Genomic DNA, 57,671 nt, shown 5'->3' with positions numbered 1-57,671 from the left:
GGTCGATCACCAGCTCGACCTGGTGCCCGGCGGAAGTGGTGTCGATTCCCCGGACGGCGAATAGCGAACGGACGTTGTCGGTCACAGCGTTCTTCATCGAAATGGCTCCCAGGCTGGTCGGGTGTTCTTGTTCGATGAGGAAATCGTGCCTGAGCACCCAGTTCGCAGCCAGTGTCGTGCATCATCGCGGGAATGTGCTTTTTACCTACTCCGGAAGGTTCTTCCGACTGCGCCATCCCCGCGATCAACGCCATCGAATGGAGTAATGTGGACGGTCGCCGATGACGGAACGCGGTCGACCGATCTCATTGCGACACGATCACCGATAGTCATCGGAATACCTCGAACAGACCAATCGAAGCGTCCACTGTGGACAGAGGTTTCAAGAACCGAGCAGGGTCGCCAGGCCGGCGTATCCGCCCTCTTTCAGGCGCACGCCGGACGTCTTCGCGTACGCGGCGTCGGCGCGGATCCCGAGCCCCTCGACCATCCGGTTCATGAAGTTGAACAGGGCGCACACGAGCACCGCGTCGTGCAGCGCGGCTTCGTCCCAGCCCGCCGCGAAGACGGCCTCAGCGTCCTCTTCGGTCACCTGGGACGGCGTACGCGTCAGCTTGCCCACATAGGCCAGCACGGGCTTCATGCGCTCGTCCACGGGCGCGGCGTCGAGGTCGGCCAGTGCGGCGGTCAGAAGTCCTTCCGGCACACCGAAAGCCTCCGCGGTGACGGTGTGGACCCCGTGGCAGTAGCCGCAGTCGTTGACGCCGGAGACGTAGGCCGCGATCAGCTCCCGCTCCCCCGCGCCGAACGCCGACGGCGCCCGCATGATCAGCTCGTGCAAGTCCAGCAGCTTCGCCGCCGGAGCGGGAAACCGCTGGAACACCTGCAGCAGCGTGGCGTCAGTCGGCAAAGACCCGAGATAGGACATCTTGTGCGCTCCCCTGTTCCGGCGACCGCAGGGTCGAGGCGGACCGGACCGCGTCGTCGATGTCGTCGCGCCGCAGCCAGCAGGCCGCGAGGCAGGACACCGACGCCGGTCCCAGCCCGGTCACCGTGGCGGTGACGCGCGCGGTCGCGTGCTCCCATTCTCGGCGCAGGGAACCCGCCGACGCCATCTCCGGACCTGCTTCGATCAGCGGGCGGACCGCGCGCCAGCGAAGGATGCCTGCCTCGACCAGCGCTTCGGTGCGGAGGTCGAGCGCGTCGTGCCGGGCCTGGTCCACGGCGAGGGCGACCAGCGCGGGCTCGTCGGCGATCCGGGCGAGTCCGACGCCGGCGAGCAGGCGTTCGGCGTCCAGCCCCAGCAGGATCACCCCCGCCTCGGTCGAGGGGGCGTCGTCGATCGACGGAAGGGTGAAGCGGGAGTCGTAAGGCTCAGACACGGGCGACGTCCTTCGTGGCCGTCCGCAGCGGGAGGTCGCGCCGCAGGTTCTCGGCGACGGTGGCCGCGACCCGCGCGGTGGCGACGCGGTGACCGTCGATGTTGCGGGCCGCGGGCCCCAGCGCCATCCCCGCGGCCGCGCCGACGGCGAAGACCCGGGGCGCGCCGAGGTAGGCGAACGTGCGTTCGTCCAGTCGCGGCCAGCCGCCGCGGTCGAGGACGGCCTCGTCGGGCATCAGGCCGTCCCCGATCGACGGCGTGGTGCCGAGCGCCAGGACGGCGTGGTCCACGGACACCCGCGAACCGTCTTCGAGGTGGAGGCCGACGCCGGGCGTCACCTTCGTGATCGCCCTGCCGCGATGCACGATCAGCCTGCCTTCGGCTTCGGCCGCTTCGAGCATCGGGCGGAACTCGAACATGATCGACGCCCGCCGGAATCGGCCCATCAGTTCGAGCCGCTCGGACCAGCTCACGCCGTCGAAACGAGCGCGGCCTTCGGGCCGGAAGAACGACGAGTTGACGTCGGCGCACTGGTAGCGTTCGCCCGCTTCGCGGACCACCCAGTGCACCTCGCGGCCCTGGGCGAGACCGTTGGAGATCAGGTGCGCGGCGGTGAGGCCGGCACCGACGACGGCGAGCCGGTTCCCGCCATCGGGAACGTGTTCGTCCCAGTAGCTCACCCCGCGCGGCGGACGACCGCCGCCCCACCAGGTGTCCGGGGCGGCTCGGCGCTCCTCGCCGAGGCACAGCACGACGTGGCGCGCGGTGACGGAGAACCGGTCGGCGCGCACGGTGACGGCGTCAGCGGTCGGCAGCACCTCGCGGACCGAACCGCGCCAGGTCCGCTCGGTGACGTGATGACTCGCCGCGAGATGACGGCAGTAGGCCTCGAAGACGTCGACGGGCACGACCGAGCGGTGCCCGGCCTGCGCCATGCGGATCTCCCGGCGTTCCACCGGGGTGAGCACCGACCAGTGCAGCCGGGCGAAGTCCAGGAGTTCGCAGTCGCGGTACCCCTCGACGCCGGGGTGGTGTTCGTACGGCGACCGCAGCACGCGCTGGCCGAGCAGATCGATGCGATCGAAGAACCGGCCGCAGGGACGGCCGTCGCGGTCGACGACGACGAGGTCGGTCACGCCGTGGTGCCACAGCGCGGAAGCGACCGCGAGCCCGGCCGGGCCCGCCCCGACGACGACCACGTCGGCGGCGGACGGCGGTTCGGCGGTGACCGCCGCGCGGGTGCCGGGGAGTACCGGCCACTCACGCCCGCGCGGCGATTCGAGGAGATGGGGTTCCGGGACGAAGGTGATCACCGGTGTGCTCAGCCGATCACGGTCACCGGGACGATCAGCTCGATCACGGGCCGCTGCTTCATCCCGTTGCTGATCATTTCGTCCAGGGTCTGCTGGGACTGCTCGGCGGTGTCGGTCGCGATCGGGCTGTAGCGGGAGTAGGAGTAGGTCGGCTTCCGGCCGCCCGCGTCGAGCGAGTACACCTTGAGCACCGCTTCGCCGGGCCGGACTTCACCGTCGTAGAAGGTGAGGCGGCGCTGATCCGGCGTCATGAAGGACTTCGAGAACTGGCGGGAGAGGACGAGCGTCTCGGCGTCGTTGACGAAGGTCGAGTCCTCGTCGGTGACGACCTGCATCGCGACCCAGGTCTTGTCGGTCAGGTTGGTCTCGGACTTGATGACCTGCCAGCGGCCCGGTTCCGGGAGATTGACACTCACCGAGATGTCGTGATCGGTGGTGTCGATCGCCCCGGAGATCATCAGCACCCGCCGCCGGACGTCGGCGACGCCTGCCATCTGAATGTCACGTGCGCGTACCCGAGTGGAAACGTCCAATCCCGGGAATTCAGGTGATGACATCTTTCACGCCTCCCAGACCTCGATATCGCAATTCAATCCCCGGCATGATCCCCCCAGCCGCAAACACCGGAAGAATTTCACGCTGAACTGGACGATGTCAAGATGAGGAACACATGATCCACTCCCGCCGGGACTGGGCCGTTCGGCGGTACCCGGGTCAGGATTCGTCGGAATCCTCAGCCCAGGCCGCCGCGGGAGTGCCCTGCTCCAGCGCCCCGATGTAGACGATCTCGAACGAGGAATCGGCGCGATCGATCCCGATACGGAGGACGAGATCGTGTTTCACCAGAAAAAGAAACTGATGCGGTTCCCTGCTGTCGCCGAAAATGTCGTAGATGAGGAAGGCGGAGCCGTCCGCCACCGCGAAAAGCGCTTCGTAGACGACATTCCGGTCGGCCTGCGGAGCATTGATCGCCCATTCTTCCAACACCTGCAAACCCGACGTGAGCTGGAGGCGCATAGCCATCCGGAGGCCTCCTCGTGGTCTGGTCGGTTCGCGGGCGATCTTCATCTTCGCGCGCGCGATACCTGATGGTCTTCTTCGTCCGTGCGCCATACCTAGTTGTAACCGAGGACGATGTGCTCGGCCGGGAAATCGTTTTCGGGGGCGTGCCTCGGCTCCGGGACGACCGCCGCCGGGACGGCCTCCGCGGCCCCGCACGGGTCGAAATCATCGGTCACGACCCAAATTCGCACCTGTGCCGTCATGACGTTCCTCCCGGCCTTCGATGAACGACTCACTTGACAACCAAGGATGGACCCCTCCGATCGTGACGCGCTCGAGGACGGGCTGAGGTCTCGGTGAGCAAAGGAAAGGTGGCCGCCGAAGGGCCGTCGGTAGTGCCCTTGAGGTACCTCGAAACCCAGGGAGCGCACCATGACCGAACGCCTCGACCCGTACGAGATCTACGCCGACGACGAGCTCGACGTCGATTTGCTTGGCCTGTCGTGGCCCGACCCCGCGGTCCCCGAGCAGCGGGATCGGCAATGAGCGCCGCGAAGCGGCAGCGGACCTGCGCGGCCTGCGGGGGCCCGTTCGAGCCCGGGGAGCGAACGGGCCTGGAGGCCGTGCTCGACGGAGGGATCCTCTACGTCGCGGTGCACGCGCGCCACAGTACGTATCCGCCGCGGCGGGAAATCGAGGCCGCGCGACGTCTCGCGTAAGCAGGGGCGAGGCGAACGTGGCCGGCCGGTGAGGGTCCGTTTACGCCCGGGCGCCCCCAAGGGACAGATGGCCCCCTGGAAAACAGGGTCCCGGGCCGGCTCACGGCCCGGCCTCGCCGCGAAGTGTCCAAAAAGGACATGCCTAGCCGATTGAGCGCCCGATTGGTATAACGATGTCCGGTTCTCGCGGAGGTCGTGAGTGAAAAAGAGCGTAGAACGACCGTTGCCACTCACGACCCCCGCGCAAAGCGCCCAATCGGACACGAATGACCGAATTGGCGTCCTTTGTGGACAGTTAGGGTAAGTCGGGTCCCGCGGGTGAGCCATCGGCTGGGTAGTACGCCAGGTTTGACTTACCCCTCAATAGCCCCCATTGTCACTTACGACGCCGCACCAATCTAGCGCAGCGTCGAGGTGTGCCAAGTCGGCGCGGCGAGCGGTGACCAGGCCGAGCGGGCCGGCGCCGCGGGCGAAGGCGCGGCGGAGGCCAACGCGGTGAAGACGGCCACGAGGGCCGCCAGTTCGGTGTCTTCCGGGTCCCCGCGCAGGACCCGGAAGACGGGCGCACTGTCCATTCCGGACGGTGACATGGTTCCCCCGTTCAGATCGGGTGGTTGCCGTGCTTGCGCTGGGGCGCCGCCTTTCGCTTGTCCTGCAGCATGTCCAGCGCCCTGGCGACGGCGGACCGGGTGTCCGCGGGGTCGATGATGTCGTCGACCAGCCCGCGTTCGGCCGAATACTGCGGGTTCATGAACTCCTCGGTGTACTCGGCGACCAGATGCGCGCGCAGCGCGTCCGGCTCGGGCGCGGCGGCGAGATCCTTGCGGAACAGCACGTTGACCGCGCCCTCGGCGCCCATCACGGCGATCTGGTTGGTCGGCCACGCCAGCGAGAGATCGGTCCCGATGGACCGCGAGTCCATCACGATGTACGCGCCGCCGTACGCCTTGCGCAGGATCACCTGGACGCGCGGCACGGTCGCCTCGCAGTAGGCGTGCAGCAGCTGCGCCCCGTGCCGGATGATCCCCGAGTGCTCCTGCTCGACCCCCGGCAGGAAGCCGGGAACGTCCACGAGCGTCACCAGCGGGATGCTGAAGGCGTCGCAGAACCGCACGAACCGCGCCGCCTTCTGCGACGCCGGGCCGTCGAGCACGCCGGCGAACACCACCGGCTGGTTGCCGACCAGGCCGACCACCCGCCCGTCGATCCGCGCGAGCGCGCACAGCACGTTGCCCGCCCATCGCTCGTGCAGTTCGAAGAACTCGCCGTCGTCGGCCAGTTCCGCGAACACCTCGCGCATGTCGTAGGGCTTGTTCGGCTCCACCGGGACGAGTTCGGCGAACCTGGGCCGCCGGTCCCTGCCCGCGTCCTGCGACGGCTCGCGGGGCGCGGGCTCCAGGTAGTTCGACGGCAGCAGCGACACCAGGTAGCGGACGTCGGCGAGGCAGCTCTCCTCGTCGTCGTGCACCACGGTCGCCACGCCGGACGACGCGCCGTGCACGTCCGCGCCCCCCAGTTCGTCGTGGCTGACCCGTTCCCCGGTCACGGTCTCGACGACGTCCGGCCCGGTCAGGTACATGCGGGCGGTGTCGCGCACCATGAAGACGAAATCCGCGAGCGCGGGCGAATACGCCGCCCCGCCCGCGCACGGCCCCAGCACGACGCTGATCTGCGGGATGACGCCGGACGCCTCGACCTGGCGGCGGAAGATGCCGCCGTAGCCGTCGAGCGCCATGACGCCTTCCTGGATCCGGGCTCCCCCGCTGTCGTTGAGCCCGATCACCGGCGAACCGGTGGCGATCGCCAGATCCAGCACCTTGTGGATCTTCGCCGCGTGCGCCTCGCCGAGCGAACCGCCGAAGACGGTGAAGTCCTGCGCGTAGACGAACACCCGCCGTCCGTCGATGGTGCCCGAGCCGGCGACGACGCCGTCGGTGTACGGCCGGTTGTCCGCCAGCCCCAGCCCGCTCGCCTGATGCCGCCGGTACAGCTCGATCTCGGTGAAGGAATCCTCGTCCAGCAACAGTTCCAGCCGCTCACGCGCGGTGTGCTTGCCGAGCGAGTGCTGCCGCCGGACGCCGTCGAGCCGCCCGTCGACGATGTGCTCGCGCAGCTCGTCGCGCTGGGCGCGCAGCAACGGCATCGTCGGTTGCGGTGGGTGCACGGGCTCGGCGCCGCGGGCGAGGGGGATCACCCGCCCGTCGGTCGCCCTCGGGACCCGGGAGCGCCGCAGCCGGTCCTCCGGCAGCGGCACCACCTCGGAGTCCTCCGCGCGTTGTGCGCCCGGATCACCTTGCAGGGTCACGCCGCGTCCCGTAGCCGGGCATCGCGCTCGAGTTCGTCAAGCTCGATCTCGCGCACGATGTCGCGCCAGCACACCCCCCGCCCGAGGCGGGGCATGGTGGTCACCACCGGCGGCCGTTCGGCCGTGGGCGCCGTGGCGGGCGGGGTGGATTCGTTGATGGTCATGACGTTTTCCTCTCCTGTCAGGCCGATGCCCGGATCCGGCCGTCGATCTGGTGGTAGCCGCCGCTGTAGAAGACCAGCGAGTCCTGTGCGGTGCCGCGGCTGGAGGCGACCACCTTGCCGAGGAAGATCGAGTGGTCACCGCCTTCGTAGACTTCGGCCAGCTCGCATTCCAGCCACGCCAGCGCGCCGTCGAGCAGCGGGGCGCCGGTCTGCGGCCCGGCCGTCCAGTCCACCGAGTCGAACTGCGCGAGCCCGGCCGGACGGCGCCAGTCGGCGAAGTACTTCGCCAGGTCCTTCTGATCCGACGCCAGGACCGTGACCGCGTACGAACCCGCCGTCACGATCGCCTCGTGCATCCGGGCCGCGCGGGAAACGCAGCACAGCACCATCGGCGGCTCCAGCGACACGGAGGTGACGGCGTTGGCGGTCATCCCGTGGGCCCGTTCGCCCCCGGCGGTCAGCACGGTGACCCCGGTGGCGAACTGGCCCATCACCTCCCGCAACCCGGCCTGCGCGGACAACCGGCGGCGGGCCGCGGGCGACGGCAGGCGTTTCAGCACGGGCCGCGAAGGCTCGTCCAGCGTGCCCACGTCATTCCCCCTTGCCGTCGACCGCGTACGGGGCCAGCGCCTCACGCAGCTGTTCGGGCACCCGGCTGGGCACCGTGGCCGTGTTCGGGCCGCGCATGCACGCGATCCGCTGCCGCCCGCGGGCCACCAGCCGCTCTCCCTCCGCGGTGAGGTGGACGTAGTCGAAGGTGAACTGGACCTGGGTCTGGGTCAGCTCCTCCAGCCGCAGCCGGATGGACAGCTCGTCGAACGCGGTGATCTCCGCGTAGAACTCGCAATCCACCTTGAGCGTGAAGAGCTTCAGGTCGTCGCGAACCTCTTCGAGTACCGCGGGCGCCTTCTCCTTCAGGAACATTTCGCGGCACCGGCCCTGCCAGCGCACGTAGTTCACGTAGTAGACGTTGCCCACCAGGTTGGTCTCTTCGAACCCGACGGTATGCAGGATCTCGTAGTAGTCGGCCATGTCAGTTCTCCTCTCCCTGGAGCACCGCGAAGACGACGGGATCGGTCCGGTCGTTGACGGTCGTCACCCAGGTGGCGATGCGGGCAGCGCCGTGGGAAAGCACCGCCCAGCCGTCCGGGTCGACCCGGTGCACGGTGAGCGCCTGTGTCATGTCCCCGGTCTTGCGCACGCATTCCAGCGCGCTCCAGACCCGGGTGTGCGCGACCGAAAGCGGCTCGCGGGCGTCCGCGGCGAGCAGTTCGCCCACCGACAGCAGATCCTCGCCGAGCAGCCCCGCCCAGTCCTCGGGCGTCCGCTCGATCGCGGTTTCGACGTCGCACGCGACCCGGCCGCTGCCCGCGATCGCGAGGGTGAGGTCCGAGCTGTGCGACGCGCTCACCTCGACCCCGTCGGCCTCCGGTTTGCCGTCCGGGCGGTAGCGGATCTCGAGCGGGGCGTCGACGGCGCGGCCGGCGGCCAGTGCCGTCTGCGCCCGCCGTTCCGGCGTGGTCTCCACGGAGACGCCCACCGGGTCCGGTTCGACGACGATCGCACGGGACGAGCCGAGCAGCCGTTCGACGGAACGCTCCAAATAGGACCCGAGCATCGACGGGACCCACGGTCCTTCGCCGTCACGCTTGCGCACCGCGCGCAGCTTCAGCCCTTCCCACCGCTCGACCAGCTTCCCGTCGGGGTTGCGGACGTCGAGGTCGTAGAGGTAGCTGTCGCCGTCCTGCGAACGTTCGCGGGCGTCGAGGAGCACGTACTCCGGGTCCTGCTCGCCGGGTTCGGCGAGGTAAAGCCGCTCGATCCCTTGCGGCAGCAGGGTCGCGTCCGGGACACAGCACTGGATCGCGTGCATCATCGCGTCGCGGGTGCCCGGGTCGGCCAGCAGCTTCTCCTGCGGGAGGAACGGCGCGAACCAGTCGACCTCGGCGCCGGTCGCGATCTCCGCGACCGCGTGCCGCGCGCTGGCCCGCCGGTATCCGGTGACCCGCTGGAACCGCTTGCCCTGGAACAGAACCGTGCCGTACAGCTCGGTGGTCGGGTCGACCGGGACGGGCGGCAGCGCGACGTCGCGGACGACGGTCTCACCGAGCGGATCCGGCCGGGAGAAGCTCAGCCGGGCCCGGAAGTGGTCGGCGCTGAACCCGGTCTCGCCGCTGCGCAGCACCACGTCCACCGTTTCGGCGTCCCTGGCCAGCGCGGCGAGCCGGATCGTGGTCGACCCGCCCGGCGAGACGATGATCGGGCGCAGGAACTCGACGTCGGAGAGCACCGGAGCCGGCAGCGTTTCCGCGCCGAGGGCGGCCTTCGCGACCTGGGTCATCGCCTCCATGCCGATCACCGCCGGGAACAGCAGCTGACCGTCGAGCAGGTGGTCGGCCAGATACGGGTCGCTGCCCGCGGACAGGTCGGCCTCGGTGATCAGCTCGACGCCCGGGTAGTGCACGACGGCGCGGTCGACGAAGCGGGTCAGCGGCAGTTCGCGCTTCTCCACCGGCAGGGTGGCCAGACCACCGGTCCGGCCGCAGACGACCAGTACCGACGGGGCGGTCGGATCGCCGACGACCTGGCGGAGGATCTCGATACCCTCCTCGGTCGGGATCGGGGTGATGCCGTCGCGCATCAAAGCGCTGACGACACCGAGCTTTTCGCCCATGCCCGTCCCCGACCAGACCGACCATTCGAGGGCGATCGCCCTGGCCTGGGGGTGCTCCTGGCCGAACCGCACGGTCAGTTCGGTCATCCAGTCGTTGGCCGTGGCGTAGTGCGCCTCACCGCGCAGGCCCGCCCGCCCGATGATGCTGCCGAAGGTCACCAGCAGCTTGATCTTGTCCTGGTCGACGGCGTCGAGGACGGCGTTGAGGCCGCCGATCTTCGGGGCCAGCGTCTTGCGGAAGCTCTCCTCGGTCAAGGAGAACAGCGCGGCGGGCTCGTTGCGGCCCGCGCCGTGCAGTACCGCGGTGACCGGGCCGAACTCGGCCTGCACGCGGCCGATCGCGTCGGCCACCTGACGGGCGTCGGTGACGTCGGCGCGTTCGTAGCGGTAGGTGATGCCCGCCGCCGCCATCCGGCCGAGGTTCTCCGACAGTTCGGCGTCGTCGGCCGGGTCGCTCCGGCCGAGCAGCGCCAGTTTCGCGCCGGAGTCCTTGGCCAGCGCCAGCGCGCTCTCGGCGGTGATGCCCTTGCCGCCACCGGTGACGAGAAGGACGTCCTCGGTCCCCAGCGGGGTCCCGTCGGCCTCGGCCGGGGTCAGCGCGGCGAGCTTCGGCACCGTGCGGATCCCGGCGGCGTCGTAGCGGACCTCGCTGAAGTCGTTGGTCGCCGCCACTTCGGCGACCACGGTGGAAACCGCGGCTTCGACGGCCTCGGGGTCGACCGGGCCGACGTCGGCGAGATCGACGATCGTGGTGCGGGCCGACGGGTCCTCCAGCCGCAGCGTCTTCGCCAGACCGGAGGCACCGAGACCGTGCTGCACCACGACGAACCGCGTGCCGTTGGGCGCGGCCAGCACGGCGCGGCCCGCGTCGAGGAACAGGCCGACGTCGCCGGAACCGCTGTCGGAGTTCAGGCAGAGCAGGACACCGTCGCCGACGCCCGCGGTGGCCAGTGCCGCGCGCAGCGGCTCCGCCAGCGGATGGCCGTCCGGCGCGAACGCCGTCCACTCGGCGGTGGACAGCCCCGGCGTGAGATCGGGCGACGGCTTCGGAGCGACGACGTATTCGACCCCGAACGGCCGGACCCACGGTCCGACGCCGGCGACCTCGGCCTGGTTGTTGTCGGCGGGTTTGGCGGTCTGGGCGAGTTCGTCGATCATCTCGGCGAGTTCGCCGAGACAGACGGTCGCGAAGTTCGGCATGCCCTCCAGCGCCGGGCGGCCGAGCGCCCGGGTCACGTCGTTGACGAGCTGGCCGACCGTGATCGACGAAAGGTGCAGGTCGTCGAGCGGATGCGTGTCGGCGGTGACCGCTTCGAGCGGCAGCTCGACCCGCTCGGAAGCGAGCTTGCGCAGCAGGTCGAGAGTGCTGCTGCCACCGCTTTCCGAAGCCGTTCCGGCCGGGGCGTCGGCGGCCTCGGCGGGGTCGGCGACGCGGTCGCGGGTCAGGTCGGCACCGATGGACGGCGCGGCCTCACACGGGCTGGTGAGGAACGAGAACTCCCCGTCCACCGGCAGCGTCCGCACGATCCGGCCGTCGAACAGCGCGGAGGTGTTCAGCGGGGCGCCGAACGCGAACGCGGCGCCCGCCACCTTCAGCAGCGCGGCCAGCTTCGGGCTGTCGGTGTCGATCGCGAGCACCGGCGTGCCGGGCGCGATCTCGCCGACCAGGCCGGTGAGCACGTGGCCGGGGCCGACCTCGATCACCAGGTCGCTGCGCTCGGCGACCTTCGCGGCCGCCTCGCGGAAGCGGACCGGCAGGACCACCTGGTCCCGGAGCAGATCGCGCAGGTCCTCGGCGGCGTGCAGGACGTCACCGGTCACCGTCGAGACGACGGGCCGATCGAGCCTGGCGAAGTCGAACGCGGCCAGCTCCTCGGTCATCGCCTCGGCGGCCGGGACGACCGCCGGCGAGTGGAACGCGTGCGAGACGTTGATGCGGGTGGCGGTGACGCCCTCCGCGCGGGCACGGGCGACCACCCGGTCGATCGCCTCCGACGGTCCGGAAAGGACGGTCTGCTCGGGCGCGTTGTAGCCCGCGATGACGACGTCCTCGCCCTCGGCGAAGCGTTCGGCGACCCCGGGGCCGGCGGCGATCCCCGCCATGGCGCCGTTCCCGTCGCTCGCGGTCGCCATCACCTTGCCGCGGATCTTGGCCAGCTTGAGGACTTCGCGTTCGGTGAGCGCGCCGCCCCAGTGCAGGGCGGTGAGTTCACCGAGGCTGTGACCGGCGACCGTCTGTGCTTCGATGCCGAGGCTCTTCAGCACGCGGAGCCCGGCGAGCGAACCGGTGACGATACGCGGTTGCGCGACCTCGGTGGCGACCTGGTCGGCGCCGGTCGAAAGGGCGGCCGCGCGATAGATGTCGTCGGCGTGAGCGAAGCGCTTGCGTAGCGCGCCGACCGTGCCGCGTCCGGAACCCTGGCCGGGGAACAGGAAACCGATCTTCGGGTCCTTGCCGCGGGAGCCCGCGAAGATGCCGTCGCCGGTGGAGAAGACTTCCGGCTCTCCCTCGCCGAGGAGGTCGAGCAGCTTGGCCAGCTTGCGCTCGGCGTCCTCGGGATTGGTCGCGACGATCGCGGCGCGGACCGGTTTCCCGGACAGTTCCGCGGAAAGCGTGGCCGCGAGGTCCGCGAGCTCCGCCAGCGAGAGCTTCGGCACGACTTCCAGCAGACCGGTCAGCCTGCCGCGCAGCGACGCGGCGTCGTCGGCGTCGAGGAGCAGCAGTTCGCTGTCCTGCCGTCCGGCGACCAGCGAACGGGTGCGCTCGTCGAGTTCCTTGCGCCGGGCCGCGCCTGGCGCCTCGGTGACGGTGACGTGCGAGTTGATGCCGCCGAAGCCCATCGCGGAGACACCCGCGCGGACCGGGTGGTCCGCGGGCCACAGCCCGGCCTCGGTCGGGACGTACATCCGCGCGGAGTCGCCGACCAGCGACTCGTGCGGCTCGTAGTGGCCGGTCGCCGGCGGGATGACCTGGTGGTACACCGCCAGCGTCGCCTTGATCAGCCCGGCGACACCGGCCGCGGCCTTGGTGTGGCCGATGTTGCCCTTGATCGTGCTCAGCGCGGCGCGGTCGGCGAGCGGGTCGGCGTCGCGGCGGGCGGTGGAGAGCGCCTCGATCTCGGTGGCGTCGCCCAGCGCGGTCCCGGTGCCGTGGCCCTCGAAGTAGGAAACGGTTTCGACGCCGTAGCCGGCCTTCTCGTACGCCCGCTGAAGCGCGAGACGGTGACCCGAGGCCTCCGGACGGGTGATTCCGCCCTTGCCGTCGGAAGAGACACCCCAGCCGCCGATGCTGGCGTAGATCCGCTTGCCCTGCGCGATCGCGTCGTCCTCGCGCATCAGCACGAGCATGCCGGAACCCTCGCCGGGCCAGAAACCGTTGGAATCGGCGTCGTAGACCTTCATCTCCCGCTTGGCGAGCGCGCCGGTCTTGGCGAAACCGATCACCTCGAACGGGTCGATCGACAAGTCGACACCGCCCGCGATGGCGACGTCGAGGTCGCCCTCGGAAAGCGCGTTCGCCGCCGTGACCACCGAAAGCAGCGAAGACGAGCAGGCGCCGTCCACGGTGAACCCGCCGCCGCCGAAGTCGAAGAAGTTGCAGACGCGGCCGGCGATCGTGTTCGCCAGCCCGCCCGCGAGCGTGTCCTCGTCGATCGCGGGGAACGGGGCCTTGTACTGCGCCTCGAGATCGTGGAGGAATTCGGCGGTGTCACTCTCGGCCCAGCCGCGCTCGGCCAGCGCCGCCGCGACCGTGCGGCGCACGTACGGCCAGCGCAACCGCATGATGTTGGCGCGGGAGAACTCACCGGTGAGGCTGTTGCCGATCACGACGCCCGTGGCGGCCCGCGGCAGCCCTTCGCCCTCGGGGAACCCCGCGTCCGCCAGCGCCTGCGCGGCGACGTCGAGCGCCAGCCAGTGCGTGGTGTCGGTCGAACGGAACGTGCTGCCCGCGACCTTGTACTTGATCCGGTCGAATTCCCAGTCGCGGAGGACCGCGGCCTTCTGGGCGTAGAAACGGTCCGGCGCCTTGGGGTCGGGCGAGTAGTAGTCCTCGCGGTTCATCCGCTCGTCGGGCAGTCTCCGGAACGCCCTGCGGCCGGCGAGGACGTTCTCCCACAGTTCTTCCGGGGAACCGGCGTCCGGGTATCGGAGACCGATACCGACAATCGAAATCCGCTCAACGCTCATGCCACCGCACTCCCCTAGCTCTCAACACTCAAGTCACGGAATCCGGTCCCGGCGCCGGGCTCTGTCCCCAGAAACGCGGCCACCGTCCGTTCGCGCAGTCCGGTCAAGCATGAACCGGCGGCGGGTGCGAAGTCTTCTCTCTGGTTGTTGAAGGTGGGCCGTCATCCGGCGGCATCGGTGCGTCCTCGGCTGTCCACACGGGACAAAAGCCGTGACCGAGGCGCCAGATTCGAGCACTTCTCGACCGGGTCGCGAGCGACAAAGGGCGTTCCATTGTGGGGCGCGTGGAAATATGGACGTTGAGTGCCCCTATTTCCACACACCGGTCGTGACAGGGACGGCCTCACCGGGCTGGGTGGATTTCGAGTCATCCAACACACCGAAATCCACACAGTGAGGGAGGCGGGCCCGGCGCCGGACCCGAAGCCCACGACGTCGCGAAAGCCACTTTCGGGACATCAGACGTCCCGAAAGTGGCTTTCGCGACACGACACCGGCCGCGCGGCCTCACCGACCACGCGGCGAAGCGACCGAAACAGCACGAGCGGCGGCCGTGAAACCCGCCCACCCCACCAGCTCGACCAGCTCTCGATCACCCAGTCCGGCGGCCGCGACCAGGGCGTCGTCGACCTGGTAAGGCGCCTTCGCGACCACCAACGCCAACCGGACCCCGGGATCGTCGAAGGCATCCACCCAGGACCGGCTCAGCCCAGGCGGCAAACCGTCCCAAGTAGACAGTTCTCGCTCGACGACCTCCCGAACGGCCGAAGGCACCGCCAATGCGGCGAACACCGACGAAGCGCGGGAGAAGGCATCCGCGACCACAGGATTACCCGCGGCCCAACCGAAATCCCCCGACCCCGGGGGCAGCAGCTCCAGCGACTCCCCCGGCGAAGCATCCTCCACCGGACGAAGGAACCGCACCAGAACCGCTTTGGCCTTGGCACGCGCCGAATCCGGCACGGACGAAGGTAACGGCGACGGCCCGAGGAACACGCTCACCACCCGGTTCAGGTAGTGGAACGCGAACGCGACCGCGGTCAGCTCCGCACGGGCACCCGGCGAAAGGATCCCCGCGCGTGGGTCCGCCACAGGCCGCCCCGAAGCGATCGCCGACGCCTCCGAAGAGCGCCCGAGCGAGTCCAGTGCCATCCCGTGGACCTCGACACAGTACGGACACGAGTTCTCTTGCGACACCAGGGTCGCGACGATCTCCCGGTCCGCCCGGCTTGTCTCCCCGGCCGCCACCAACGACTCCCGCAGCATCACCCAGCTCGCCGCGAGCACGTCCGGCGACGGCGAATGCAGTGCCACCGGCGGGGCCAGCATGCCGAAGTCGCGTTCCAGCCGGCCGTAGACGTCGCGCACGAGTCCGGTCGCCCGGCCGAAGGACACCGGCCGGACGTACCGGACTTCGCGTAACGCACGCCTCAGCGCGAGTTTCACCAGCGCAGGCGCCATGATCAGTTCCCGGCGACCAGCGACAGCTTGCTGACAGCGCGCCGCCCGGTGATGGAGCCGTCCGGGGCGGGAGCGCCGTAGGTGACATCGACGCCGCGAGCCTGGAGCGCCCGCACGATACCCGGCACCGAACGCTCGGCCAGCGCCGCGATCGTCATCGCCGGGTTCACCGTCAGCGCGCCCGGCACGGAAGCGCTGTCGGTCACGAAGATCCCGGGATGATCGCGGAGTTCGTGGTTCGGGTGCAGTGCCGAGGTCGCCGGGTCGTCACCGATCCGGCACGACGCCAGCGGGTGCACGGTGTACGCGCCGACGACGTCGTTGGTCCACGGCGCCACCTTCGCCAGGCCGTCCTTTTCGAGGATCTCCTTGCACTCCGCGTCGGCCAGCGCCCAGCCGTGCCGGGTGTTCGGCGTCGGGTCGTACTTCAGCGGACCGCGGCCGAGCATCTGCTGCGAGATGCGGTAGGCGTTGCCGGTGGGCGGCGGCGCGCCGAAGACACCCTCGTTGTCGTCCTCGGTCATCAGGAAGATGGTCAGCCAGGAGGCCCACTTCTTGAGGATCTCCTTCTTCTGTGCCCCGAACCAGCGAGGTTCGTCCCCATCGGGCACCTGCGCCAGGATCGTGCCGAGCCCCGGCGGGAAGTACAGCTGCTCCAGCGAGTACCGCTCGTACTCCGGCAGTGAACCGTCGAGCTTGTCCCAGTTCGCCACGGTCGGGCCCTTGCCGATGTGGTTGGCCTCGTAGACCTTCCCGTCCTCACGGGACAGTCCGAGCACCTCGCGGACCCGCTCCTCGTTGATGATCGCGGTGTTGAGCCGCTCACCGTTGCCCGAGAAGTACCGGCCGACCCCGTGCGGCATGGTGCCCAGCGCCGCCTCCGAACGCTGCAGGATCACCGGGGTGGCGCCGGCGCCCGCGGCGATGATGACGATCTTCGCGTCGATCGTCCCGCTGCCGGACTGGAGGCGGTAGTCCTCGTCGTCGACGACGTTGAAGTGCACGCGATAGTCGCCGCCGTCGATCCGCTCGATCCGCTGGACCTCGTGCAGCGGCCGGATCTTCGCGCCGTGCGCGAGCGCGGCGGGCAGGTAGTTGGTCAGCAGCGAGCGTTTCGCGTCGAACCGGCAGCCCGCCATCATGAAGTTGCAGTTCACGCACCGGTCGTTGTCCACCGCGACCGGCGCCGGGTTGGCGGTCCGGCCGGAGTGGTCGCAGAACGCCGCCCACAGGCCACCCGCGTACGAGACGTCGTTCCAGTCCTGTTTGGACACCGGAAGCGATTCCGAAACCCGGTCGTACCAAGGCTCCAGTGTGTCCCGCGTGATCGCCGAAGGCCACATGCGGCGGCCGATGCTGCCGTGGCGCTCGAACACGAACTTCGGCGCACGCGGCATCGCGGCGAAGTACACCACGCTACCGCCGCCGACGCAGTTCCCGCCGAGCACGCTCATCCCGTCGCCGACGACGAAATCGAAGGCCCGGGTGTAGGACGAGCCGAGCAGATAGTCGTGCTCGAAGTCCTTCGTCTCCAGCCACGGCCCGCGTTCCAGCACGGTGACCTTCGCCCCGCCCGCGGCCAAGTGGTAGGCGGGGATGGAGCCACCGAACCCGCTGCCGACGATGACGACGTCGGTCTTGTCGTAGGCAGTCATGCGGGGCTCCCGGAAGGTGTCGTGTCGGGGTGGAGCCGCGCCAGCTCGCGGCGATAGGAGAACTTCGGGAACCGCCACAGCCCGTCTTCGTCCGGCGCGGTGTAGCCCATCGCCAGCAGGCCGGGGTGCCCTTCGGCGATGGCTTCGGCGGTGTGCTTGTGCGCGGCGCTATCGAAGGACATGTTGCAGAACAGGGCGAGGCTCACCCAGCCGTCCTTCTCCGGATGCCCGGGCGCGGTCAGCGACCGCACGAGCGCGGTCCGGTGCTCGAAGGACAGCGCGACGAACGGCGGCAGCGACTCGTCGAGGGTGAGGTCGTGCTCCTTGGCGTAGCCCTTCGCGTGTTCGTTGAGGGACTGCGCCAGATACGGCAGCCCGACGGTCACCCCGGTCGCGTCGGTGTGCAGCAGTTCGAGCGCGCCCGCCACGACCGCGCCCGGCCCCTTCGACGCGCCGGCGATCGCGTGGTCGCCGGGGAACCGCTTCTCCCCCGGCACGATCGTGTCCGCGTAGGCCTCCAAAGTGGACACCTTGACCTGTTCGTCCGAATCCACGGAACCTACCTCCTGTTCCTGGTGTGCACGGTCATCGGCAGCCCGCCCCGCACCCGCAGCGACAGCATCGCCTCGGGGACCACGTCGTAGCCGGGGAGCTTCCTGAGTTCGAGGTCGCGCAGGACCATCGTCAGCACGAAGACGGCCTCCATCACGCCGAGGCTGTTGCCGATGCAGAATCGCGGCCCGGCGCCGAACGGGATGTAGGCGTACCGGGGCCGTCCGCTCGGCCGGTCCGGATCGAACCGGTCCGGGTCGAACCTCTCGGGCTCCGGCCAGAACTCCGGGTGCCGGTGCAGCGTGTAGGGCACGACGACGACGTCGGATCCGGCGGGGACGTGATAGCCGCCGATCTCGTCGTCGGCCTGCGCCACCCGCGGCAGCAGCCATACCGGCGGATACAGCCGCATGACCTCTTCCACGACCCTCGCCGTGTACGGCAACCGGTGCAGGTCGTCGTGGGTCGGCAGCTGGTCGCCCAGTACCGCGTCGGCCTCGGCACGCAGTTTCGCCAAGACGTCGGGGTGTTCGTCGAGCAAGTGGAACGCCCAGCCGAGCGTGCTCGCCGTCGTCTCGTGCCCGGCCAGCAGCAGCGTGATCAGCTCGTCCCGCATCTGCTCGCGGGTCCCGTCGGTCGCGATGAGGCGCGAGAGCACGTCCTCGCCGTTCTCGACGGGGTTGGCCAGCCGCTGCTCGACGAGTTCGTCGGCGATCCGGCGGAGGTCCGCCCGCGATTCCCGGAACCGCAGTTGCTTCTTCAGCGGGGCCCACTGCGGGACCATGCTCAGCGTCACGGCTTCGAACATCGCCTGGTCCTGCACGGCTTCGAACGAATGCCCCAGCGACGTGAAGCCGCCGAGGTCCGCGTCGAGCAGCGTCTTGCCGAGCACACCGAGGGTCAGCCCGGTCATCTCGTGCAGGATCTCCACCGGTCCTTCGGTGTCCCGCAAGCGTTTCACGAGGCCTTCGACCTCGTTCGCGACGACCGAGGCCTGCCGCGCGATCCGCTTGGGCTGGAACACCGGCTGGATGGTCCGGCGCTGCTTCTTCCAGACGTCGCCGTCACTGGTGAGCAGCCCGTCGCCGAGCGCCCGCCTTGCCTCCTGGAGGCCGATTCCCTTGTGGTAGTTGGCCGCGTTGTCCGCGAGCACGTGTTTCGCCAGATCGGGGTGGTTCACCAGGTACATCGTCTTGGGACCGATCGCGATCCGGACGACGTCCCCGTGCACCTGGGCCGAATCCGACATGAGCGCCAGCCGGTCGGTGAAGAGCTTCTTCAGCAGACCGAAGGTCGCCCGGCGCGGCGGGCCGGGCGGCGCGAGACGCGCCGCCCGGCTGGTTTCCGCACCGGAGGTCATGCCGCCACGGCCCCGGTTTCCGTCTCCGGCTTCTCGGCCGGCTTGGGCAGTGAGGTGACCTCGGCCGACTTCGCCTGCTCGGCCTCCCACTTCTCGGTGGCCTTCTTGGAGAAGTGCAGGCCCCACAGGAACGCGCCGCGGATGAGGCAGACGAGCGCGGTGGCGAGGAACAGGCCATACGCCACGTGCACGACCATGAAGAACCCGTACGCCAGCGCCACACCCGAACCGAACAGGACCTGCGACGCGGGCTTCGACGGTGTCGTGCCCGGGTCGGTGACCATGTAGTTCGTGTAGAGCACGAACGCCACCCCGGTCATCATCCCGAGCGCGCCGGGGATCGCGGTGTCGAACATCCACCCACGGATGATCGCCTGGAGGGCGAAGGTGATCAGCCACGCGCCGATCAGCCACATCCGCTGCGTCAGCATCGCGTTGAGCACGGTGCCCGAGACGATGATGATGCCGACGATCAGCCAGCCGACCCAGGAGTCGACCTGCTCGGTGAAGTGATACGGCGGCGCGATGCTCGCCCAGGGGAACACCAGAAGGATGATCGTGATGCCGAAGTTCGACGGGTTCATGTAGTGCCGCAGCCGGCCCCGCACCGGGGCCTGCAGGACCCACTTGGCGCCGACGGCGACCACCACGCCGAACATCATGACCAGCACCTGGTCGTTGACGTAGGTGAGCATGTTCAGCGCGAGACCGGTGATGTGCGCCGGGAACAGGAACTCCACGAGTCCCTTGAAACCGTTGCCGCGGAAGCGGACGCCCCGGCCCTGTGCCCGGGCGCCGATGATCTCCAGCAGGATCTCCGTGGCGTACGCCGTGGCCAGCGCGATGAACGGATAGGTGTAGGGCTGCTCGAAACCGAGCACGGTGTAGCCGATGATGTTGAAGATCGTGATCGAGATCGCGAACCGGCGAAGCGCCGTGATCGTCTTGTTGCTCTTCGGTGCCGTGAGTGTCTGCTCAGCCATGACGGTCATTTCTCCTTAGCCTGAGCGCCGAGCTGGAAGGTGTGGCTGCCCGGGGTCAGCTGGACTTCCTGCGTGCGGATCTGCCCGGTCAGGTCGCGCCACTGCAGGCAGACCTTCACCGGCCCGGTGACCTTGCCGAGTCCGATCTGGATCTCGTGGCTGCGCTTGCCGGAGTGGCCGCTGCCGCCGTCGACCCGGTCCATGTACTTCTTGCCGTCGGGGGTGATGACGGTGACCTGCGCGCCGATCGCCGCGGTGCCCGCCGCCTGGAGCGGACCATCCGCCGAAGCCTTGTCGTGCACCAGCTTCAGGTTCAGGTACGACCCGGAGTCGGGGCTGACGTTGCGGTAGAAGATCGGCTGCTCCCACTGGCGGGCCACGGCGAAGTCGAGCTTGCCGTCGCCCTCGGCGTCACCGGTGGCGATACCGCGGGTGGGCACCGGGACCGCGAGCCCGAGGCGCGGGGCGAGGTCGGTGTAGCGGCCGTCGGCGCTCTTGGCCCAGAAGTGCAGGGTGTGGTCGCCGCCGACGTCGTCACCGGCCACCATGTTCGGCCAGAAGGACGGGTGCTTCAGCAGTTCGTCGTTCGAGGTCGCCAGTTCCTGCAGCTGCGGCCAGCGGTTGACGTCGCCCTTGACGAACCCGGTCGCCTGCGTGATCACCGATTCGCCGCTGTTGTTGTAGTCGGCGATCTTGACGTCCCAGCCCCAGCCGGACCACGCGGTGCCCGCCTGCGCGCTGCGGTCGACCCACGGCGCCTCGCCGCCCTGCAGACGGCCGCGCAGATCCGCGGTGTCCTTGGCGATGTTCATGAACTGGAAGTGGCTTTCCTCGATGCCCCAGGACGTCGTGATGTTGCTGACGTACAGGTCGTAGAGACCGTCGTGGTCGAGGTCGGCGAAGTCGACGCCCATGCCCTTGAAGGAGTCGTTGCCGAGCACCTTGGACTTCGGCTCGTTGGGCCCGCGGACGCCCTTCACCTCGGCGAACTCGACGTGCCCGGGGCGGGACTTGTTGTACAGCAGGCGGTCGTGGCCGAAGTCGTTGCCGATGTAGAGCTCCGGCAGGTTGTCCCCGTCGACGTCGGTCGCGCTGGCCGCCAGCGACCAGCCGCCCTGGGCGTCGGCCGGGATGGCCTTGTCGTCGAGGGCGAACGACGCGGTCGGCTTCGCGCCCTGGGTGGCGCCGGTGAACCGCAGGATGTACTTGCCACCCGCGTTGTCCGCGTGCGACATCGACTTGTTCATCTCGACCCCGCCCTGGACACGGTCGTCCAGCACCGCGCTGTCGGGGAAATAGTTGCCGATGAAGATGTCCTGGTGGCCGTCGCCGTCGAAGTCACCGACCGAAGCGGCGTTGGTGTTCCACAGTGGACCGGAGTACTCGCCGTTCTTGGAGTTGTTGCCCGGCACCAGTTCCACCGGCTCGTAGGCCTTCGGCTCCAGCTTCGTGGCGTCCGGCTTCGAGAGGAACAGGATCGGGGTGCGGCCCCAGTAGTAGGCCAGCAGGTCGACCCGGCCGTCCTCGTTGTAGTCCGCGGGCACACAGCCCATGGGCGCGATGTACTTGCCCATCGGCAGCGGCGCCGCGTCGAGCGCGAACGGCGCGTAGCGGTCGCCGCCCTTGCCCGGCGTCGGCGTGATGACGACCTGGTCGCTGCGCGGGTCGACGAAGCACAGGTCGTTCGCGAGCTTGTCGCCGTCGAGGTCGTTGACCGCGATCGCGGCGCCGACCGACGAGATCCAGGCCCGGATGTGCTCGTAGTCCTTGTTCACCGTCCGGATCGACTGGCTCTTCGCCGCTTCCGGCAAGGCGATCGTGAGTGGTTCGAACGCGTACTTCGAGGCCATCGTGTCGGCCTCGGCGGTCGAGACCGTAGGCAGCTGGGCCACCACGAACAGACCCGCCATCAGCACCAAGGCCACGATGCCCGCAAGCTGCTTGCGGAGCCAGCCCAAGGTCGCGGTCATTTCCCTGCACCTCCAGAAAGAATCGCTTCGGCGATGCGCTGTCGCCAGGTTTCGAAAGCCGGGAGTTCGCCGTCGACCACGGTCGCGGGGCGCACCTCCTGGGTGATGGCCGCGGCCCGCTCGGCCGGCAGCCCGCAGATCGCCTGCGTGGCGACCTCGGTCTCGGGGATCAGCAGCCCGGCGCGGACGCGGGCTTCGGCGGCGAAAGCGCTGCCCTGGGCGAGATTCCCGCGGTGCTCACCGGCGAACTCGGCCAGTTTCAGCAGTTCGTCGGAGGTGACCCCGCAGGCGTAGGTCGAGGCGAGCCCGACTCCGGCGTAGAGGTCTCCGTGGCGCCGCTCCGGGAAGCGCGCGATCGCGTCGGCGACCAGATCGACGTCGGTACCGCAGATGAACCACAGCGCCCGCCCGATCCCCTGGTCGATCGCGCGCAGCGCGTACCCGTCGTTGCCGGGCGGCCAGGAGAAGCCGGGGTCCTGGTACTGCCCGTCGATGTACTTCGCCGTCTTGAAGTACGCTTGGTGGAAGCCGTAGCCGTCGAGCACCAGCCAGCGCAGCAACGGGTCGAAGTCGTCGGCGGAGGGCCAGCGGAAGCGCGGCAGCCGCGCCATCGCCCAGCCGACGCCGACGTAGATGATGTAGTCGTGCTTCTCACCGGGCCCGTCGAGGAATCCCTCGATGTGGCGGCGGCCGCCGCCGGGCAGCCCGTCCAGCATTCCGTAACCCATTCCCGCGCCTTCGTAGGCGAAGCCGCGGTATTTCACCGGAATACGCTCGAGCCATTCTTCCGCCTGCCCGACGGACCGCGCTTCGACCGCGTGCGCGTAGCCGAGCAGGAATTTCTCACCGACGGTCTCCAGCAATTCTTGAGCGGCCGGGCTCTTCTTGTGGAAACCGCGCTTGTCCAGTGACGTCTCGGAGACGTCCGGCGTGATCATGCGGCGTCTGATCGTGCGCCAACCATTGCCCAACGCACTCTCCCCCTATCGGGTGGATTCGAATTCCGGATCGGTTAAAGCGTCACATGCGTGGCGATAGCCCAGCTACTCCACGGTTGCGTCCGCGTTCTCCCGGTTTGCGAGACCGGGAGAACGCGGGAACGACTTTCGGTCAGGCCACCGCGCGCAGGTAGCCGGGCGCCGGCGCGACCATCCGGTTCCCGGCAGGCGCCGGGCCGTCGGCGAGGGTGATCGCCATCGGCGCGTCGGTCGGCGACGGTGCCCGCATCGGCATCCGGAGGTGCACCATGCCGTACCGGGTGATGTCGACGCGGCCGGGCAGGGTGCCGACGGAGAACGACGACGCCGCGGTCCCGGCGGCGTGCTCGGCCACCCCGATGACGGTCCACCGGCCCTCGGGGACGTTCTGGATCTCGATGTCCGCGGACAGGACGTTCGCCCTGCCACCGAAGGCGACCGGGCCGCACTGCGGGATCGACTCGGCGAACAGTCCGATGAGGACGGTCGCCGGGCCTGCCCCGCGCGGGGTCTCGACCCGCACGCTGATCGTGCCGGTACCGGTTCGCATCGTGGGGCTGCCCATTCCGGCGCTGTGCAACGCTTCCAGGGTCGGCAGCCGCTGGAAGTGCGGCGCCATCGCCACCAGCAGCTCGCCGACCTCGGGATCGCGGTACTGGGTCGGGGTCATCCCGACCGCACGGGTGAAGCGGCTCGTGAACGTGCCGACACTGCTGTAGCCGACGCTGCACACGATGTCCGACACCGTCAGCGATGTCGTCAGCAGCAGTCGTTTCGCTTCGAAGAGCCGGATCGCGGTGAGGTAGCGGCCGGGGGTGACCCCGGTCGCCTTCGCGAAGATCCGCGAGAAATGGAACGGGCTGACGAAGACTTCCTGTGCCAGGTCGCTCAAGGTGATCGGGTCGAAATACCTCGCGTGCATCGCGGAGATGGCCTGCAGCACCGCGGGTTGCAAGGGAGACGCCGGCTCAGGGTGCCGACCGGGTTCGGTGACGCCTTTCTCGTTCGCCGCCATGGCGACTGTTCGTAGCTGCATCAGACCAACCTCGGATTCGCTGTCGCTTTTCTCTGTACGCCAGCTAACGCGTCGGTGATTTCAGCGGGCTCGACGAGCGATCGAGATGGGTCCTGCGGTCTTGTCCGAACTTGCGCGATCGGCGGACGGTCGTGAGTGGCGTTTCGGGTTCTAACCCGAAACGCCACTCACGACCACCTCGCCGTTCACTCCCCCACGGCGTCCACCGGAAGATCGAGCACGCATTCACCGACGCCCACCTCGGCGGGCCAGTCGAGTTTGAGCGCTCGGTCGACGCGGTCGCCGGCGTCCACCGGGACGGCGTGCGCGGCCAGCCCCATGGCGCGGGCGACAAGGTAGAGCGTCTGCTGCAACGCGCCGACATGCGCCAGCGTCGTGGCGTACGCGCCACCGCCGAGCACGGACGCCATCCGCGGCATCCGCGCGGTGACGGTGATCAGCGCCGAGGGCCGCCGGTGGTTGCCACCGCCGATCATCGCGATGTCGAGCATCTCGTCGAGATCGGCCACGTCGTCGTTGACCAGGCTGAGCCGGTGGTCGAGCGGATCGTAGTGGTAGATTCCGCGGTCCAGCCCCGAACAGCGGTTCACCGACACGTACAGCTCGAGTTCGTACAGGCAGGCGACGCTGAAATACGGGCGCTGCGAGGCGCTGTGCGCGGGCCCGTTCGGAAGATGCGCGGGCCCGATCGACCGGATTCTCGCGCCACGGAACAGGAATTCGCCGATCTGCTCGGCCGACAACACGCTTTCGGTGAACTCCGGGCAGCTGTGGTCGTTCTCCAGCAACGCCGTCAGCGTCGGATCGGTTTCCGCGCGCTCGGCCAGATCCGGCCGGAACAACGAGTAGCTCGGGCCTTCACCGGTGGGAGCCTTGACCACCGGCGGATTCCCGAGCCCGGCGAGATCGGCCGGGCCGCCGGGCCGCCAGGTGCGGCTCGTGGTGTGGAACGACAACTCGTCCGGAGACCACACGCCCAGTTCGGGATCGTCGTCCTCGGCGAACCTGCCGTTCTCCCCGGCGGCCTGGACGACCCCCGCGGCGACCAGATAGGACACGATCGCGCCCACCACGCCGCGATCGATCCCGGTCGTGGTCACGATCTCCCCCACCGACTTCGCCGTCGCGAGGGTCGCCGCGACGTGCACCGCCCACGGCTGGGACAGCACCACGCGATAACGCGCGGAGGGCGACTCCAACCCCATTCCGTCGGCGTCGGAACGCAGGGAACTGAAGCGGGACAACCGGATCGGGCGCGTGGCGGGGATCGCCACCGGTGCGAACACCGGCGCGAGCACGACCGGGATCACCGACAGCAGCGGTCCGCGGCCGTCGGCGAGACCCAGCGAGCGCACCACGGAGCCGCCGAGTTCCTTGAGCACCTGCCGCAGCGCGTCGGCGCCCTCGGCCGTCCAGCTCAGTTCGCCTTCGAGATCGGGTTCCCGTTCGACGGGCTCCCATGACGACGTCACGTTCGCCAGCGACACCGGCCCCAAGGCCATCCGCCGCAACGATTCCACCACCAGCGGTTCCGCGTGCGGGAATTCGTGCTCACCCCAGCGCGTGACGACCACCAGTGAGCCGTCCTCACTGATTTCGACGAGGCTGTCGTCGGTGAGCGACCACAGGGGGATCGTTTCGGCCACACCGCCGAGGGGATCTGTCGTCAACTGTTGCTCCAGCTTGATCTACAAGAACATGGGGAAGGGATTCAACCGCTCGTAGGGAGTCGGTTCGGCGAGCCTGCCCAGGCGTACCGGTACGTCGAACAGCCGTCCGGGGGCGAAGCGGCTCCAGAACGGACGCAGCCCCGGAACGACCACCCGGACCACCGGGAGATCGATGTCGGGCCTCGTCTGGTCCAGCACCAGCGTCTCCATTCCCAGCACGGAAAGCCTCCGTACCAAGCACTCCACGTCGTCACGGACGTCGGGACGACGGACGAACTTGAAGTCCGCGGCCCGTTTCGCCGATCGGCCGGGCGCCGGCAGCAGATACGGCTGGTTCGCGACCGTCGCGTACCGGAGCCATCGTGCCGCGTCGGGGTCGTCGAGTTCGACGTCGTTCGCGAGCACCGCCGGGATCAACTGGTTGAGCTCGCTGACCGCCCGCCGCAGCGCCGTCCTGGGATCCAGGTGGGCGCCGAAACCCATCATGACGTTTTCGCGGGGCCCGACGATACTCCTGGAAAGCGCGACCATCACCGGGACACCGAGGTCCGCCGTCAGGTCGAGGATCCACAGTTCCCGGCCGGCGCGCGCGTACTGGCCGACCATCTCCTCGGCCCACGGGTCGTCGAACGAAGCGATGTCCACGCCGGGAACGGGAAGCCGGTTGTACCACCACAGCGCGACGGCGTCGCGTTCGACGAGTTCGAGCAGTCCCTGCAGGATCGCGTCCTCGATACTGCTTCCGGCCGCGCAACCGTTGGAGTCCGCGCGCATCCCGGTGAGCCCGCATTCCCACGGCACCCCGTAATAGAGGTACGCGGCCGGCATCAGCTTGCGGCGCTGCCGCGTGAGCGACCACAGCGGCGTCCAGTCGATGGCGGCCTCGGTGTCGAACCGTTCCGGGACGTACTGGAAGTCGGCGTGCAGGGCGTTCCACTCGGCGCGGCCCTCGTATTGACGCTCGTCGAAGAGCATGCACGAGTTCGGGTGGACGGCGTCCTCGCCGAGCGCGCGGAAGGTGTCGCGGATCCGCAGTTCGTCGCCCTGGTAGTTCGCCGAGTACCGCTCGATCGCCTCGCACAGCGCGCCGACCTCGGCGTCGATCGGGCTCGCGCCCTTGCCGCCGTTCTCCCCGCGCAGCCCGGCCTGCAACCCGGCCTCGCCGCGCACGCGGCGCGCGACGTTCTTGCCGGAGTGGTACGCGTTCACGAACGCCGGCGCCCGGGGGTCGCGGGAGATCTCCTTGACGATCCCGGTGACCGGGCTGACCAGGTGGCCGTAGCGGTCGAGCACCTCGACCGGGGTGAGGGTCCGATGCCCGCCACCGCCCGATGTCGCCTTCTTGGCCTCCCGCAGCACCACCGGCTCGGCCGTCCGCGCGGCGACGATCCCCTCGTCACCGCATTCGGGGCATTGGGGGCGGCGCCGCAGTTCGTGCAGGCGCCCCTGGAGGTCGAGCGTGTCCAGGATCCACACGGCCTGCTGCCCCGGATAGCGGTGTCCCGCCAGCCATTTGGACGCTTCGAGGGAGATGAGGTGCGACGCGGCCGCGGTCAGCGGCGGCACGGCGGGCATCGGGAACGACGCGGGGCCGTCGTGCCCGAGGACCTCCTGCACGCAGGCCTCGGCGTGCCGGTGCCCCCACAGCCGGTTCGTCAGGCAGTGCCAGCAGCCGGACCGGCCGGGCTGCATGATCGGGCCGATCCACACCTGCGCACCCGACGGCCGGGCCAGCAGCCAGGGCCGCCCGGTACGCCGGTGCTCGGCGTCGATCTCCGCCAGCCGCGGGTCGAGATAGTCGTCGCACAGCACGATGGCCAGTTCGGACGCCGTGCCGACCACTTCGATCCCGCTCGCGGCCAGCCCGCTCGCCACCTGCGACGTGTCGATGCCCCGGCCGACCGCGGTCAGGCTCGCCGTCGCCGGCTTCTGACGGCTGGCCACCGCGGAGGCGTCGAGACCGCACGCGTCCCAGTACGCGAGCGCGCGTTCGTCCCCGCTGATCTCGTCCGGGACGTGGACGGTGACCAGACCCGCCTCGACCAGCCTGGCCAGCACGCCGGTGACCTGTTCGGCGCTCATTCCGTCCGGGCGGGCGGCCAGGAGCCCGTCCAGGTCGCGGGTGCCGTCGAGCAGGGCAGCCACCGACGCGACCTGCGCGCCGCGCATCGCGATGACCCCTTGTTCGGAGAACAGGTAGGCGCCGCTCCCCTCGCGGATCTCCGCGCGTAGATGCCGTTTGAACCCCAGCGCGCCGTTGATCGAGCCGGTCGTGGAAGACGCCTCGCGCATGAAGACCCCCAGTAGGTCGGTTCGATTCTCGAATCCTGCTCGGCGGGCTCCACCCCGGCCAGTGCGCGATTCACGCCTCGGACATGAAAAACCCACGTTCTTCCGGGACGCACGCACGCGACAGCTGGTGGACGGCTCACTGGCCCGCGCCGGGCCGCTCTGCCACTGTCGAAGTACTGGGAATCAGGTCTCGACGCGTATCGAGCTGGAGGGCGCTTGCGATGTACACCGGATCACGAGTAGCGGACACGCACCACGGCTCGGCACCCAACCCGATTCCGGTCGCGCCCGCAAGCCCCCTCCGTTTCACCCTCCTCGGCCCGCTCGAACTCGTGCGGGACGGGATCGACTACGCGCCGACGACACCGAAGCTGTTGCAGGTGCTCGCCATGCTGGTGATGAGCCCGGGGAAGATCGTCCCCATCGACACGATCGTGCGGGAACTGTGGGCCGACGACCCGCCGCGCAGCGTCCGCACCACCATGCACACCTACGTCTACCAGCTTCGCAAGTGCATCGAGGAGAACGAGCTCGCCCCGTACGGGGAGACCATGCTGGCGACGAAACCGCCGGGGTACGTGTTCGGGATCGCCCCCGAGCAGGTGGACGTCTTCGAGTTCCAGGAGCTGCAGCAGCGGGGCCGGGAGCTGCAACTGCGAGGCGAGCACGCCGAAGCGGCGAAGGCCTTCCGTTCCGCGCTCGCCCTGTGGTCGGGCCCGCCGCTCGCGAACGTCCACTGTGGACCAGTGCTGTCGGCGTACTCGGTCGATCTGGTCGAGCAGCGGCGCAGCACGCTGCACCTGCGGATCGAGGCGGACATCGCGGCCGGGATGCGGCACGAGCTGATCGGCGAACTGCGGTCCCTGGTCGCCGCGAACCCGCTGGACGAGGCCCTGCACGGGCAGCTGATCCGCGTGCTCGGCCGCAGCGGGCGGCGTTCCGACGCGCTCGCCACGTACCGTCAGGTGCGGACCCGGCTCAACCACGAACTCGGCGTCGAACCCTGTGACGAACTGCAGGTACTGCACCACGGCCTGCTGTCCGAGGGTGAACCCGCGTGAACACCACTCCCCGCAACGGAAACGAAAGTGAGGATCGACGGATGAGCATTCGTACCTATGGACAGTTCTGCGGTCTGGCCAGGGCGCTGGAGATCATCGGCGAACGCTGGTCGCTGCTGATCGTCCGTGACCTCGTCCTCGGCCCGAAGCGGTTCACCGAGCTGCAGGCAGGCCTGCCCAAGATCCCGCCGAGCACGCTGTCCGCGCGGCTCAACGAACTCGAGCAGTCCGGGGTGCTCCGCCGCCGCCTGCTCCCCCAGCTCGACGCCGCGGTGGTCTACGAACTCACCGAGTACGGCAGCGAACTCGACCAGATCGTGCTGGACCTCGGCCTCTGGGGCGCTCGGTCGCTCGGGCAGCCGTCCGCCGACGACGTCTTCACCCTGGACTCGGCGATCCTCTCGCTGTACACGACCTTCCGGAGCGAGAAGGCCAAGGGCGTCCAGGTCACCTACGAACTGCGCTACCCGGGCGAGATGATCCTGCACGCGATCGTCGAGGACGGCGCGCTCAAGGTCGCGGAGGGCGCGCACCCCGGCGCCGACGCGGTCATCGAACCGCTCGGCCCGTTCATCAAGGACCTCCTGACCGGGGACCTCACCGCCGCCGACGCGACGCGAACCGGCAAGATCCGCCTCGAAGGCGCCTTCGAATACCTCGAACTGTTCGCGGAACTGTTCCACATCCCCGCGGCTCCGAAAGTGACCGAAGGAATCGTCGTCCGTTGAGCCATCCGGCGTAATACCGCAGGTCGGATCAGCAATCCGGAGTAACGGAAACCTCCGGATCGCGGGCTATCGTCAGGATCCGTCACCGGTCGGTCTTTCGTCATAGGAGCCCTTCATGGCCACACTCGATTCGCGTCCGGGTCTACTCGCCGCGCTCAACGGGAAATACCACCGCGCGGCTCTTCTCTCCTTCGCGGTGGTGGTCGTGGCCCACTGGGCGGAACACCTGGTGCAGGCGTTCCAGATCTACGCCCTCGGCTGGAAGACCCCGGACGCGCGCGGCGTACTCGGGATCCCCTTCCCGAAACTGATCAGCTCCGAATGGCTGCACTACGGCTACGCCATCGTCATGCTGGTCTTCCTGTTCGCCCTGCGCAAAGGTTTCGCCGGCCGTTCGCGGCAGTGGTGGAACCTCGCGCTCGGGTTGCAGTTCTGGCACCACATCGAACACCTGCTCCTGCTGATCCAGGCGCAGACCGGCTGGCGGCTCGGCGGCGGCACGGCGCCGAGCAGCATCATCCAGCTGTTCATCCCGCGCGTGGAACTGCACCTGTTCTACAACACGATCGTCACCATCCCGATGATCATCGCGATGATCGTGCACCGGAAGGCTCCCGCCGCCGAGCGGGAGCTGACCGGGTGCACGTGCTCGCCCGAAAGCCGGCGTGAGCTGGCGACCGCGGCGTCGTGACCAGGAGGCTCTTCGCGCTACTGGCGTTGCTGGCGGCGTGTTTCGGGGTCGCGGTGCTCACCGCGGCCCCGGCCTCGGCCCACGTCGAACTCCTTTCCTCGAACCCCGCCGACGGCGCCCGGCTCACCTCGGCCCCCGCCCGGGTCTCGCTCACCCTGTCGGAGAACATCGGCATCCAGCCGAACTCGATCAAGGTGCTCGACCAGCAAGGCACTGACGTGGTGGCCGGTCCGGTCTTCCAGCCGGGCGAGGTCGCCGAAGAGGTCGCCGTCGAACTGGAGCCCGATCTTCCCGACGGCAGTTACCTCGTCGAGTACGCCTTCGTCTCGACGGATTCGCATCCGGTGCGCGGCACGATCGCCTTCGTGATCGGCACCGGTCCCCTGATCACGTCGGCGGGCGCGGTGTCCGCCTCCACCGGGACCGACCCGGTGACCGACGCGCTGTTCACCACCTTCCGCTGGGGCTCCTTCGGTGGTGTCGCGCTGCTGGGCGGGTTGGTGTTCCTGCTGGTCTGCCGCCCGGAAGGCCGCACCGATCCATCGGCGCGGAAGCTGATCACCGCGGGCATCTGGGTCTCCGGGGTCACGGCCGTGGCCGGATTCCTGCTGCAAGGTCCGTACGTCGCGGGCCGCGGGGCGGGCGCGATCTTCGATCCGGCACTGATCGAGGCGACCCTGCGGGTGGCGTACGGGAAGCTCCTGCTCCTGCGCCTGGCCGCGATCGTCGCGCTCGCTGTGATCGTGCGACGGCTGCTCGCGGGCGACCTGCCGGACCGGCTGCGCTCTCGCTACGAGAACCTCGGCATCGCCGCCGGGTTCATCGTGATGCTGAGCTTCTCCGCGACCGGGCACGCGGTGGCCGACAAGATCATGTTCCTCTCGGTCAGCGCCGATCTGGCGCATTTCGGCGCGATGGCCGTCTGGGTCGGCGGGCTGATCCAGCTGGCCGTGCTCCTGCGCGGCACGTATTCGGCATCCGAAGCCGAACCGGCGCTGGCGCGGTTCCACCCGATCGCCACCCGGTCGATCGTGATCATGGTGGTCAGCGGCGCCTACCTCGGCTTCCGGCTCGTGCCGTCGGTCGAGGCGCTCTGGACGTCGGCCTACGGCATCCTCTTCGTGGCGAAGCTGGCCGGATTCACCGCGCTGCTGCTGGTGGCGAACGTGAGCCGCAACGCCGTGCGGCGCGGGATCTCCGGGCGCGGCGGTGCCGGTGTGGTGACCGCCGACCTGCGGAAACTGCGGATCAGCGTCGGGGTCGAGGTGCTGATCGTCGCCGTGGTGCTCGCGCTGGCCGCGGCGCTGTCCTCGATGTCCCCGACCGGCTGATCACCGCTCGATCTCCTCCTCCGGCGGGGCGAACGGCCCCCAGGTGAAGGCCCGGAGCCACGGCTCGGGATCGCCAAGCCAGTCCATGGCGGCGATCTGGGCCGGGCTCCGGCGCCCGGCGAGCGACCGGTACAGGTCCACGGGCGCACCCGAAAGCACCGCCGCGACCGGCTCGGTACCCGCGACCCAGGTCGCGCCCTCGGTCTCGATCCGCATGCCGGGCAGTCCGTGCCTGCCGAGCGAGTCGCCGAGGCCGCGGACGAGCACTTCGAATCCCCGCAGCCAGGCGGCGTGCGCCCCGGGCGGCGGAACGCCGAGCGCGTACCGGAGATCGAGCTCGTGGGTGAAGGCGTCCATCACCATGATGTCGCCGCGGCCCTTCCCGTCGCCGTCGGCGGCGAGGAGGGTGTCGGCCTCGGGGCCGCGTTCGAGCCAGAGTTTCAGCACTTCGGCGGCCGACGCCGTCTCCGGTACCGGGCAGGCCTCGCCACCGAACCGGGTGATCACCCGATCGCAGATCTCGGCCAGATGCGCGACCAGCTCCCGGACGGTCCACTGTGGACAAGCAGGGACGGCCCGCTCGGCGGCACCGGCGTGATCGGCGAGCAAGATCGCGAAGTTCTCTCTGACCTGCCGATACCCTTCGGCCGCTGTCGCCGTATTCCAGCCAGGGACCCGAATTCGGCTGCTCGTCACGCGGCCACCTCCAGTAGGGGTAAGCGATGGTCGTCCATTCTCCCACCGGTTCGCCGGCTTCACGCTTCTTCCCGCTTGCGCGTACCGTTCAACGCAAAGACCACCCACCCGTGGCGCGTGTCGCCGCGGCTTCAGGCACACTGGTCGGTGAAAGCCCCGTGTGGCAAGAGAAAGCGCCCAATGGCGACACATCGACCACTGTGGAGGTGACCAATGGAGATGCCCGGCTTCGATCTGGCGTGGCGTGGTTTCGATCGCGCGCAGGTCCGGGAATTCGTTCGCGAGGTGGAAGCCGAACTACGACGAGTGGAAGCCGAACGCGACGAGGCTCTCCGCCGCGAAGAGGCTCTCGCCGCCGAACTCACCGGCGCGCGCGAGGACATTCGCGAATTGAAGGCCACGGTCGACCGGATCAGCCGTGTCCCGATCGCGCCGGACGCGTTGCAGGAGCGCTCGCGCCGGATGCTCGAACTCACCCGCGAAGAAGCCGAGGACATCACCGCCCGCGCCGCCGAGCAGGCCGCCAAGGCCGAGGCGGAACGGAAGCGGGTCGCCGAAGACTTCGAGCTCGCCATGTCGCTGCGCCGCGCGGAGGCGATGCGCGCGCTCGCAGCACGGGACGAGGCCGCGCAGGCCCGGGCGAAACAATTGCTCGACGACGCCGCCGCGGAGAGCGAGCGCCTGGTCGCCGAAGCGCGGCAGAAGGCCGACGTGGCCCTCCGCCTGCGCGACGACGTACTGAAACAGCTGGTCGGCTGCCGAGAGCTGCTCACCGAGGCCGGTTCGGTGCTGGCCGTGTCCCCCACACCGAAACCGGAAGTGCCCGTTCAGCGCCGGAGCAGGCCCGAAGCCCGCACCGGCACCGAAGCGGCCGCGACCTAAGCGGGGTCGCCTGAAGAAAAGACGACCGGCCGGATCTCCATCGCGTTGATATGCGCGTCCGGGATCTGGCCCGCGATCTCGATCGCGCGCTCCTTGCTGTCGCATTCGACCAGGTAGAAGCCGGCCAGGTACTCCTTCGACTCCGCGAACGGGCCGTCGGTGACCACCGGGACGCCGTCACGCACCCGGACCACCGTGCTCTCCTTCGGTTCCGCCAGCGCCTGCGTCCCCAGCAGTTCGCCGCTCTCGGTGAGCTTCTTCATGAAAGGGTCGATGCGCGCGACCACCTCGTTGCGCTCCTCCTCGGGGAGCGCGTCCCAGGCGGTGGGGTTCATGGTGATCATGATCATGTACTTCATCGGTGTTCCTCCTGGTCGTCCGGCGGCCGGTGCCCCGGCCACTCACGCAGGAGTCGGAGCCGCCGGATCGTCCTCGACATCCTGGCATCCTGGAATTCGGCCGACCCACGCATATACGTGGGGAGGGTATAGTGGTCGAGGACAGGGAACGACGAGAGAACGGGTGCGGAATGACGGGCTACGGCACCGAGCGGGAGGCCTATCTCAAGCGCCTGCGCCGGATCGAAGGACAGATCCGCGGCTTGCAGCGGATGGTGGAAGAGGACAAGTACTGCATCGACATCCTGACCCAGGTGTCCGCGGCCACGAAGGCGCTGCAGTCGTTCTCCCTCGAACTGCTGGACGAGCACCTCGCCACCTGCGTGGTCCACGCCGCCGCCGCCGGCGGTGAAGAGGCCGACCTCAAGGTCCGGGAGGCGTCCGACGCCATCGCCCGGCTGGTCCGGTCCTGAAGCGTCGCAGCCGCAGGCTGTTGGTGACGACGAACACCGAGGAGAACGCCATCGCGGCCCCCGCGATCATGGGGTTGAGCAGGCCGAGCGCGGCCAGCGGCAGCGCGGCGACGTTGTAGGCGAACGCCCAGAACAGGTTGCCCTTGATCGTGGCGAGGGTGCGGCGCGCGAGCCGGATGGCGTCCGCGGCCGCGCGCAGGTCGCCGCGCACCAGGGTGAGGTCACCGGCCTCGATCGCGGCATCCGTCCCGGTCCCCATCGAGAGACCGAGGTCGGCCTGTGCGAGCGCGGCCGCGTCGTTGACGCCGTCGCCGACCATGGCGACCACGCGTCCTTCGGCCTGCAGCCGTTCGACGACGTCGACCTTGTCCGCGGGCAGGACCTCCGCGACCACCTCGTCGATCCCCACCTCGGCGGCGACGGCCTTCGCGGAACCGGTGTTGTCGCCGGTCAGCAGGACAGGGCGGAGCCCGAGCGCCTTCAGTTCCGCCACGGCCTCGGCCGACGTCGGCTTGACCGTGTCGGCGACGACGACCACGCCACGTGTCTCGCCGTCCCAAGCGACGACCACCGCGGTCGCGCCACGATCCTCGGCGGCCGTCTTAACCTGGGAATACTCGTCGCCGACCGCGATACCGTGCTGGTCGAGGAGCGCGGGCCGCCCGGCGAGAACGGTCTTGCCGTCGACCTCGCCGATGACGCCAAGGCCCTCGACACTGCGGAACCCGCCGACCGGAGGCAGCTCACCCAGCCGCTTCTCGGCGGCCTCGACGATCGCGCGGGCGATCGGATGTTCGGAAGCGTGCTCGACCGCCGCGGCCAGGCGCAGCACCTCGGTCTCATCGGCGCCGAAAAGATCGGTGAGACTCATCTTCCCGGCGGTCACCGTGCCGGTCTTGTCCAGCACGACGGTGTCGATGGCACGAGTGGATTCGAGCACCTCCGGACCCTTGATGAGGATGCCCAGCTGCGCGCCGCGCCCAGTGCTGACCAGCAGCGCTGTCGGTGTGGCAAGGCCGAGCGCGCACGGGCAAGCGATGATCAGGACCGCGACGGCGGCGGTGAAGGCGGCGTCGGCTCCGCTGCCCGCGCCGAGCCAGAAGCCGAGTGTGCCGACCGCGAGCGCGATCACCACTGGGACGAACACGGCCGACACCCGGTCGGCGAGCCGCTGGACCCGCGCCTTGCCGTTCTGCGCGTCCTCCACCAGCCGTGCCATCTGCGCGAGCCGCGTGTCGGCGCCGACCCGGGTGGCGCGGACGACGAGCCGCCCGCTCGCGTTGACCGTCCCGCCGACGACGGCGTCCCCTGCGCCGACCTCCACCGGGACGGCTTCACCCGTCAGCATGCTCAGGTCGACGGCCGAGCCGCCGTCGGTCACGACACCGTCGGTGGCGATCTTCTCCCCCGGCCGCACGACGAACTCGTCGCCCGTCTTCAGCGCACCGATCGGGACGCGGCTCTCTTGGCCGTCCTTGAGGACCGCGACGTCCTTCGCCCCGAGTTCGAGCAGCGCCCGCAGCGCGGCTCCGGAGCGGCGCTTGGACCTGGCCTCGAAGTACCGGCCAGCCAGAAGGAAGGTGGTCACCCCGGCGGCGACCTCGAGGTAGACGTTGCCCGCGCCGGACCCGCGCTGCATCGTCAGCTCGAAGCCGTGGCGCATGCCGGGTACGCCGGCCGCGCCGAACAGCAGGGCGTACAGCGACCAGAGCGTGGCGGCGACGACGCCGAGCGAGATCAGGGTGTCCATGGTGGCGGCGCCATGGCGGAGGTTCGTCCAGGCCGGGCGGTGGAACGGCCACGCGCCCCAGGTGACGACCGGCGCGGCCAGCACCAGCGAGACCCACTGCCAGTAGGTGAACTGCCAGGCCGGGACCATCGCCAGCACGATCACCGGCACGGCGAGCACGGCGGAGACCACGAGACGGGTTCTCAGGGAGCCGGTCTGGTCTTCGTCTTCGTCGGGCTGGGGCGGCTGGGCCGTGTAGCCGGCCGACTCGACGACACCGACGAGTTCTTCGACCGAGAGCGCGGCGGGGAAGTCGACCTGCGCCTTCTCGGTGGCGTAATTGACCGTGGCGGAGACGCCGTCGACCTTGTTCAGCTTGCGTTCGACCCGCGCGGCGCAGGAGGCGCAGGTCATCCCGCCGATGGCCAGCTCGACCCGCTGGGATGTCGCGGCGCTCACGGCGTACCTCCCGGATGGTGCCCGTGATGCTCGCTGGCCGGCGCCGGCGCGGGCGGCTCGTCCAGCGGCCCGACGGCGGAACCGATCGCCCAGGCGACGGCGAACACCACGACCAGAGCCGCGGCGAACGCCGACACCTTGACGGCGGTGCTCACGAGACGAGCTGGTAACCGGCCTCGGTGACGGCCGCGTCGACGGCCTGGACGTCCAGGGGCGCGTCACTGGTGACGGTGACCTTGCCGCTGGCGACGTCCACGTTCACGGCGCTGACACCCGCGATCCCGCTGACCTCCTCGGTGACGGAGGAGGCGCAGTGCCCGCAGGACATGCCCTTGACGGTGTAGGTGGTTTCGGCCATCGGTACGAACTCCTCTACAGGACAGGTGGATCGATCACTTCCTTTATACCCCGTGGGGGTAGGGGTGTGCACGGAGGGTGCGGGGACACTGCGGAAATGAGGAAGATCTCCGCCATCGGCATCGGCGCCGGCGACCCGGAACACCTGACCGTCCAGGCCGTCCGGCGACTGAACGAGACCGATGTGTTCTTCGTCCTCGACAAGGGTTCGGAGAAGCAGGACCTGACGGCGCTGCGCCAGGAGATCCTCGACCGGTTCGTCGAACGGCCCGGCTACCGCGTCGTCCGGGCGCCGGACCCCGAACGCGACCGTACTCCGGACGACTACCGGAAGGCCGTCGCCGACTGGCACCGGCTCCGGACCGATGTCTACGAGAACATGATCGCTTCGCTGGGTCCCGACGAGCGGGGCGCGTTCCTCGTGTGGGGCGACCCCGCGCTCTACGACTCGACTCTGCCCCTGCTGGACGCCGTGCTCGCCAGGGGGAACGTCGAGTTCGAGTACGACGTCATCCCGGGCGTGAGCAGCGTGGCCGCGCTGACCTCCCGGCACCGGACCACGATGAACCAGATCGGCCGCCCGGTCCTGGTCACGACCGGCCGCCGCCTCGAAGCCGGCTGGCCCGCGGACGTCGACGACGTCTTCGTCATGCTGGATGCGAACTGCACCTTCTCGCAGTTCGTCGACACGGGCCTGGAGATCTACTGGGGCGCGTACCTCGGGACGCCCGACGAGCTCCTGCTCTCCGGCCCCCTGACCGCCGACCTCGCCGCGGAGATCCGCTCCGTCCGCGCCTCCGCGCGCTCCCGCAAGGGCTGGATCATGGACATCTACCACCTACGCCGCCCGACCCGCCCCTAACTCGCTTACGCCCCTCGCTTACCCCCTCGCGTGCCCTACCCCGTCACTCACGTGATCAGAGGCGTAACTCGCGTGTCCAGAGGCGTCATTCGCGTGCTTGAGCCCGTATCTCGCGTGCCCAGGCGGCCGACGCGTGTGTTTGGTTGGACGACACGCGTGATCAGGGGGACGACACGTGTGATCAGGTGGCCGGGTGCCGTGTCGGCCAGCCAATCACGCTTGCCGTCCCGGTAAACACACGTGTCGTCCGTCTGATCACGGGTGTCGTCCGTGTGATCACACGTGTCACGTCTCTGATCACGTGAGATACGGGTTCAATCACGCGTGTGACGTCTCTGATCACGTGAGTGACGGGTTTAGTCACGCGTGTGGCGGGGTTTCGGGTATGAAAAAAGGGCCCAGGTCGGGAGAACTCTGGGTTCTCGACCGACCTGGGCCCTTTTCTTTAATGTTAGTCCGGCGGTGTCCTACTCTCCCACAACCCTTCGGTTGCAGTACCATCGGCGCTGTCAGGCTTAGCTTCCGGGTTCGGAATGGGACCGGGCGTTTCCCTGACGCTATAACCACCGAAACACTACGAAACAACACACACAGTCTGTTTCCAGATCGGTGTGGTGTTTCAGAGCTGTAGAGTGGATGCGTAACATCTTTGTGGGCAAGTCCTCGGCCTATTAGTACCAGTCAACTCGACAACACATTACTGTGCTTCCATTTCTGGCCTATCAACCCAATGGTCTGTTGGGGGCCTTAACCCACAAGGGGTGGGATACCTCATCTTGGAACAGGCTTCCCGCTTAGATGCCTTCAGCGGTTATCCCTTCCGAACGTGGCCAACCAGCCATGCCACTGGCGTGACAACTGGCATACCAGAGGTTCGTCCGTCCCGGTCCTCTCGTACTAGGGACAGCCTTCCTCAAGTATCCTACGCGCGCGGCGGATAGGGACCGAACTGTCTCACGACGTTCTAAACCCAGCTCGCGTGCCGCTTTAATGGGCGAACAGCCCAACCCTTGGGACCTACTCCGGCCCCAGGATGCGACGAGCCGACATCGAGGTGCCAAACCATGCCGTCGATATGGACTCTTGGGCAAGATCAGCCTGTTATCCCCGGGGTACCTTTTATCCGTTGAGCGACACCCCTTCCACCAGGTGGTGCCGGATCACTAGTCCCGACTTTCGTCCCTGCTCGACATGTCTGTCTCACAGTCAAGCTCCCTTGTGCACTTGCACTCAACACCTGATTGCCAACCAGGCTGAGGGAACCTTTGGGCGCCTCCGTTACTCTTTAGGAGGCAACCGCCCCAGTTAAACTACCCATCAGGCACTGTCCCTGAACCAGATCATGGTCCGAGGTTCAGATTCCCAATCCGACCAGAGTGGTATTTCAACAACGACTCCACCAACACTAGCGTGCCAGCTTCACAGTCTCCCACCTATCCTACACAAGCCGAACCGAAAACCAATACCAAACTATAGTAAAGGTCCCGGGGTCTTTCCGTCCTGCCGCGCGTAACGAGCATCTTTACTCGTAGTGCAATTTCGCCGGGCCTGTGGTTGAGACAGCCGGAAAGTCGTTACGCCATTCGTGCAGGTCGGAACTTACCCGACAAGGAATTTCGCTACCTTAGGATGGTTATAGTTACCACCGCCGTTTACTGGCGCTTAAATTCTCAGCTTCACCCCGAAGGGTTAACCGGTCCTCTTAACGTTCCAGCACCGGGCAGGCGTCAGTCCATATACATCGTCTTGCGACTTCGCATGGACCTGTGTTTTTAGTAAACAGTCGCTTTCCGCTGGTCTCTGCGGCCACCCACCCCTAGTCCGCAAGGGACTTCAGAGTGTTTGGCCCCCCTTCTCCCGAAGTTACGGGGGCATTTTGCCGAGTTCCTTAACCACAGTTCACCCGATCGCCTTAGTATTCTCTACCTGACCACCTGTGTTGGTTTGGGGTACGGGCCGTGCACGCACTCGCTAGAGGCTTTTCTCGGCAGCATAGGATCACTCTACTTCGCCTCAATCGGCTACGCATCACGTCTCAACCTTAATGAGCGGCGGATTTGCCTACCACTCGGTCTACACGCTTACACCAGTACTACCACTCACTGGCGGAGCTACCTTCCTGCGTCACCCCATCACTCGACTACTACGGAATCAGATCCCACGCTCCACAACCACCCTCCACCCCGAAGGGTCTTGGATGGCGCTTCGGGTGGTTAGTATCAACCGCCTCATCCTGGGCGCACGTGCTCGGGTACGGGAATATCAACCCGTTATCCATCGACTACGCCTGTCGGCCTCGCCTTAGGTCCCGACTTACCCTGGGCGGATTAGCCTGGCCCAGGAACCCTTGGTCATCCGGCGGCAGAGTTTCTCACTCTGCATTCGCTACTCATGCCTGCATTCTCACTCCCACACCCTCCACGACTGGCTTCCGCCGCCGCTTCCCTGGATGCAGGACGCTCCCCTACCCATCAACACGACTAGACGTCCCCGCAAGGAGAACGCCGATCTATATGTGTCAATGACACAGCTTCGGCGGTGTGCTTAAGCCCCGCTACATTGTCGGCGCAGGACCACTTGACCAGTGAGCTATTACGCACTCTTTCAAGGGTGGCTGCTTCTAAGCCAACCTCCTGGTTGTCTGGGCAATCCCACATCCTTTCCCACTGAGCACACACTTAGGGGCCTTAGCTGGTGTTCTGGGCTGTTTCCCTCTCGACGACGAAGCTTATCCCCCGCCGTCTCACTGCCACACTCTCACACCACGGTATTCGGAGTTTGGTTGATTTCGGTAACCCGGTAAGGCCCCTAGACCATCCAGTAGCTCTACCCCCGTGGAGAAACATGTGACGCTGCACCTAAATGCATTTCGGGGAGAACCAGCTATCACGGAGTTTGATTGGCCTTTCACCCCTACCCACAGCTCATCCCCTCAGTTTTCAACCTAAGTGGGTTCGGCCCTCCACGTCGTCTTACCGACGCTTCAGCCTGGCCATGGGTAGATCACTCCGCTTCGGGTCTAGACCACGCGACTCAATCGCCCTATTCAGACTCGCTTTCGCTACGGCTACCCCACACGGGTTAACCTCGCCACGCAGCACTAACTCGCAGGCTCATTCTTCAAAAGGCACGCCATCACCTCAACATCACAAGGATGTGCTCGGGCTCTGACGGCTTGTAGGCACACGGTTTCAGGTACTCTTTCACTCCCCTCCCGGGGTACTTTTCATCTTTCCCTCACGGTACTAGTCCGCTATCGGTCTTCAGGAAGTATTTAGGCTTACCGGGTGGTCCCGGCAGATTCACAGCAAATTCCACGAGCTCGCTGCTACTCGGGAACACCACCAAGGTCCACAAACATGTGTTTTCGCGTACGGGACTCTCACCCACTCCGGTCGCCCATCCCAAGGCGTTCCACTAACACACGCGCAAACCCGGAAGACTGTCAGATCTTCCAAGGCGGGTCCCACAACACCACACACACAACGCCTGACAGCTTGACATGTGCATGGTTTAGCCTCTTCCGCTTTCGCTCGCCACTACTCACGGAATCACGGTTGTTTTCTCTTCCTACGGGTACTGAGATGTTTCACTTCCCCGCGTTCCCTCCACACACCCTATATATTCAGATGCGGGTAACACCACATAACTGGTGCTGGGTTTCCCCATTCGGAAATCCTCGGATCACAGCTCGGTTGACAGCTCCCCGAGGCATATCGCAGCCTCCCACGTCCTTCATCGGCTCCTGAAGCCAAGACATCCACCATGTGCCCTTAACAACTTGACCACAAAGATGCTCGCATCCACTCTACAGTTCTCAAACACCACACCAGAAACAAACGTCCCGGGGCGTAAGCCCCTTGGCGTGTTGCCTCAGGACCCAACAGCGTGCATAGTGAACAATTCTCGACTGAATCCGGCGTAACACTTTCCACGCTTCCGGAGAAGCAGTACTCGCCCCCGCCGGCAACCCAATCTCGAACCCTAACCAGTAGTTCCACAATTCCTTGAGCAACCAGCGCCACCACACAGTCGGTGGTGAAACCCTGGCCACTCCACAGCACTGATCCGGTCAATAACCGGGACTGTGGATGTGTTGCTCCTTAGAAAGGAGGTGATCCAGCCGCACCTTCCGGTACGGCTACCTTGTTACGACTTCGTCCCAATCGCCAGTCCCACCTTCGACCACTCCCCCCCTTGCGGGTTGGGCCATGGGCTTCGGGTGTTACCGACTTTCATGACGTGACGGGCGGTGTGTACAAGGCCCGGGAACGTATTCACCGCAGCGTTGCTGATCTGCGATTACTAGCGACTCCGACTTCACGCAGTCGAGTTGCAGACTGCGATCCGAACTGAGACCGGCTTTAAGGGATTCGCTCCACCTCGCGGTATCGCAGCCCTCTGTACCAGCCATTGTAGCATGTGTGAAGCCCTGGACATAAGGGGCATGATGACTTGACGTCATCCCCACCTTCCTCCGAGTTGACCCCGGCAGTCTCCCACGAGTCCCCGCCATGACGCGCTGGCAACGTAGGATAAGGGTTGCGCTCGTTGCGGGACTTAACCCAACATCTCACGACACGAGCTGACGACAGCCATGCACCACCTGTACACCAACCACAAGGGAAGCCCTATCTCTAGGGATGTCTGGCGCATGTCAAGCCCAGGTAAGGTTCTTCGCGTTGCATCGAATTAATCCACATGCTCCGCCGCTTGTGCGGGCCCCCGTCAATTCCTTTGAGTTTTAGCCTTGCGGCCGTACTCCCCAGGCGGGGCGCTTAATGCGTTAGCTACGGCACGGACAACGTGGATGTCGCCCACACCTAGCGCCCAACGTTTACAGCGTGGACTACCAGGGTATCTAATCCTGTTCGCTCCCCACGCTTTCGCTCCTCAGCGTCAGTATCGGCCCAGAGACCCGCCTTCGCCACCGGTGTTCCTCCTGATATCTGCGCATTTCACCGCTACACCAGGAATTCCAGTCTCCCCTACCGAACTCAAGTCTGCCCGTATCGCCCGCACGCTCCACGTTAAGCGTGGAGTTTTCACGAACGACGCGACAAACCGCCTACGAGCTCTTTACGCCCAATAATTCCGGACAACGCTCGCACCCTACGTATTACCGCGGCTGCTGGCACGTAGTTAGCCGGTGCTTCTTATCCAGGTACCGTCACTTGCGCTTCGTCCCTGGCGAAAGAGGTTTACAACCCGAAGGCCGTCATCCCTCACGCGGCGTCGCTGCATCAGGCTTGCGCCCATTGTGCAATATTCCCCACTGCTGCCTCCCGTAGGAGTCTGGGCCGTGTCTCAGTCCCAGTGTGGCCGGTCACCCTCTCAGGCCGGCTACCCGTCGTCGCCTTGGTAGGCCATTACCCCACCAACAAGCTGATAGGCCGCGGGCTCATCCTGTACCGCCGGAGCTTTCCACCAAACCCCATGCGAGGCCCGGTCATATCCGGTATTAGACCCAGTTTCCCAGGCTTATCCCAAAGTACAGGGCAGATTGCCCACGTGTTACTCACCCGTTCGCCACTAATCCCCGGCCGAAACCGGATCATCGTTCGACTTGCATGTGTTAAGCACGCCGCCAGCGTTCGTCCTGAGCCAGGATCAAACTCTCCAACAATGTCAAATTTGATCGAGGCAAATAAATGCTCTCAAAGGAACCTCAAACGAGGTTCAAATACATAAGCTCTACTGGCTTAGTTCACTAGCACACTGTTGAGTTCTCAAGCAACACACCCCAGATCGCACCACAGTCACGCGGCCTTATCCGAAGCAGTCATTCCTAGCAGTTTTTGGTGAGACACCCACTCAATCGCACTGAGCGAGAGCTTGGTTCGTGTCCCGGTCGGCCGCCCGGTTTCCCTGGCGACGAAGAGAACTTTACATGGCCGGAAACCCCCGAAAACAGGGGGGTACCTTAACGACATTCGCGCAGGTCAGAGGCCATAAACGAGCCCTGACCCGGCGATCACGCGGTGATCGCTCCAAGAGACCTCAGGTGAACTCCTGGGCAAGAACATTGCTCCGAGTACATTGCACCGTATTGATCGCGAGGATTGCTCCGATTAGCGTCGGGTTCATGAGCACTGCGGAACTCGACGGCATCTCCGTCGCTTACGACGACCTCGGCGCCGGGTTGCCGGTCGTCCTCGTCCACGGCCATCCCTTCAACCGTTCGATGTGGCGCCCCCAGGCCGAGCGCTTCAGCCAGGAGGGTTACCGGGTCATCACCGCGGACCTTCGTGGGTACGGCGCAACGACCAAGCCGCCGGAGAGCACGAAGACCGGACTCGACGTCTTCGCGGCCGACATCGCGCGACTCGCCGATCACCTCGGTCTGGAGCGCTTCGTGCTCGGTGGCCTCTCCATGGGCGGGCAGATCGTCATGGAGTTCCACCGCACCTACCCCGACCGTGTCGCCGGGCTCCTGCTCGCCGACACCTCTCCCCAGGAAGAGACAGAGGAGGGCAAGCGCGTTCGCAACGAGATGGCGGACCGCGTCCTCGCGGAGGGACTGAACCCCTACGCGGAGGAAGTGCTGACGAAGATGGTCTCCCCCGAGAACGTCCGCACGATGCCGGACGTGGCGGCGCACGTGCTCGGCATGATGCGCACGACTCCCCCGGAAGGGGCGGCGGCCGCACTAAGAGGACGGGCCGAGCGGCCGGACTACAGGGAGAGCCTCACGCACGTAGCGGTACCGGCCCTCGTCGTGGTCGGAACCGAGGACGAGTTCACGCCGGTCTCGGACGCCGAGCTCATGCACGACCTCATCCCAGGCTCCACCCTGGCGGTGATCGAAGGCGCCGCGCACATGCCTAACCTGGAGCGCGAGGCCGAGTTCAACGACGTGTTCGCACGGTTCTTGAAAGAGATTGATTGATGCCCCAGAAGACTGTTTTCGTGACCGGTGCCAGCGCCGGGTTCGGCGTCGAGATCGTCCGCCGGTTCGCCGCCGACGGCGCCAAGGTCGTCGCGGCCGCGCGCAGCAAGGACCGGCTCGACAAGCTGGCCGGCGAGCTGGGCGAGAACGTCCTCCCCTTCGAACTCGACGTCCGGGACGCCGACGCGGTGGCCGCGCTCCCTGGCACGCTGCCCGCCGGATTCGCCGAGGTCGACCTGCTGGTGAACAACGCCGGCCTCGCGAAGGGGCTCGAGCCCGCCCACCGGGCGAAGCTCGACGACTGGGACCAGATGATCGACACGAACATCAAGGGGCTCGCGCACCTCACCCGCGCGTTGCTGCCCGGCATGGTCGAGCGCGGCCGCGGGCACGTGATCAACATCGGGTCGGTCGCGGGTTCCTACCCCTACCCCGGCGGCAACGCCTACGGGGCGACCAAGGCGTTCGTGCACCAGTTCAGCCTGAACCTGCGCGCGGACCTGCAGGGCACCGGCGTCCGGGTGACCAACGTCGAGCCCGGCCTGGTCGGCGGCACCGAGTTCTCCGTCGTCCGGTTCGAGGGCGACCAGAGCAAGGCCGACAACGTCTACAAGGGCACGACGCCGCTGACGGCCGCCGACGTGGCCGAGTCCGTCTTCTGGGCGGCTTCGCAGCCGGAGCACGTGAACATCAACGTCATCGAGTTGATGCCGGTGGTGCAGAGCTTCTCCGCGCTGCATATCCATCGGTCGGAGTAGGCCGGTCAGGCGGAGCCTGTCCGTTGAGGGTGGTGGTGGGGCGGGGTCCGGGGAGGTCGAACAGGTCGAAGAGCGCCTGCTGTTCCGGGCTCCGCTCGGTCAGCAGGCGCCGCGTCCGCGGGCGGCCGCCGGTGGACGGATACCGAAGCACCGTCTCCCCTATCCCCGCGAGGCTGTCCATCAGTTCACGGACCGACAGGTTCATCCCGGCGCGGTCGGCCTCGCGCCGCATGAGGTGCGTGACCGTGGACGCAAGCACCGTGACGAGTGTGTGCACTGCGATCCGATGCGGCGTCCAGTCCCAGCGCGGGGCCGGGCCGGTGACGGCGGGGCCGGTCAGCCAGCGGAACGTCGAGTCGAGGTGGGTCCGGGCCCGGTACGCGGTAACGACCTCGGACACCGGCCAGTCGTGGTCGGTGACCAGCACCTGCTTGCCGAAGAACTCGTCGTGCAACCGCGAGACGGCGGCGTCGTCGACCTTCCAGGTCAGGCGGATTTCCCCCGGCTTCGTCCCCGTCAGGGAAGGGGAGAGCACCCGTTCGACGCGGCGGCCGCGGGTGATCCGCGCGATTTCGGCGTTCACCTGACCGCGATCGCCCCGGTAGACGCCCGACGCCAGCGCGGCGTCGAGGCCGGCGAGCTCGCGCGTCGCGGTGCTCAGTTCCTCGCCGAACGCGCGGGCCTGCGCGTTGTGCAGGGTCTCCGAATGGGTCAGGATCACGCGCCGGCGCACACCCGCGACGACGGCTCTCGTGTCGAGGGCGGTCAGCCCGGCGAAGCGCTCCGGGTCGACGGGTCTGCGCGCGGACGGCGGTTTCGACAGCAGCTCCGGATGCTCCGAAAGCGGGAGCGCGCCGACGAAGTGCCGCCCGAGGTCCAGTTGCGCCGCTTGGCCCGCGGTGAAGACCAGCGTGACGGGATACAGCGAGCGGAGTCGCTCGGCGAGCGCGGCGAACGGCGGTGCCTCTTCCCGTGGGTACACGTGCGACGCCAGCGGGATCGCGCCGTCCTTGGTCACCACCAGGCCGAGTCCGGCGAGTTCGCAGCGGCAGGGATCGGCCGTGGTGAAGGTGGCGAACTGCGGGACGTCCACGGCGAGCGCGGCGTCGCCCGTCCCCAACCAGGAGAGCACGGCGTCGGCGACGGCGGTCTCGATCCGGGCGATCCGTTCGGGCGTGAGGCGGTGCAGGGCGCGCCAGTGATTCGGAAGATCCGCCCGGACGAATTCCCGGGCGACGGAGTCTCGCCACCAGTCGGCTAATCGCGTTTCGGGAGCTGTCGCCCGGTGCAGGACGGCGAGCGCGAGATGCGTCCCGAGGGTGGTCGCGGCGCGCTGGGGTCCGACGGCTTCGTCGACCCGGCGTACGAAGTCGAGCCGTCGCAGCGTGGCCCATACCGCCGCGACGTCGCCGAAGGTCCGGTGACGCGCTTCGCCGGGGGCTGAGACGTCGCCCTCCATCGCGCGCCCGATCTCCTCGGCGGTCCCGAGGTAGCGCTGCGAAACCACGCGCGGTTCGCCGTCGACCCGCGCGGAGGTGACGAGGTAGTAGTACGTCCGCCCGCCGACCTTCTTGCCGATCACCGAAGCCACACTTTAGGTAATACACTCGCACCCGCTGATCGGCAACCAAGATCACGCGCTGACCTGCGAAAACGGTGACCTTACCCACGTGGGTGACGCGGTGGCGGGTTGCACACTGGCAGGTGGAGCGAGTCCGGCCATAGCGTGCGGGAATGGCATCCCCTGCTGACCCGAACGCCCCCACCACCTCGGCGATGCGCCGGGCGCTCGCCAGGGCGCGCGACGGGAAGACCCTCGACATCACCGAGGCCTCGATCCTGCTCCAGGCGCGCGGCGACGACCTCAAGACGCTGTCCGAGCACGCCTCCCGGGTCCGCGACGCCGGGCTCGTCGCGGCAGGCCGCCCCGGCGTGGTCACCTACAGCCGTTCGGTGTTCATCCCACTGACCCGGCTGTGCCGGGACCGCTGCGGTTACTGCACCTTCGCGACCGTTCCCGGCCGCGTCGAATCGCCGTTCCTCTCCCCCGACGAGGTGCTCGACATCGCCCGCAAGGGTGCCGAGATGGGGGTCAAGGAAGCGCTGTTCACCCTCGGCGACCGTCCGGAGGACCGCTGGAAGGCGGCGAAGGACTGGCTCGACGCGCACGGCTACGACGACACGCTGTCCTACGTCCGGGCGATGGCGATCCGGGTCCTCGAAGAGACCGGTGTCCTCCCGCACCTCAACCCGGGCGTGCTGAGCTGGCAGGACTTCCAGCGGCTCAAGCCGGTTTCGGCGTCGATGGGCATGATGCTGGAGACGACGGCGAAGCGGCTGTACACCGAGAAGGGCGGCCCGCACTACGGCTCGCCGGACAAGGATCCCGACGTCCGGCTGCGCGTGCTGGAGGACGCCGGCCGCAGTTCGGTCCCGTTCACCACGGGCATCCTGATCGGCATCGGCGAGAACTTCGAGGAACGCGCCGACTCGCTGTTCGCCATCCGCAAGGTCGCGAAGACCTACGGCGGCATCCAGGAAGTCATCGTCCAGAACTTCCGCGCGAAGCCGGACACCAAGATGCGCGCGACCCCGGACGCCGACCTCGAAGAACTCGCCGCGACCATCGCCGTCGCGCGGCTCGTGCTCGGGCCGCGGATGCGTATCCAGGCGCCGCCGAACCTGATCGGCCAGCAGTACGAACTGATGCTCAACGCGGGTATCGACGACTGGGGCGGCGTCTCGCCGCTGACCCCCGACCACGTGAACCCCGAACGCGCGTGGCCGCAGATCGACGAGCTCAAACGCCGCACCGAAGCGCTCGGGTTCACCGTGCGCGAGCGGCTGCCGATCTACCCGGAGTACGTCAAGGCCGGCGAGCCGTGGCTGGACCCGCGGATGAACGCGCACCTCGCGCCGCTGACCGATACCGAAACCGGGCTCGCGATCGAAGAGGCGATCCCGGTGGGTATCCCGTGGCAGGAGCCGGACGGCGGCTGGAAGGAGGCCGGGCGCACCGATCTCCACGTCGAGGTCGACACCGTCGGGCGCACGGAAGACCGCCGCAGCGACTTCGACTCGGTCTACGGCGACTGGGCCGAGATCAGGGGCAACATCAAGACCGCGCCGCAGCGGTTCGACCTCGACATCCGGGATGCCTTGCGCAGCGCGGAAAAGAACCCGGCCGGGCTTTCGGACGACGAGGCTCTGGCGCTGCTGCACGCCGACGGGCCGGAACTCGAAGCCTTCACCAAGATCGCCGACGACCTGCGTCGCGAGGTGAACGGCGACGACGTCACCTTCGTCGTCACGCGGAACATCAACTTCACCAACGTCTGCTACACCGGCTGCCGGTTCTGCGCGTTCGCCCAGCGCCGCACCGACGCCGACGCGTACACGCTTTCGCTGGAACAGGTCGGCGACCGGGTCGACGAGGCGTGGGCCGCCGGCGCGACCGAGATCTGCATGCAGGGCGGCATCCACCCGGATCTGCCGGGCACCGCGTACTTCGATCTCGCGGCGGAGGTGAAACGCCGTCAGCCGGACATCCACCTGCACTCGTACTCACCGATGGAAGTCGTCAACGGCGCTTCGCGGACGAACCTCTCGATCGAGGACTGGCTGGCGCGCGCGAAGGAGGCCGGTGTCGACTCGCTGCCGGGCACGGCCGCGGAGATCCTCGACGACGACGTGCGCTGGGTGCTGACGAAGGGCAAGCTGCCGACGTCCGAATGGATCAACGTCGTCACCACCGCGCACAAACTCGGCATCACGACGACGTCGACGATGATGTACGGCCACGTCGACACCCCGGCGCACTGGGTCGGGCACCTGAAGCTGCTGGCGAAACTGCAGCGGGAGGGCCTGGAGCGCAACGGGCGGCGCGGGTTCAGCGAGTTCGTGCTGCTGCCGTTCATCCACCAGAGTTCCCCGATCTACCTCGCCGGTCTCGCCAGGGCGGGGACGACGCTGCGCGAGAACCGCGCGGTGCACGCGCTGGCCCGGCTGCTGCTGCACGGGATGATCGACAACATCCAGAGCTCGTGGGTGAAACTCGGTGAAGAGGGCAGCCGCGCCGTGCTCCAGGGCGGGGTCAACGACATCGGCGGGACGCTGATGGAGGAGACGATCAGCCGGATGGCGGGTGCGGCCAACGGGTCGTACAAGACGATCAGCGACATGCGTGCGATGGTCGAGCCGCTGGGCCGTCCGCTTCGGCAGCGGACCACGGAGTACGGCACGCCGACGGCGGAGCGGATCGCCGCCGCCCAGGCGTCCGACGGCGTCGCGACCGCGGTGCGCCGTCCGCTGCTGCCGCTTGTCACCAGCTGACGAATAGTCCCTGACGGCCTCCTGACTCGAGTCAGGAGGCCGTCACGTTCCGTGTGGCACCGCTCACAAGGCGCGGGAGCGGCGGGCGTTTTCTGTGCTAAACCCGAGAATCACTTCCGGGGCAGCCGAGAGGACGTCGATGACCGCGAGCGCAGTCCAGGTGGCCGATACCGCCCGCTATCCGTTGTCCGAACCGGGAAGCCCCGCGTGGCGCGAAATCGTTTCCCGGACCCGCGCCGAACTGCGGGAAACGGGCTGCAGTGTGCTGGCCGACTTCATCCGTCCGGAGTTGCGTGACGCCCTTCGTGAAGAAGGCGCGAGAATCGCTCCGGAGGCGTACGCGAAGGTCGAACGCGTCAACGCCTACAACATCGCCATCGACACTCCGCTGCCGGAAGACCATCCCGGCCGCACGATCATGGAACGCGGCAACGCCTTCGTGGCGCGTGACCGGATCCCGGCGACCGCGGTGATCCAGCAGCTGTACACGAGCCGCGAGTTCCAGCGGTTCGTGGCCGACTGCTTCGAGCTCCCCGAACTGCACGAACTCGCCGATCCGCTGTCCGGCCTGGTGCTCAACGTGATCGAACCGGGCCGCGCGCATCCGTGGCATTTCGACACCAACGAGTACACGGTCAGCATGCTCACCCAGGAAGCGGCTGACGGCGGCGTCTTCGAATACTGCCCGAACATCCGCTCCGAAACGGCCGAGAACTTCGACGACGTCCGTGCCGTGCTGGCGGGCGAAGGTGATCACCTGATCAGGCGGCTCACTCTGCGTCCTGGCGATCTTCAGCTGTTTCGCGGACGCTTCGCGCTGCACCGGGTGAGTAGTGTTCAAGGGGCAGTCGCCCGCCATTCCGCGATCTTCGCGTACAGCGAGCGTCCTGGGGTCATCGGCAGTCCGGAACGGACGAGACAGCTGTTCGGCCGGGTCCTGCCGGAACACGTCGCTTCGGCGGCTGTCCGGGGCGATCAGCTGCTCGACTAAGTCAGGAGCTTGGCCGTGCCTTTCGATTCGACCGGCAAGATCTCTTTCGACCACATCTACACCGAGCCCGATCCCCGTGCGTTCTTCGGTACTTTGCGCAGACTGGACTACGACATCCCGCAGCAGGCGAAGGCCTACTTCGCGAAACTGATCGACGAGTACCGCGCGGAGGCAGGCGTCGCGGTCCCGACGGTGCTCGACCTCGGCTGTTCCTACGGCGTCAACGCGGCGCTGCACCGCTGCGGCACCTCGATGGAGCGGCTGTACGACCACTACCGGGACGGCGAGCCGCTGAGCCGGGACGAGCTGATCGCGCGGGATCGCCGGATGGTCGGAGAGCTCACCGCCGGTGACGGTGTCCGCTTCATCGGCCTCGACGCCTCCGCGCCCGCTCTGGACTACGCGCTGGCCGCGGGCTTCATCGACGAAGCGATCCACGCGGATCTGGAGAGCGAAGACCCGACGGAGGAGCAGCGCGCGCTGCTGGCCGACGTCGACATCGTCATCTCGACCGGCTGCGTCGGCTACGTCACGGAGAAGACCCTCGTCCGGATAGCGCGGGAAAACCAGCCGTGGATGGCGCATTTCGTCCTGCGGATGTTCTCCTACGGGCCGGTCGCCGAGAGCCTGGCCGACTTCGGGTACGAGACGACCGGCATCGACGGCGTGTTCCGGCAGCGGCGATTCGCCTCGGATGAGGAACAGTCGCAGATCTTGGACAATCTGTCCGTCGCGGGCGTCGACCCGCGTGGGCTGGAGGACGGCGGCCGCCTGTACGCGCGGCTGTACGTCTCCCGGCCGAACGGCGCGGCGGGCGGGCTCGCCTCCGCGCTGAACGCCCTTCCCCTTCGAGATCAAGGATGATCGTGAGCAGTCCGGAACCGTCCACCCGCACGTTCGGCAACGAGGACATCCTGCCGCGGGTCCCCGTCCCCAGCCTGGAGGACACCTGCCGCCGGTTTCTCGAGTGGTGCTCGCCGCTGCTCACCCCCGGCGAACTCGCGGCGACCGAAGGCGCCGTCGCCGAGTTCCTCGCGGAAGGAAGCCCGGCGCACGAACTGCAGAGCGCGCTCGAGGCCTACGACAAGCGGGAAGGCGTCCGCAGCTGGCTCGACACCTTCTGGCCGTACCGCTACCTCGGCCGCCGCGACCGGATCGCGCTCAACGCGAACTTCTTCTTCCTGTTCACCGAATCCCCGCTGGGTCAGCTGGAGCGCGCGGCCGAACTGGCGGCGTCGGCGGTGGACTACAAGCTGAAGCTCGACGAGGAACTGGTACCGCCGATCGTGCTGCGCGGGCAGCCGCAGTCGATGGTGCAGCACAAGTTCCTGTTCTCGGCGACGCGGATCCCCGGCGTCGTGCAGGACACCGCGCGCACGCCGTACCGCGAGGACTGGCCGGGGCCGTCGAAGGCGCGGCATATCGTGGTCTTCCACCGCGACACCCCGTTCCGGATGGACGTCATCGCGCCGGACGGCCGCCCGTATTCCCCCGATCAGCTGGTCGCGGGACTGCAGACGATCGTGAAGTCGGGGAACTTCGTCGAAGACCCGCGGACCGCCGCCGGGCATTTCACCACCAAGGCGAGGGCGGAGTGGGCGTCGACGCGGGAAGCGCTGCTCGCCGCCGGGAACGCGGCCGCGCTCGACGACATCGAGACGGCGTTGTTCTGCCTGTGCCTGGAGGACTTCACGCCGGCGAACACGCAGGAGGCGTGCGACAACCTGCTGCACGGCGACAGCGGGAACCGCTGGTTCGACAAGGCCGTTTCGCTGATCGTGTTCGAAGACGGCACGGCGGGGATCAACGTCGAGCACTGCGAACTGGACGGTACCACGATCCTCGGGTTCACCGACGCGCTGCTGAGCGGAACAAGGCTGGAGCGGCCGCCGGCCGACGGCGTCCCGTCGTCGGAGGTCATCGAGTTCGTCCTGGGTGAAGCGCTGCGCGAGGATGCCCGCGCCGCTGCCGCGTCCTTCGCCGAGTACGCCGACGCGACCGCTACGAAGACGGTGTCCTTCACCGACTTCGGCGCGAAGCGGGCGAAGGAGCTGGGGATGTCCCCGGACGCCTTCGCACAGATGGCGTACCAGCTCGCGCACAAGCGGGCGAAGGGGATCACCGGCGCGACGTACGAGTCGATCGCGACGCGGCAGTACCAGAACGGGCGCACCGAAGCGATGCGAGTGGTGACGCCCGAGGTGCAGTGGTTCGTCCAGGTGATGGACGACCCGCAGGCCGATCGGCAGACGCGTCAGGCGGCCTTCCGCGCGGCGGCCGCGAAGCACGTCACGCGGGCGAAGGAGTGTCAGGCGGGTGACGCGCCGGAGCAGCACCTGTGGGAGCTGCAGCTGATCCAGAAGCGGCGCGGCGTCGAGGACTCCCCGGCGCTGTACTCGTCACCCGGCTGGTTGAAGATGCGCGACGACTACCTGAGCACCAGCTCGGCGCCGTCGGTGAACATCCAGTACTTCGGCTTCGGGTCGACCAGCCCGCAGTGCATCGGTGTCGCGTACGTGCTACTGCCGGAGTCGCTGAATCTGTACCTGTGCACGCCGAAGCACGTGGCACACGAGATGGAGCTGTTCGCGACCGAACTGGACAACGCGATTCGGGAGCTGCAGGAGTTGCTGGCCTGAGTTCTGTGGTGGGCCGTCGGGCGACCGGCCCACGCGTGCCGCGAAAGCCACTTTCGGGACGTCTGATGTCCCGAAAGTGGCTTTCGCGACATGGCGAGCCGCACCAAGTCCGTGAAGGGGGCCTTCACGGACTTGGATAAGGTTTCGGCGTGCTGGGGAAACTGGGGTTGGCGAGTGGACTGCTGCTCGTCGTGGCGGGGTGCGGTGCGCCGCCGCCACCGGCGCCGGTCCCCCAGCCCGCGCCCACGCCGGTGCCGGGCACCGTCGAACCGGCGGGCTGTCTCGGCACCGGGGTCACGGTGAAATCCGGGCCGGTCGAGGCCGCGCTGGGCCATCGCGCGATCGTGCTCACCCTCACCAACTGCGGCACGACACCGCGCACGCTCACCGGCTACCCCGAAGTCCGCTTGCTGGACAAGGAAAAGCGGCCGATGGCGGTCGAGGTCGAGCACGGGACGTCGTACATGGCGATCGATCCCGGTGTCAGCGCGCAGACGATTCAACCCGGCGCGACACTGCTCTCGGTCGTCTCGTGGTCGAACACTGTCACCGTGGGTTCGCCGGAAGCAGGCGCCTACCTGACGGTCGCGGCCGCGAATGGTGACCCGGAGCAGCGGATCACGGTCGACACCGACCTCGGGACCACGGGCAAGCTGACGCTGACCGCTTGGAACCCGAAGCTGAAAAACTGAGCCGCTACATCGTGCTCGACCGCAGGAACGCCTGTTCGGAGCCCTCGACCACGAAAGCGGTCCGCGCCTTGGTGGTCGTGGGCAGGCCACAGGACAGCCACGCCACGCCGGGCGTCAGGAGCCCCTTCAGCTGTTTCGGCACGTCCGGAACCCCTGCCTTGCACTTGAGGTCACTGATCACCTTCGACACGGCTTCGGGTCGAAGTTTCACCACCGCGGACAGCTTGAAGACGGACGGTCCGGGTGCCTCGATCCGGCCTTCCGAGGCGCCCATCCTCTCCTCGACCCACGAGGCCGCGACGATCTCGCCCAACTCCGGGAAATCCTCGGCGACCGGCGCCGAATCGGTCCGGACGGCCATCTCCGCAGGCGGTGGCGGCGAGGAGCAGGCCGCGATCAGGACGACCGCGGCCGTGATCCCCAAAGTCTTCCCCATGGTGCGCATGGGGAAGATCCTGCCTCAAGCCGTGAGCTTCAGGATGTCGATTCCGCGAGTGTTGTCGGCGACATAGACGTAGCCCTTGTGCCAGTAGGGCGCCCACGCGCTGGCGTCCGCCGGGCGGAAGTAGGCGATCTGCTTCGGGTCGGTCGGGTCGCTGACGTCGAGGAACCGCGTGCCCTGCGCGTAGAACGACTGCACGAGGACCTTGCCGCGGATGTCGAAGTAGTGCGCGGAGCAGTCACCCGACGCCGGGTCGCTGCCTTCCTGCCCGGCGACGCTCCAGGTGCCGACGGACTTGAGGCGGAACGGCTTCTCCGGCGTCGAACGCCAGCCTTCGCCGTTGTAGGAGTTCTGCAGCGACGAGATCGTCAGCACGCCGTCACCGGCACACCCGTCGAGGAAGGACTCTTCGGTGGCGTAGATCAGGTCGCGGCCGCGCCAGCGGTTCGAGTCGGCGCCGTCGGCCGAGCGGTGCCCGGCCGGGTGGAAGCTGTTGTGCATGAACTTCGACGGCGCCGCCGTCTCCTCGATCCCGCCGCCCGCGTAGGGCACCGGGTCGAACGGCGTCGCGCGGCGAACCTTGCCTTGCACGGGATCGCGGTGATAACCGCTGGTCCAGTAGCCGCGGACGCCGCCACGGCCGGACACCCACGCCACGCCCTCGGCGTCGACCTGGACGTCGTGCACGTAGTCGGTCTTGCCGTCGTTGCGGGCGAGTTCGATCGGGTTCGGGAACGTCTTGGGGTTGCGCGGATCGCGGATGTCGGTCACCCAGATCGGGCGGCCGCCCCACTCCGCGGGCTGGTTCGCGGCCTTCGCGGGGCCGCCGGTCCACAGGTACCGGCAGTCGTCGACGCAGCTGGTCGTGTGACCGGCGGGCACCTTGGTGTAGCTCAAGAGGACCGGTTTGTCCGGGTTCTTCAGGTCGATGATGTAGATACCGGACTCGCCGGTCTGCGTGGTGCCGCCGTAGGCCCGCGGGTCACGCGCGAGGAAGACGAGCTTGCGCTTGACGTCGACCTCGGTGTCCTCGGTCTCCCACAGACCGGGGAGGCTGACCTCGCCGATCAGCTTCGGCGCGGTCGGGTTCTTCGTGAGGTCGTAGACCTTCAGGCCGAACTCGCCGGAAACGGCCATGACGTCACGCTTGCCGTACTGCAGGAACCCCATGGCGATGGCGCCTTGCGCGTCGGGCACGTTGCCGACGGCCTTGACGTTCTTCACCGCGCCGGGGGCACCCGCGACCCGGACCTTCTCGCCTGCCGGCTTGTCCTCCTCGCCGCAGGCCGCGGCGGGCAGGCCGGTGGCGATCAGGGTCGCGGTGACCGTGGCGAGCGCCAGGCACGAACGGAGCAACCAGTTTCCTCGCACAGAAACCTCCCAGGCTGGTCCCTGCACCCTATGATCGCCACTTTGCCCGCACAACCGCCAATGGTCGGTGTGGGACTGCTATGACATGACCATGCGCTTGCGTCTTCTGGTCCCGCTCCTGGCCGCCGCCCTGGTCGCGGTGAGCTGCACGGAATCCGGCGAACCGCCCGCACCGGACGTTCTTCGCGTGGGCTTGGCCGCTCCGGCGACCCTGCTGCCGGCCGACGTCCACGACCAGTCCGGGCGGATGCTCGCCGGCGCGCTGTGGACGCCGCTGGCCGACTACGACCCGGCGACGGGCAAGACGGCGCCGCGGGCGGCCGAATCGTTCACCAGCGCCGACCGGATCACGTGGACGGTGAAACTCAAGGACGGCGGGAAGTTCCACGACGGCACCCCGGTGACCGCGCAGTCCTATGTGGACACCTGGAAGGCGATCGGCGCGGAGCAGTGGCAGGCGTCTCGGGTGGTCAAGGATCTCCTGCGCGCCAAGGAGATCAGCGCTCCGGATCCGCTGACCATCCGGCTCGTGCTCGACCGGCCGTCGGGTCAAATTCCGGCGCTGCTGTCGTCGCCCGCCCTGGTCCCGTTGCCCGCATCAGTACTGACTTCGCGCGATTGGGCCGGTTTCGCGCTACGGCCCGTCGGCAACGGGCCGTTCCGGCTGGAGGGCACGTGGCAGCCCTCGGGCGGCAAACTGATCCGCGTGACGGACGCGCCAGGCAAGGCGCGCGTGATCGAGCTCAAGACCGGCGACGCGGCGGCGCAATACGACGAGGTCAAGGCCGGGAAGCTCGACCTTTCCACGTTCGTCCCCGGCGATCGCCACGAGGCCATGCACGCCGATTTCGCGCAGCGGCACGTGATGTGGGCCCTGCCCACCGTCGCCTACCTCGGATTTCCCCTGACCGCACCGCATTTCTCCGACGCGACCGTCCGGCACGGCTTCGCGCTCGGGATCGATCGCGCGGCGCTGGAGGCCGGCGCCCTCGGCAAGCAGGTGGATCCGGCGAAGTCGCTGCTGCCACCCGCCGTCGCGCCGGGTGAGCGCAGCAGCACCTGCCGCCCCTGCACCTTCGACGCCGGAGCGGGGAAATCCCTGTTGACCCAGGCGGAGTTCCCGGCCACACCTGTCCACTTCGGACAGTCACAGGCGAATTGGCTGCGCCCGCTCGCGGAGCAGGTCACCGCGGCCGTCGGCGTCCCGCTCGCCCCGGAGCCCGGACAGGGTCCGTTCGCGATCGACGTGGCCCTGCTGACGCCGAGCCCGCAGGAGGTGCTGGCCGAGATCGCGAAGGCGACCGGATACCAGAGCGATGGGTTCGCCGACCTGCTGAAATCGGCCGAGGAGATCGAAGCGGGCGAGAGCGGCGAGGTCTACCGGCTGGTGGAGAACCACTTGCTCCGGGACCTCCCGGTCGTGCCGCTGTGGTCCGGGCACGGGCACGCCGTCTGGGCGGACCGGGTCGGCGACGTCAAGGCGACGGCGTTCGGCGGCGTGGACCTGTCAGGTGCCACCGTGCGGTGATCCGAGCGTGCACTCCCCCGCGACGACGTCGATGAAGGCCGAGGTCAGCGGGTCGGGCGTGCTGCGGCAGTAGGCGGCGAGCGTTCGCCGGATCGCCGGTTCGGGCCGCAGGACGCGGCCGCGGAAACCTTCGGGCAGGACGTTGGCCGGGACCAGCGCGGGGCCGAGTCCGGCCGCCGCGAGCACCGGGGCCGCCGCGCTCTGCTCGGTCCGGACCGCGGCCCTCGGCTGGAAACCCGCCGCGGCGCACGCCTGGTCGACGAGGTCGGCGAGCCCGTTGCCCGGCGCGTAGTGCACCCACGCACAGTCCGCGAGGGTCGCCAGATCGACGACGCCGGTGCCGTCGTCCTCGCGCGGCCCGTCGATCGGCAGGACCACGACGAACTCCTCGGCACCGATTTCGCGGACCGGCCCGTCCCAGCCCGGCGGGACCGGGCCGACCGCGACGTCGGCCTCCCCCGCCGCCATGGCCTCCCGGAGCTCGTCCGCGTGCCGGAACTCCACCAGCCGGACGTCGACCTCCGGCCGCTCCCGGCGCCAGACCCGCAACGCCGTGGGAAGGACCCCGATGCCGACCGAGTAGACCGTCGCGATCTGGAGTTCCCCGGCCTCCAGCCCGGACGCCTGCCGGGCGGCGCACCGCGCGCGTTCGGCGTCGGCGAGAGTGGCGCGGGCGTGCGGCAGCATGGCGCGGCCCATCGGGGTGAGCCGGACGCTGCG

The 57,671-nt window shown here is 68.0% G+C and carries 48 protein-coding genes and 3 rRNA genes (2 of these 51 cut by a window edge); 16 read left to right on the top strand and 35 right to left on the bottom strand.

The window, feature by feature from the left end; translation table 11 throughout:
• The 7 genes from ACZ1DY_RS10970 to ACZ1DY_RS10940 all read right to left on the bottom strand — a co-directional run.
• A protein-coding gene (locus ACZ1DY_RS10970; RefSeq protein ID WP_192745954.1) for a hypothetical protein crosses the window boundary here: on the bottom strand, window positions 1-97 show its 5' portion. It extends 92 nt beyond the left edge of the window; 97 of the gene's 189 nt are visible here — the first part of the coding sequence; it begins with the start codon at window positions 95-97; its stop codon lies beyond the left edge, outside the window.
• Between the two features lie 285 nt (window positions 98-382).
• The gene (locus tag ACZ1DY_RS10965) at window positions 383-928 is read right to left on the bottom strand and encodes a carboxymuconolactone decarboxylase family protein (RefSeq protein ID WP_257488490.1); all 546 of its coding nucleotides are present in this window, start codon (window positions 926-928) and stop codon (window positions 383-385) included.
• Entirely contained in the window at window positions 900-1,382 is a 483-nt protein-coding gene (locus ACZ1DY_RS10960; protein WP_257488491.1) for a DUF6187 family protein, read from the bottom strand. Before ACZ1DY_RS10960 ends, ACZ1DY_RS10965 begins: the two co-directional genes overlap by 29 nt.
• Window positions 1,375-2,694, bottom strand: a complete 1,320-nt coding sequence (locus tag ACZ1DY_RS10955) for an FAD-dependent oxidoreductase (RefSeq protein ID WP_465484249.1) — start codon at window positions 2,692-2,694, stop codon at window positions 1,375-1,377. Before ACZ1DY_RS10955 ends, ACZ1DY_RS10960 begins: the two co-directional genes overlap by 8 nt.
• Window positions 2,695-2,702: 8 nt before the next feature.
• Window positions 2,703-3,188, bottom strand: a complete 486-nt coding sequence (locus ACZ1DY_RS10950) for a DUF6423 family protein (protein ID WP_257488493.1) — start codon at window positions 3,186-3,188, stop codon at window positions 2,703-2,705.
• 220 nt (window positions 3,189-3,408) lie between these two features.
• Window positions 3,409-3,717, bottom strand: coding sequence for a DUF6235 family protein (locus tag ACZ1DY_RS10945; protein WP_126729915.1), 309 nt, complete (start codon window positions 3,715-3,717; stop codon window positions 3,409-3,411).
• 92 nt (window positions 3,718-3,809) lie between these two features.
• Window positions 3,810-3,932, bottom strand: a complete 123-nt coding sequence (locus ACZ1DY_RS10940) for a hypothetical protein (protein ID WP_257488494.1) — start codon at window positions 3,930-3,932, stop codon at window positions 3,810-3,812.
• Between the two features lie 306 nt (window positions 3,933-4,238).
• On the opposite strand from ACZ1DY_RS10940, the gene ACZ1DY_RS10935 reads away from it, so the two are divergent.
• Complete coding sequence (locus ACZ1DY_RS10935) at window positions 4,239-4,415, top strand: hypothetical protein (protein WP_185926944.1); 177 nt, start codon at window positions 4,239-4,241, stop codon at window positions 4,413-4,415.
• 398 nt (window positions 4,416-4,813) lie between these two features.
• Here ACZ1DY_RS10935 and ACZ1DY_RS10930 read toward each other — a convergent pair whose 3' ends face one another.
• The 16 genes from ACZ1DY_RS10930 to ACZ1DY_RS10855 all read right to left on the bottom strand — a co-directional run bounded on the left by ACZ1DY_RS10930 (window position 4,814) and on the right by ACZ1DY_RS10855 (window position 27,702).
• A complete protein-coding gene (locus tag ACZ1DY_RS10930) occupies window positions 4,814-4,990 on the bottom strand; it encodes an acyl-CoA carboxylase subunit epsilon (RefSeq protein ID WP_465484248.1) in 177 nt (58 codons plus the stop codon).
• 26 nt (window positions 4,991-5,016) lie between these two features.
• On the bottom strand, window positions 5,017-6,720 hold the full coding sequence (locus tag ACZ1DY_RS10925) for an acyl-CoA carboxylase subunit beta (RefSeq protein ID WP_465484247.1): 1,704 nt from the start codon (window positions 6,718-6,720) through the stop codon (window positions 5,017-5,019).
• Window positions 6,717-6,884 (bottom strand): DUF6222 family protein, encoded by a 168-nt coding sequence (locus ACZ1DY_RS10920; protein WP_257488498.1) that lies wholly within the window; start codon window positions 6,882-6,884, stop codon window positions 6,717-6,719. The genes ACZ1DY_RS10925 and ACZ1DY_RS10920 overlap by 4 nt, the downstream gene beginning before the upstream one ends.
• Window positions 6,885-6,901: 17 nt before the next feature.
• Complete coding sequence (locus ACZ1DY_RS10915) at window positions 6,902-7,474, bottom strand: flavin reductase family protein (RefSeq protein ID WP_257488499.1); 573 nt, start codon at window positions 7,472-7,474, stop codon at window positions 6,902-6,904.
• 1 nt (window position 7,475) lies between these two features.
• Window positions 7,476-7,916: an acyl-CoA thioesterase gene (locus tag ACZ1DY_RS10910; protein WP_126729920.1), complete on the bottom strand. Its 441-nt coding sequence runs from the start codon at window positions 7,914-7,916 to the stop codon at window positions 7,476-7,478.
• A gap of 1 nt (window position 7,917) precedes the next feature.
• Window positions 7,918-13,746, bottom strand: a complete 5,829-nt coding sequence (locus tag ACZ1DY_RS10905) for a type I polyketide synthase (protein ID WP_465484246.1) — start codon at window positions 13,744-13,746, stop codon at window positions 7,918-7,920.
• 507 nt (window positions 13,747-14,253) lie between these two features.
• Entirely contained in the window at window positions 14,254-15,207 is a 954-nt protein-coding gene (locus ACZ1DY_RS10900; protein ID WP_465484245.1) for a carboxymuconolactone decarboxylase family protein, read from the bottom strand.
• Window positions 15,208-15,209: 2 nt separating this feature from the next.
• Window positions 15,210-16,862, bottom strand: a complete 1,653-nt coding sequence (locus tag ACZ1DY_RS10895; protein WP_257488502.1) for a GMC family oxidoreductase N-terminal domain-containing protein — start codon at window positions 16,860-16,862, stop codon at window positions 15,210-15,212.
• Window positions 16,859-17,416 (bottom strand): DUF5987 family protein, encoded by a 558-nt coding sequence (locus ACZ1DY_RS10890; RefSeq protein ID WP_192745966.1) that lies wholly within the window; start codon window positions 17,414-17,416, stop codon window positions 16,859-16,861. The genes ACZ1DY_RS10895 and ACZ1DY_RS10890 overlap by 4 nt, the downstream gene beginning before the upstream one ends.
• 5 nt (window positions 17,417-17,421) lie before the next feature.
• On the bottom strand, window positions 17,422-18,774 hold the full coding sequence (locus tag ACZ1DY_RS10885) for a cytochrome P450 (protein ID WP_465484244.1): 1,353 nt from the start codon (window positions 18,772-18,774) through the stop codon (window positions 17,422-17,424).
• Window positions 18,771-19,766 (bottom strand): enediyne biosynthesis protein, encoded by a 996-nt coding sequence (locus ACZ1DY_RS10880; RefSeq protein ID WP_465484243.1) that lies wholly within the window; start codon window positions 19,764-19,766, stop codon window positions 18,771-18,773. Before ACZ1DY_RS10880 ends, ACZ1DY_RS10885 begins: the two co-directional genes overlap by 4 nt.
• Window positions 19,763-21,727, bottom strand: coding sequence for a CRTAC1 family protein (locus ACZ1DY_RS10875; protein WP_465484242.1), 1,965 nt, complete (start codon window positions 21,725-21,727; stop codon window positions 19,763-19,765). The genes ACZ1DY_RS10880 and ACZ1DY_RS10875 overlap by 4 nt, the downstream gene beginning before the upstream one ends.
• Window positions 21,724-22,677 carry a DUF1702 family protein gene (locus ACZ1DY_RS10870; RefSeq protein WP_465485638.1) on the bottom strand — a complete coding sequence of 318 codons (954 nt, stop codon included), beginning with the start codon at window positions 22,675-22,677 and terminating at the stop codon, window positions 21,724-21,726. The genes ACZ1DY_RS10875 and ACZ1DY_RS10870 overlap by 4 nt, the downstream gene beginning before the upstream one ends.
• 160 nt (window positions 22,678-22,837) lie before the next feature.
• A complete protein-coding gene (locus tag ACZ1DY_RS10865) occupies window positions 22,838-23,740 on the bottom strand; it encodes a helix-turn-helix transcriptional regulator (RefSeq protein WP_371878869.1) in 903 nt (300 codons plus the stop codon).
• A 185-nt stretch (window positions 23,741-23,925) separates the two neighbouring features.
• Window positions 23,926-25,386, bottom strand: a complete 1,461-nt coding sequence (locus tag ACZ1DY_RS10860) for a SagB family peptide dehydrogenase (RefSeq protein WP_465485637.1) — start codon at window positions 25,384-25,386, stop codon at window positions 23,926-23,928.
• Between the two features lie 42 nt (window positions 25,387-25,428).
• The gene (locus ACZ1DY_RS10855; protein ID WP_257488507.1) at window positions 25,429-27,702 is read right to left on the bottom strand and encodes a TOMM precursor leader peptide-binding protein; all 2,274 of its coding nucleotides are present in this window, start codon (window positions 27,700-27,702) and stop codon (window positions 25,429-25,431) included.
• A 221-nt stretch (window positions 27,703-27,923) separates the two neighbouring features.
• Here ACZ1DY_RS10855 and ACZ1DY_RS10850 point away from each other — a divergent pair, with 221 nt between their 5' ends.
• From ACZ1DY_RS10850 to ACZ1DY_RS10835, 4 genes are all read left to right on the top strand, one after another.
• Window positions 27,924-28,763 carry an AfsR/SARP family transcriptional regulator gene (locus ACZ1DY_RS10850; protein WP_257488508.1) on the top strand — a complete coding sequence of 280 codons (840 nt, stop codon included), beginning with the start codon at window positions 27,924-27,926 and terminating at the stop codon, window positions 28,761-28,763.
• Between the two features lie 41 nt (window positions 28,764-28,804).
• Window positions 28,805-29,491: a winged helix-turn-helix transcriptional regulator gene (locus ACZ1DY_RS10845; protein ID WP_034313734.1), complete on the top strand. Its 687-nt coding sequence runs from the start codon at window positions 28,805-28,807 to the stop codon at window positions 29,489-29,491.
• A gap of 115 nt (window positions 29,492-29,606) precedes the next feature.
• Window positions 29,607-30,182 (top strand): hypothetical protein, encoded by a 576-nt coding sequence (locus tag ACZ1DY_RS10840; protein ID WP_126729937.1) that lies wholly within the window; start codon window positions 29,607-29,609, stop codon window positions 30,180-30,182.
• Window positions 30,179-31,513: a copper resistance CopC/CopD family protein gene (locus ACZ1DY_RS10835; protein WP_465484241.1), complete on the top strand. Its 1,335-nt coding sequence runs from the start codon at window positions 30,179-30,181 to the stop codon at window positions 31,511-31,513. Before ACZ1DY_RS10840 ends, ACZ1DY_RS10835 begins: the two co-directional genes overlap by 4 nt.
• Here ACZ1DY_RS10835 and ACZ1DY_RS10830 read toward each other — a convergent pair whose 3' ends face one another.
• On the bottom strand, window positions 31,514-32,209 hold the full coding sequence (locus tag ACZ1DY_RS10830) for a maleylpyruvate isomerase family mycothiol-dependent enzyme (RefSeq protein ID WP_465484240.1): 696 nt from the start codon (window positions 32,207-32,209) through the stop codon (window positions 31,514-31,516).
• A 213-nt stretch (window positions 32,210-32,422) separates the two neighbouring features.
• On the opposite strand from ACZ1DY_RS10830, the gene ACZ1DY_RS10825 reads away from it, so the two are divergent.
• Window positions 32,423-33,091, top strand: a complete 669-nt coding sequence (locus tag ACZ1DY_RS10825) for a M protein (RefSeq protein WP_465484239.1) — start codon at window positions 32,423-32,425, stop codon at window positions 33,089-33,091.
• Here ACZ1DY_RS10825 and ACZ1DY_RS10820 read toward each other — a convergent pair.
• Window positions 33,088-33,450 carry a YciI family protein gene (locus ACZ1DY_RS10820; protein WP_126729944.1) on the bottom strand — a complete coding sequence of 121 codons (363 nt, stop codon included), beginning with the start codon at window positions 33,448-33,450 and terminating at the stop codon, window positions 33,088-33,090. The genes ACZ1DY_RS10825 and ACZ1DY_RS10820 overlap by 4 nt on opposite strands.
• Before the next feature lie 170 nt (window positions 33,451-33,620).
• Here ACZ1DY_RS10820 and ACZ1DY_RS10815 point away from each other — a divergent pair, with 170 nt between their 5' ends.
• A complete protein-coding gene (locus ACZ1DY_RS10815) occupies window positions 33,621-33,902 on the top strand; it encodes a metal-sensitive transcriptional regulator (RefSeq protein ID WP_007034631.1) in 282 nt (93 codons plus the stop codon).
• Here ACZ1DY_RS10815 and ACZ1DY_RS10810 read toward each other — a convergent pair.
• The 3 genes from ACZ1DY_RS10810 to ACZ1DY_RS10800 are packed head-to-tail and all read right to left on the bottom strand — an operon-like array spanning window position 33,853 to window position 36,448.
• Window positions 33,853-36,090, bottom strand: coding sequence for a heavy metal translocating P-type ATPase (locus ACZ1DY_RS10810; RefSeq protein ID WP_465484238.1), 2,238 nt, complete (start codon window positions 36,088-36,090; stop codon window positions 33,853-33,855). The two genes, ACZ1DY_RS10815 and ACZ1DY_RS10810, sit on opposite strands and share 50 nt — an antisense overlap.
• Window positions 36,087-36,245: a hypothetical protein gene (locus ACZ1DY_RS10805; protein WP_465484237.1), complete on the bottom strand. Its 159-nt coding sequence runs from the start codon at window positions 36,243-36,245 to the stop codon at window positions 36,087-36,089. Before ACZ1DY_RS10805 ends, ACZ1DY_RS10810 begins: the two co-directional genes overlap by 4 nt.
• Window positions 36,242-36,448 carry a heavy-metal-associated domain-containing protein gene (locus ACZ1DY_RS10800; protein ID WP_126729947.1) on the bottom strand — a complete coding sequence of 69 codons (207 nt, stop codon included), beginning with the start codon at window positions 36,446-36,448 and terminating at the stop codon, window positions 36,242-36,244. The genes ACZ1DY_RS10805 and ACZ1DY_RS10800 overlap by 4 nt, the downstream gene beginning before the upstream one ends.
• Window positions 36,449-36,544: 96 nt before the next feature.
• On the opposite strand from ACZ1DY_RS10800, the gene cobF reads away from it, so the two are divergent.
• Window positions 36,545-37,309 carry a precorrin-6A synthase (deacetylating) gene (gene cobF, locus ACZ1DY_RS10795; protein ID WP_465484236.1) on the top strand — a complete coding sequence of 255 codons (765 nt, stop codon included), beginning with the start codon at window positions 36,545-36,547 and terminating at the stop codon, window positions 37,307-37,309.
• Between the two features lie 454 nt (window positions 37,310-37,763).
• Here the strand turns inward: cobF and rrf are convergent.
• The 3 genes from rrf to ACZ1DY_RS10780 form a co-directional block, all read right to left on the bottom strand.
• Window positions 37,764-37,880, bottom strand: a 5S ribosomal RNA gene (rrf, locus tag ACZ1DY_RS10790).
• A gap of 80 nt (window positions 37,881-37,960) precedes the next feature.
• Window positions 37,961-41,096 (bottom strand): 23S ribosomal RNA (locus tag ACZ1DY_RS10785).
• Window positions 41,097-41,416: 320 nt separating this feature from the next.
• Window positions 41,417-42,935: ribosomal RNA gene (locus ACZ1DY_RS10780) — 16S ribosomal RNA — on the bottom strand.
• The 16S, 23S and 5S rRNA genes sit together here, the layout of an rRNA operon.
• Window positions 42,936-43,394: 459 nt before the next feature.
• On the opposite strand from ACZ1DY_RS10780, the gene ACZ1DY_RS10775 reads away from it, so the two are divergent.
• Both ACZ1DY_RS10775 and ACZ1DY_RS10770 read left to right on the top strand, forming a co-directional pair.
• A complete protein-coding gene (locus tag ACZ1DY_RS10775) occupies window positions 43,395-44,198 on the top strand; it encodes an alpha/beta fold hydrolase (RefSeq protein ID WP_465484235.1) in 804 nt (267 codons plus the stop codon).
• The gene (locus ACZ1DY_RS10770) at window positions 44,198-44,956 is read left to right on the top strand and encodes an SDR family oxidoreductase (RefSeq protein WP_257488514.1); all 759 of its coding nucleotides are present in this window, start codon (window positions 44,198-44,200) and stop codon (window positions 44,954-44,956) included. The genes ACZ1DY_RS10775 and ACZ1DY_RS10770 overlap by 1 nt, the downstream gene beginning before the upstream one ends.
• On the opposite strand, the gene ACZ1DY_RS10765 is transcribed toward ACZ1DY_RS10770, so the two are convergent.
• A complete protein-coding gene (locus ACZ1DY_RS10765; protein WP_465484234.1) occupies window positions 44,895-46,547 on the bottom strand; it encodes an IS1634 family transposase in 1,653 nt (550 codons plus the stop codon). The genes ACZ1DY_RS10770 and ACZ1DY_RS10765 overlap by 62 nt on opposite strands.
• 185 nt (window positions 46,548-46,732) lie before the next feature.
• Between ACZ1DY_RS10765 and ACZ1DY_RS10760 the strand changes: the two genes are divergently transcribed.
• The 5 genes from ACZ1DY_RS10760 to ACZ1DY_RS10740 all read left to right on the top strand — a co-directional run bounded on the left by ACZ1DY_RS10760 (window position 46,733) and on the right by ACZ1DY_RS10740 (window position 53,610).
• A complete protein-coding gene (locus ACZ1DY_RS10760; protein ID WP_465485636.1) occupies window positions 46,733-49,288 on the top strand; it encodes a bifunctional FO biosynthesis protein CofGH in 2,556 nt (851 codons plus the stop codon).
• A gap of 139 nt (window positions 49,289-49,427) precedes the next feature.
• A complete protein-coding gene (locus ACZ1DY_RS10755) occupies window positions 49,428-50,279 on the top strand; it encodes a HalD/BesD family halogenase (protein WP_257488516.1) in 852 nt (283 codons plus the stop codon).
• A gap of 15 nt (window positions 50,280-50,294) precedes the next feature.
• The gene (locus ACZ1DY_RS10750; RefSeq protein ID WP_465484233.1) at window positions 50,295-51,143 is read left to right on the top strand and encodes a class I SAM-dependent methyltransferase; all 849 of its coding nucleotides are present in this window, start codon (window positions 50,295-50,297) and stop codon (window positions 51,141-51,143) included.
• A complete protein-coding gene (locus ACZ1DY_RS10745; protein WP_465484232.1) occupies window positions 51,140-52,918 on the top strand; it encodes a choline/carnitine O-acyltransferase in 1,779 nt (592 codons plus the stop codon). Before ACZ1DY_RS10750 ends, ACZ1DY_RS10745 begins: the two co-directional genes overlap by 4 nt.
• A 149-nt stretch (window positions 52,919-53,067) precedes the next feature.
• Entirely contained in the window at window positions 53,068-53,610 is a 543-nt protein-coding gene (locus ACZ1DY_RS10740; RefSeq protein WP_465484231.1) for a DUF4232 domain-containing protein, read from the top strand.
• A gap of 4 nt (window positions 53,611-53,614) precedes the next feature.
• Here the strand turns inward: ACZ1DY_RS10740 and ACZ1DY_RS10735 are convergent, their stop codons facing one another.
• Both ACZ1DY_RS10735 and ACZ1DY_RS10730 read right to left on the bottom strand, forming a co-directional pair.
• Window positions 53,615-54,055 (bottom strand): hypothetical protein, encoded by a 441-nt coding sequence (locus ACZ1DY_RS10735; protein WP_465484230.1) that lies wholly within the window; start codon window positions 54,053-54,055, stop codon window positions 53,615-53,617.
• Between the two features lie 15 nt (window positions 54,056-54,070).
• The gene (locus ACZ1DY_RS10730) at window positions 54,071-55,408 is read right to left on the bottom strand and encodes an LVIVD repeat-containing protein (RefSeq protein WP_126735649.1); all 1,338 of its coding nucleotides are present in this window, start codon (window positions 55,406-55,408) and stop codon (window positions 54,071-54,073) included.
• A 100-nt stretch (window positions 55,409-55,508) separates the two neighbouring features.
• On the opposite strand from ACZ1DY_RS10730, the gene ACZ1DY_RS10725 reads away from it, so the two are divergent.
• The gene (locus ACZ1DY_RS10725) at window positions 55,509-56,951 is read left to right on the top strand and encodes an ABC transporter substrate-binding protein (RefSeq protein ID WP_465484229.1); all 1,443 of its coding nucleotides are present in this window, start codon (window positions 55,509-55,511) and stop codon (window positions 56,949-56,951) included.
• On the opposite strand, the gene ACZ1DY_RS10720 is transcribed toward ACZ1DY_RS10725, so the two are convergent.
• On the bottom strand, window positions 56,931-57,671 hold the 3' portion of the coding sequence (locus ACZ1DY_RS10720) for a LysR family transcriptional regulator (protein WP_465484228.1). The gene runs 159 nt beyond the window's last position; only the last 741 of its 900 coding nucleotides appear in the window; its start codon lies beyond the right edge, outside the window — the gene reads right to left on this strand; it ends in the stop codon at window positions 56,931-56,933. The two genes, ACZ1DY_RS10725 and ACZ1DY_RS10720, sit on opposite strands and share 21 nt — an antisense overlap.

This window comes from Amycolatopsis sp. PSD-21 (assembly GCF_055561455.1).
This window is presented reverse-complemented; position numbering and strand designations above follow the sequence as displayed.

Coding starts and splice junctions, on each gene's coding strand:
- ACZ1DY_RS10965 (WP_257488490.1), bottom strand. CDS start 928: ATGTCCTATCTCGGGTCTTTGCCGACTGACGCCACGCTGCTGCAGGTG.
- ACZ1DY_RS10950 (WP_257488493.1), bottom strand. CDS start 3,188: ATGGCAGGCGTCGCCGACGTCCGGCGGCGGGTGCTGATGATCTCCGGG.
- ACZ1DY_RS10945 (WP_126729915.1), bottom strand. CDS start 3,717: ATGGCTATGCGCCTCCAGCTCACGTCGGGTTTGCAGGTGTTGGAAGAA.
- ACZ1DY_RS10935 (WP_185926944.1), top strand. CDS start 4,239: ATGAGCGCCGCGAAGCGGCAGCGGACCTGCGCGGCCTGCGGGGGCCCG.
- ACZ1DY_RS10930 (WP_465484248.1), bottom strand. CDS start 4,990: ATGGACAGTGCGCCCGTCTTCCGGGTCCTGCGCGGGGACCCGGAAGAC.
- ACZ1DY_RS10920 (WP_257488498.1), bottom strand. CDS start 6,884: ATGACCATCAACGAATCCACCCCGCCCGCCACGGCGCCCACGGCCGAA.
- ACZ1DY_RS10910 (WP_126729920.1), bottom strand. CDS start 7,916: ATGGCCGACTACTACGAGATCCTGCATACCGTCGGGTTCGAAGAGACC.
- ACZ1DY_RS10905 (WP_465484246.1), bottom strand. CDS start 13,746: ATGAGCGTTGAGCGGATTTCGATTGTCGGTATCGGTCTCCGATACCCG.
- ACZ1DY_RS10900 (WP_465484245.1), bottom strand. CDS start 15,207: ATGGCGCCTGCGCTGGTGAAACTCGCGCTGAGGCGTGCGTTACGCGAA.
- ACZ1DY_RS10895 (WP_257488502.1), bottom strand. CDS start 16,862: ATGACTGCCTACGACAAGACCGACGTCGTCATCGTCGGCAGCGGGTTC.
- ACZ1DY_RS10885 (WP_465484244.1), bottom strand. CDS start 18,774: ATGACCTCCGGTGCGGAAACCAGCCGGGCGGCGCGTCTCGCGCCGCCC.
- ACZ1DY_RS10880 (WP_465484243.1), bottom strand. CDS start 19,766: ATGACCGTCATGGCTGAGCAGACACTCACGGCACCGAAGAGCAACAAG.
- ACZ1DY_RS10875 (WP_465484242.1), bottom strand. CDS start 21,727: ATGACCGCGACCTTGGGCTGGCTCCGCAAGCAGCTTGCGGGCATCGTG.
- ACZ1DY_RS10865 (WP_371878869.1), bottom strand. CDS start 23,740: ATGCAGCTACGAACAGTCGCCATGGCGGCGAACGAGAAAGGCGTCACC.
- ACZ1DY_RS10855 (WP_257488507.1), bottom strand. CDS start 27,702: ATGCGCGAGGCGTCTTCCACGACCGGCTCGATCAACGGCGCGCTGGGG.
- ACZ1DY_RS10850 (WP_257488508.1), top strand. CDS start 27,924: ATGTACACCGGATCACGAGTAGCGGACACGCACCACGGCTCGGCACCC.
- ACZ1DY_RS10845 (WP_034313734.1), top strand. CDS start 28,805: ATGAGCATTCGTACCTATGGACAGTTCTGCGGTCTGGCCAGGGCGCTG.
- ACZ1DY_RS10840 (WP_126729937.1), top strand. CDS start 29,607: ATGGCCACACTCGATTCGCGTCCGGGTCTACTCGCCGCGCTCAACGGG.
- ACZ1DY_RS10825 (WP_465484239.1), top strand. CDS start 32,423: ATGGAGATGCCCGGCTTCGATCTGGCGTGGCGTGGTTTCGATCGCGCG.
- ACZ1DY_RS10820 (WP_126729944.1), bottom strand. CDS start 33,450: ATGAAGTACATGATCATGATCACCATGAACCCCACCGCCTGGGACGCG.
- ACZ1DY_RS10815 (WP_007034631.1), top strand. CDS start 33,621: ATGACGGGCTACGGCACCGAGCGGGAGGCCTATCTCAAGCGCCTGCGC.
- ACZ1DY_RS10800 (WP_126729947.1), bottom strand. CDS start 36,448: ATGGCCGAAACCACCTACACCGTCAAGGGCATGTCCTGCGGGCACTGC.
- cobF (WP_465484236.1), top strand. CDS start 36,545: ATGAGGAAGATCTCCGCCATCGGCATCGGCGCCGGCGACCCGGAACAC.
- ACZ1DY_RS10775 (WP_465484235.1), top strand. CDS start 43,395: ATGAGCACTGCGGAACTCGACGGCATCTCCGTCGCTTACGACGACCTC.
- ACZ1DY_RS10770 (WP_257488514.1), top strand. CDS start 44,198: ATGCCCCAGAAGACTGTTTTCGTGACCGGTGCCAGCGCCGGGTTCGGC.
- ACZ1DY_RS10760 (WP_465485636.1), top strand. CDS start 46,733: ATGCGCCGGGCGCTCGCCAGGGCGCGCGACGGGAAGACCCTCGACATC.
- ACZ1DY_RS10755 (WP_257488516.1), top strand. CDS start 49,428: ATGACCGCGAGCGCAGTCCAGGTGGCCGATACCGCCCGCTATCCGTTG.
- ACZ1DY_RS10745 (WP_465484232.1), top strand. CDS start 51,140: ATGATCGTGAGCAGTCCGGAACCGTCCACCCGCACGTTCGGCAACGAG.
- ACZ1DY_RS10735 (WP_465484230.1), bottom strand. CDS start 54,055: ATGCGCACCATGGGGAAGACTTTGGGGATCACGGCCGCGGTCGTCCTG.
- ACZ1DY_RS10725 (WP_465484229.1), top strand. CDS start 55,509: ATGACCATGCGCTTGCGTCTTCTGGTCCCGCTCCTGGCCGCCGCCCTG.